Consider the following 57,671-nt stretch of genomic DNA (forward strand, 5'->3'; position numbering starts at 1 on the left):
CGTCCGGTTTCCGCAGGTCGCTTGAAGTCGCGACAGGTCCACCGGTCGAATCACACCGTTGTGTTTCCGCAGGTAAACCGGCATATCCAGCGTTTTCGCTAGGGGTTCGAGTCCCCTTAGCTCCACTCATTTCGATGGGTATTCCGTTCACGCTGCGCTGATCGCGCAGAATTGCGACCAGACCGTTTGGTGAACACAGGGTCACGACCGCCGATCCGCATCGTTACGGTAACGAGTCAATTGGCCGGCCCGGTAACTTACAAGCCTGTGATACGGTTCCTTTGCAGTCGTAAGATTGCGTGTCCGGGGGGGCTGGATACTAATCATCGGAGTTTACGTGAAGAGCCTCGGGAGACTCGGAAAAGCGATATTCGCCGGGATCGGCTTTTATGCAGGCGGGTTGATTTTCAGCGGCCAGGTGGGTGCTGTTCCTGTCGCGGCCCTGCCCCTCGGGGGGCCGGTGTGTGCAGGCGGTGTGGTCGCTCTCTCCTCCGCTGACGGTGCGGCGCCCATTGCGGCGCCGGCCGACGCAACGTTGGCGGCCGCCGCCGGGGTGCCCTGTGGGCCGGCTGCGGCTGACCTGACCACTCTTGCTGGACCTGTGCCGATGGGGCTGCCGGGGCCGGTGCCCCTGATTCCGATTGCCCCCATTCCGGTGGTGCCCGGATTGCCGCCGCCCGTGCCGCTGGTGGCGCCGGGACCGGCCGGCGCCGCTGCGGCCAGTCCTATCGCGGGATTGATGACAGACGCCATCAGCGCCCCTATCGGTCTGGCCGGCGGCACTAAGTAACACGTGACAGAAGAGGGTCCGCGAATATTGTGTTCGCGGACCTTTTTCTGTTGCGGCCTGACTCTGAAATCAGTGGGCCAGAATTTATTTGTAGAACTGTTATTCCGATGCGATTGTACTGTTACGAAAAGCTGTTATCAGAAACAGCGTGACCGTGTCATTGAGCTTTCACCAGCCGCCGCGGAGTGCCGGCGCAGTAAGCGACGATGTCGTCGACGATATCGCGATAAAACACGTTCATGCAGTTCTCGGTCACGTAGCCCAGGTGCGGGGTCAGCACGGTGTTGTCCAGCGTGGTCAGCGGGTGTCCGGCCGGCAGTGGCTCCTGGTCGTAGACGTCGAGCCCGGCGCCACGGATCCGGTTGGTGCGCAGTGCGTCGATCAGCGCGGCCTCATCGATCAACCCGCCCCGTGAGGTGTTGACGACGATCGCGCTGGACTTCATCACGGCCAGCTCGTCTCGACCGACGAGTCCCCGGGTCGCCTCGGAGAGCACCATGTGAATCGACACGACGTCGGCGGTCTCGAACAAAGCGCGTCGGTCCAGCAGCTGCGCCTGGGCCTCGGCGGCCCGCTCCGGGGTCAGGTGCGGGCTCCACGCCGTCACTCGCATGCCGTAGGCGTGGCCCACCGCGGCTACCCGCCGGCCGATTCGGCCCAGCCCCACCAGCCCGAGCGTCGCGCCGGCTAGATCAGCGCCGACCGTCTGTTGCCATCGGCCGGCGCGAACTGCCGCGTCCTCGACGATCAGATGACGTTGCAGGGCGTGGATCAACGCCCAGGTGAGTTCGACCGTCGGCGTGATGGCGCCGCCGGTGCCACACACGGTGATCCCGAGCCGGTGGGCGGCGGTCACGTCGATCGCGGCGTTGAACGGCCCCGTGGTGACCAGCAATTTCAACGACGGCAGCCGGGCCAGCAGATCGGCGTTGATCGGCGTGCGTTCGCGCATCGCCACCACCACCTCGCGGTCGGCCAACCGGGCGATGAGGTCCTCGCCGGGATCGAGGTGCTCGCGAATCGCCAGCAGATCGACGGGCCGCGGGATAGGCGACCAGTCCACCGTGCCGGCAATGCCCTGGTAATCGTCGAGCACCGCGATACGCAGCGGTGTCAGCGAGGCGGCCACCTTTAGAACGCATCCGGGTCGTGCTGGACCGCTTCGGGCACCGGATGCTGGTAGAGGCGAGATGCGTTCTCCCAGGTGAACTTCCGGATCACCTCGGGGGGAAGGCCCCCGATCTCCTCATGGATCACCCGCTGAGTGTTCGGCCACGTCGAGTCGCAGTGCGGGTAGTCGGCTTCCAGCATGATGTGGTCGGTGCCGATGCGCTCGTGCTGGCAGAACGACGACTGATCCTCGACCGCGCAGAACCAGAAGTTGCGTTGCAGCACCTCGGCCGGGGAGAGCGTCTCACCGAGTGCCTTCCAGGTTCCGTACATCTCGTGATAGCTCAGCATGTGGTCGAGGCGGTCCAGCAGCCCTGCGACCCAGCCGATCCCGCCCTCGGACAGGCAGATCTTCAACTCGGGGAAGCGGCTGGGCAACCCCGAGTACAACCAGTCGACCGCGGCGGAGATGGCGTAGGCGAAGAACAGGACGCCGGCGACGTCGGGCGGAGCGTCGTCGGTTGTCGACGGCGAGGTGCCCGACGACCCGATGTGCAGATTGACCACGGTGCCTGTTTCGGCGCAGGCGGCGATCATCGGGTCCCAATGCCCGGAGTGAATGGTCGGCAGTCCCAGCATGGCCGGGTTCTCGCTGAAAGTGATGGCGCGAAAGCCTCTTTCGGCGTTCTCGTAGATCATGGCCGCCCCGACTTGGGGATCCAGCAACCAGGGCAGCTGACAGCCGATGATGCGGTCGGGGTAGGAACCGGCCCACACCTCGTGGTGCCAGTCGTTCCACGCCCGTACCGAGGCCATCGCCAGCTCGTGGTCGCCGGTCGTCAGTTGCAGGCGCTGACCGGCGAACCCGGGCAGGAAGGAGGGAAAGTTCAGCGACGCGTAGACGCCGTTGAGGTCCATGTCCTTGATCCGTGCATGAATATCCCAAGCGCCACGGCGCATCTCATCGAATCGGGCCGGCTCGAAGCCGTACTCCGAGACCGGACGTCCCACCACCGCGTTGAATCCGACGTTGGGCAGCGACTGGCCGTCATACATCCAGGTCTGGCCGCCGGTGTCGGTCTCGATCACCCTCGGCGCCCGGTCGGCGAGTTTGCGCGGCACCCGGCCCTGAAAGGTGTCCGGGGGTTCGACGATGTGATCGTCTACCGAGATCACCGTGTAGCGCCGTTGCGCGCGTGGTGGTTCGGGCAGGAAGGTCACGGTGCGCTCGGCGCCGGCCTTGGCGGTGGTGAAGCTCAGGTCGGAGCTGAGTTCGTCGATCGATTTCATGAGCTAGTCCAGCACCCGGCGGTCGGCCTTGATGGTCATGCGGGCCGCGCCTGCCCAGTACACGTCGGCGGCGCGTTCGATCAACGACGCCTGCATCCCAGCCATGTCGGATCGCTTCATCGGTGTGGGTCGCCGGCCGGTCAGCATCACGTGGTAGGCCAGCTTGCACACCCGCTCGATGGTCGCGCACCGATAGACCGCCTCGGCCAGGGTGCGCCCGGTGGCGATCACCCCGTGTGAGGCCAGAATCGCCAGGTTTGCGCCGCCGATGCGGCCGGCCAGATCCTGGGCCCGCGCAGCGGTGTCCACCTCGCCGTCGTAGCTGTCGACGAAGCACAGGTCGTCGAGGAACAGCGAGCCCGTCTGGTGCACCAGCTCGGGCAGCGTCTGCAGCGACGCCAACAGGCTCACGTAGTAGGGGTGGTTGTGGATCACCACGCGAGCGTCGGGGCGGGCGCGGTGCAGTTCGGTGTGGATATGAATGGCGGGGGTGACATCCCAGCGGCCCGCGACCACGCGGGCGTCCTCGTCGACGGTGCAGATGTCGGAGGCGGTGAGTTCGGCCCACCACAGTCCCCACGGATTGACCAGCATCTCGGTCTGACCGTCGGGATGCCAGGTGATGTGGCCGGCCATGTTCTCGGCGAAGCCGATGTCGGCGAGATGGCGAAACGCGACGGCCAGTGCCTGGGTGTTGCTGAGCTCGACGCCGATCGGCGGGACCACCGACGGCGACCAGACCGCTGAGCCGCCGGGACGGGCGTACTGGACGTCGACGGACTCCGTCATGAACAAATCATATGGAAATAAGCGCGGCCGTCAACGCCGCCGCCGCGCCGGTCAGTGCTCGTTGTCTCCGGCGCTGGGGACTCCGCGGGGACGAACCATGGCGGGGTCGACGATTCCCGAGCGGCCGGGGTAGTGCTGGGCGTGCAGCAGGTGGGCTGCGGCGAGGTCGCGGGCCCGTTGGGCGTCGCCGACATCGATAGCGTCGATCACCTGGCGGTGGTCCTCCAGGACGGCGCGCCGCTCCGGAACTGGCACCGTCGAATGGTCGGTGACCTGACTGGACCAGCTTTGCTCGTGAGCCGACCAGAGGGCTTCGAGTGCGCCCGCCATGACGAGCATGGTGGTGTTGCCGCAGTGCGTGACGAGCGCTTCGTGATAGCGGCGGCTGGCGGAGGTGACCTTTTGCAAGTCGTCGACCGCAGCCACCGATTCCTCATGCAAGCGGCGCAGAATCGGCACCACCGTGCTCTTTCGGTCCGGGCGCCCCGCGCACAGCGCCGCGCAGGCCGGTTCGACCTGCAGAAGCGCGGTCCCGACGTCGGCGAGGCTGACCTGTTGCGAACCCAGGACCAGGCCCATGGTGTAGGCGACGTTTGCTGGAGTGGGCCGATGGATCACGGCGCCGCCCCGTTTGCCGCGGCGCACGGTGAGCAGGCCCTCGGCCTCGAGGATCCGCATGGCTTCGCGCAACGACGGCTTGCTGATGGCGAACTCGACCAGCAGTTCGTCCTCTTTGGGGAGCACATGGTCGTCGGTGAGTTCGCCGGCGACGATGCGTCGACGGAGCTCGTCGGCGACCTGTTCGGCCAGCCGGCGAAAGCGGATGGTGGGTGCTGCCACGGGTCGAGTGTGCCAGACCCGCCTTCGTTCCTCCGGTTCCTCGAATCAGTCACTTCCAAATGATTCGTGGCATACGATCGCCCTGCGAGAAGGGGACCATGGCGTGCAGCACTGGACTGTCGGCGACGTTGACATCCATGCGGTTGCCCAGGCGGTCATCCCGATCCCACCCTCCCGGCTGTTCGCCGGAGCACTTGAGTGCTTCGCGGACGATTCGCTGCCGGAGTATTGCGACGCCTCGGGCAACATCCTGATGGCGATCCAGTCCTATCTGATCGAGTCCGGGCCGTCGCGCGTGCTCGTCGACACCTGCTTCGCCGAGAGCTTCCTGCGGACCCGGAACATGCCGGACCGCTTCGAGGAGTCGTTGGCGGCCACGGGATTGTCGCCCGGCGACATCACGGCCGTGGTGTGCACGCACCTGCACCGCGATCACGCCGGTCGCAATACCGTCGAGCAGGCCGGGCAGTGGGTGCCGACATTTCCCAACGCCGACTATCTGGTGACCGCGGCCGAGCACGCGCACTGGTGTGAGTTCACCGGTGAGGACCGGGTGGCGCCCGAATGCGTCGCACCCCTGGCGCAGCACGGCAAGCTCCGGTTGGTGGCCCCGGATCATCAGCTGACCGAGACGATCAGGCTCGTCCCCACCGCCGGTCACACCCCCGGTCATGTGTCGGTGCGCATCGAGTCCGCCGGCGACGTCGCCTACATCAGCGGCGACGTCGTGCACCATCCCGGCCAGATCGGCCGGCCCGAGATCAGTGCCCTGCCCGACGCCGACGCGAGCGCCGCTCGGGCCAGTCGGCTGGCCTTGCTGCGCCGTATCGCCGACGAGCGGGCACTGCTGCTCGGATCGCATTTCGCCGCCCCCTCGGGCGGCTACATCGACAGCGCCGGTGCAGGTTTGGCGTGGCAACCGCTGGTAGAGCGAGAGGGAGCACGATGACCGAGACACAGCACCTGTTGCCGGAGGGGTTCGACTTCACCGACCCCGCGCTCATCGCCGAGCGGATCCCGCACGAGGAGTTCGCCCTGCTGCGTAAGACCGAACCGATCTGGTGGAACGCCCAACCCTTCGGCGCGTCCGGCTACCCCGACGAGGGCTACTGGGTCGTCACGAAACACGCCGACGTACGGGCGGTGTCGCTGCACGACGAGGTGTTCTCCTCGCACGAGAACACCTCGCTGATCCGGACGAACACGACCGACAATCAAGAGCTCCACGACGCCAGCCGCGACAACATCATGCTGTTTCTCGACGGACCCAAGCACGCCAAGCTGCGCCGGATCGTCTCCCGGGGATTCACGCCCCGAGTGGTTGCCGGAATGCGGGATTCGCTCGACCGCCAAGCCCGAGAGATCGTCACGGCCGCCGCCGAGCACAACACCGGCGACTTCGTCACCGAGGTGGCCTCCCAGCTGCCATTGGCGACCATCTGCGAGCTGATCGGCGTCCCGACGGACGAGCGTCAACAGGTTTTCGACTGGAGCAATCGGCTGGTGGGCGGCGGCAACGGCGACCCGGACGCCGCGGCCGACGGGATGCAAGCCTCCGCTGAGCTGTTGGGTTACGCCTACCAGATGGCCGAAGACCGCAAGGCGCACCCGCGCGACGACATCGCGACGGCCCTGGTGACCGCGACCATCGACGGCGAAGAGCTCACCGCACTGGAATTCGGTTACTACGTGATGATGCTGATGGTGGCCGGCAACGAGACCACCCGCAACGCCACTTCGCAGGGCATGCTGGCGTTCTTCGACCACCCCGACCAATGGCGGCTGTTCGTCGCCGACCGCCCCGCTACCATGGCCGACGAAGTGGTCCGCTGGGCGACGCCGGTCATCTCCTTCCAGCGCACGGCATTGCGCGATGTCGAACTCGGGGGAGTGCAGATCCGCAAGGGACAGCGGGTCGGCATGTTCTACGGTTCGGCCAACTACGACGACGAGGTGTTCGACGACCCGTTCACCTTCAACGTCCTGCGAAGCCCCAACCCGCACTTGGGTTTCGGGGCTCCGGGAGCGCACTACTGCATCGGTGCGAACCTCGCCCGGATGCAGATCAACCTGATCTTCGGAGCGCTGGCGGACATCATCCCCGACATCCACCAGCTGGATCGACCGTCGCGATCCGTGCTGCCCTGGATCAACGGGATCGACGCCATGCCAGTGGAATTCGGCAGCGTCACTCCTTGATGATCACCGGGTCGCCGATGTTGACCCGGTCGAAGTACCACTCCGCATCGGTGGGACTCAGGCCGATGCAGCCGTGGCTGACGTTCTCCAGCCCCAGTGAGTGCAGCGCCCAAGGTGCGGAGTGGACGTAGAGCCCGCGCCGGGTGATGCGGACCGCCTGCTCCACCTCGAAGCGGTAGCCCTCGGCGGAGTCGATCGGGATACCAACGCTGCTGGAGTCCATCACGACCTTGCGGTCCTTGCCCAGCACGGTGTAGTTGCCCGTGGGTGTCTCGTATTCGGTCTTGCCCATGGTCGCGGGCAGGACGCCGTCTTCGCCCCAGTGCGGGCGGTGGTGCGGCGTGGGCAGCGGGCCGGCCTCCTCGCCGTCAACGGTCACGGTAAAGGTGTGCGCCGAGATGCTGGCGACGCCCACCACCTTTGCGCCCGTGCTGAAGTCGACGGACAGCTTGCCCACCGACAGGGCCACGGTGCTGTGCGCCGGCCAGTAGTGGTCGGGAATCCACTGCACTTCGCTGTCGTCGACCCAGTCAAAGGTTCCGGTCATCGGCGGGGTGCTCCGCACCGCGATGCTGCGCTCGGCGGCCCGGCGGTCGATCACCGGAGCGGAGAAGGTCACCACGACCGGGTGCGCCACGCCAACGACAGCACCCGATGCCGGCTGGATCGATGCGATCCCGGCGCCGGGCGGCTGGCTGGCCGCAGCCGAACTCGTTCCGGGCGGCGTCACGAGCGTCGCGACCGCGACCCCGATGACCACCATTGCAGAGCGCACCGATGTCCACATCCTCGGCATACCTTCCCGATCTTCTAACCTGGGTTACCGCCGTTGATGGTAGGGAGATTCGCGTCGATAGGCCTCGCGCACATGCCCACGAGACGGTCAAGGCTTCATTAAGGTTTGGACACGGCCCGGCCGGAGCGGTGTCAGCAGCAACGCGCCCCGGGATTGGCGTCGTGACGGCGCCGCCAGTAGTCCCGCTCGGAGAGCACCGGTTCGCCGGGATGGGCGCGGCGGCGATACTCCAGATAGCGGTGGTAGTGGTTGTCGCCCAACAGCGATGCCCAGTACCAGCCGACGTGGCGAGCGGCCCGGACTAATCCACGCAGCGGGCGTCCCATTGCGCCTGCACCTTTCGCTCGGCCGCGGTCGGGATCAGCCCGGCCGGTGCGAATCGTCGCGATGGCACCGGCGGCGGCTCGGCGGTAGACGCCGTGCCGCGGATCGCCCTTGCCGACACCAGAATTCCGGCGATGACCACCACCGCCACCAAGGAGGCGAAAACTATCGACAAGGTGCCCTGAATGAACGTGTTGCGGACGACGTCGTGCAACTGCTGCGCGTTGGCCGCCGATCCGAACGATGTCTTGCCGGCCCGCTCGGCGGCCCGGTAGGCGAAGTGCTGCGTCCAGTAGCCCACCCGCGGATCGCCGGAGAAGATCTTCTGCCACGACGCCGTCATGGTGACCGTCAGATCCCACAGCAGCGGAATGCCCGGGATCAGTGCCCATTTCAAGCCGGAGCCCGCCTGGCCCTTCTTGATCACGATCACCGTCACCACGGTCAGCGCGATCGCGGCCAGCAACTGGTTGGCGATACCGAACAGTGGGAAGAGGGTGTTGATCCCGCCGAGCGGATCGGTGACGCCCATCAACAGGATCGAACCCCAGCCGGCGACCACGGCCAGACTGCACACCCACGCACCGATCCGCCAACTCGGGTTGGCCAGCCGGCGCAGCGGCCCGCCCAGGTTGCTCAGTGCGTCGGCGAGCATGAATCGGGCCACCCGGGTGCCGGCGTCGACGGTGGTCAGGATGAACAGCGCCTCGAACATGATCGCGAAGTGGTACCAGAAAGCCTTGAGACCCGGCCCGCCGAACACCCGCCCCAGCACCTCGGCCATTCCCAACGCCAGGGTCGGGGCCCCGCCGGTGCGCGACACGATCGACTGTTCTCCGACAGCGGTGGCGGCCTCGGTGATCTGGTCGGCGGTCACCGGTGACCCGCCCAGTCCGAGCCCGTTGACGTAGGCGGCGGCGCTCGAGGCGGTGCCGCCGGTGGAGGCGACCGGCGCATTGAGGGTGAAGAACAGGTGCTGGTCCAGAATCGAGGCGGTGATCAGCGCCATGATCGCCACGAAGGACTCGGTGAGCATGCCGCCATAGCCGATCAGCCGCATCTGGCTCTCTTTTTCGAGCAGTTTCGGGGTGGTGCCCGAAGCGATCAGCGAATGGAACCCGGACAGCGCGCCGCACGCGATCGTGATGAACAGGAACGGGAACAGTGACCCGGCGAACACCGGCCCTTCGCCGGTGCGGGCGAACTCCGAGACGGCCGGAGCGGCCATCAGCGGCCGAGCGATCAGGATGCCGACGGCCAGCAGGACGATGGTGCCGACCTTCATGAACGTCGACAGATAGTCACGAGGCGCCAGCAGCAACCACACCGGCAGCACCGAGGCGGCGAAGCCGTAACCGATGATGCACCACGACAACGTCACCGGGGACAACGTGAACCACGCCGCACCCCAAGAGGTTTCGGCGACCCACTTACCAGAGGCGACGGCGCCCAGTAGCGCGACGACCCCGATCAGGGACACCTCCGACACCCGGCCGGGCCGCAGGAATCGCAGATAGAACCCCATGAACAGGGCGATCGGAATCGTCATCGCGATGGAGAACACGCCCCACGGACTGACCGCCAAGGCCCGCACCACGATCAGCGCCAGCACCGCGATCAGGATCACCATGATGACCAGCACCCCGACGATCGCGGCCGCACCACCGATGACGCCGAGTTCCTCGCGGGCCATCTGCCCCAAGGAGCGGCCCCGTCGGCGCACCGAGCACCACAGCACCAGGTAGTCCTGCACACAGCCGGCCACCACCGCGCCGATCACGATCCAGATGGTGCCCGGCAGATAACCCATCTGAGTGGCCAACACCGGGCCGACCAGCGGTCCCGCGCCGGCGATTGCCGCGAAATGGTGGCCGAAGAGCACCCGCCGGTCGGTCGGCAGATAGTCGGTCCCGTCCTCGAAGATCTCCGCAGGCGTGGCGTGGTCGTCGCGCGGGCGCACGATCTTGCGTTCGATAAGCCTTGCGTAGAAACGGAATCCGATCACGTACGTGCACACCGCGGCGACGACAAACCACACCGCGTTCACCGATTCGCCGCGCGCGAACGCGATCGATGCCCACGCCACCGCCCCCGCGACCGCGAGTGCGCCGAACACCATTTTGTGCCGTGCTGAGATGGGGGAGTGGTCGATGACTGCCACTGCGGGCAGCTCGGGGTCGGTGTGCACATACGTCACCGGCCCGTCGTGTCGCTCGACTGTCTCCGGCGCCGTCGGTGCGGCCACGGGTACCTCCTTGGCGCCTGTCTGATGCCCGAGGGGCAGCGGTTTCCGAGCGGAACGATAACTTGTCCTAGATTCTCAACTACTAGATTTTCTGTAACGGCCGCGAAGGGGTGTGCATGGACATCAACGGTAAGAAGGTCATCGTCGTGGGCGGCGCCTCCGGAATGGGTCGCGCCACCGCGGAGCTGCTGGCTGCCGGCGGGGCGGACGTCGCGGTGCTCGACCGGGAGGGCTCGGAGGGCAAGCAGGTCGCAGACGGTTTCGGGGGCGCCTTCTATCCGGTGGACATCACCGACTTCGACGCCACCGAGAAGACGCTGGCCGCGGCCGTCGAGGGCCTGGGCGGGCTGCACGTCATCGTCACCACGGCCGGCGGCGGGATCGCCAAACGCACCCTGTCCAAGTCCGGCCCGCACGACCTGGAGTCGTTCCGCGCGGTGATCGACCTGAACCTGATCGCCACGTTCAACATCAACCGGTTGGCCGCCGCGCACATGAGCACCAACGAGCCCGAGGACGAGGAGCGCGGCGTCATCATCAACACCGCCTCGATCGCGGCCTTCGAGGGCCAGATCGGCCAGGTCGCCTACACCGCCGCCAAGGCGGGCGTCGCGGGCATGGCCCTGACCATGGCTCGTGACCTCGGTTCGGTGGGCATCCGAGCGCTCGCGATCGCGCCGAGCCTGTTCGCCACCGGCCTGACCAAGGGCATCCCGGAGGAGTTCGCCAGTGCCCTGACCAAGGACGCGGCGTTCCCCAAGCGCCTCGGCCGGCCCGAGGAGTTCGCCAAGCTGGTTGCCGCCGTCGTCGACAACCCGATGCTCAACGGTCAGTGCCTGCGCCTCGACGCCGGGCAACGCTTCGCCCCCAAGTAAACGAAAGCCAGGAGACAGCCCATGGGCATTGGAATTACCGACGACCACCGCGAACTGGCCGAGGTGGCCCGCGGATTCTTGACCGCGCAGAAGGCCCGCTCGGCGGCCCGTGCGCTGCTGGACGCCGCCGAGGAGACTCGGCCACCGTTCTGGGGCGAGCTGGCCGCGCTGGGCTGGCTGGGCCTGCATATCGGCGAGCAGTACGGCGGCTCGGGCTTCGGGCTGCCTGAGCTGGTGGTGGTGATCGAGGAGCTGGGCCGGGCGGTGGCGCCCGGACCATTCGTTCCGACCGTCATCGCCTCGGCGGTGATCGCCGCCGCCGGCACGTCCGAACAGCAGGCCCGCCTGCTGCCCGGGCTGATCGACGGTTCCGTCACCGCCGGCATCGGGCTGGCCGGCGACGTCGTGCTGGACGGCGGCGTGGCCTCCGGGGACGCCGGGGTGGTGCTGGGCGCGGGCCTGGCCGACGTGCTGCTGGTGGCCGCGGGTGAGGACGTGCTGGTCCTCGAGCGGGACCGGGCTGGGATCAACGTGGACGTGCCCGGCAATGTCGATCCGACCCGGCGGTCCGGGCGGGTCACGCTGACCGGTGTCGGCGTGAGCCCCGACGACGTCCTGGCCGGCGCGCGCGAGTCGGCGCTGGCACGTGCCCGGGTCTTGCTGGCCGCCGAAGCCGTTGGCGGCGCGGCCGACTGCACCGACGCGGCGGTGGAGTACGCGAAGGTGCGCGAACAGTTCGGCCGGACCATCGCCACCTTCCAGGCCATCAAGCACCATTGCGCCAACATGCTGGTCGGCGCGGAATCTGCCACCGCCGCGGTGTGGGATGCCGCGCGGGCTGATGGCGAGGACGAGTTCGCCTTCCGGCTGGCTGCTGCGGTCGCCGCCACCCTGGCGTTCCCCGCCTACGAGCGCAACGCCGAGCTGAACATCCAGGTGCACGGCGGTATCGGCTACACCTGGGAGCACGACGCCCACCTGCAGCTGCGCCGCGCCCTCGCGGTACAGGCCCTGTTCGGCGGCGACGCACCGGCCCAGGCCGTCTTCGAGAGTGCCGCGGCCGGCATCACCCGCGCCAACAGCCTGGACCTGCCGCCCGAGGCCGAGGAGTTGCGCACCCGGATCCAGGCCGACGCGCTCGAGATCGCGGCGTTGGGCACCGACGACCAGCTGGACCGGCTGATCGCGACCGGCTACGTGATGCCGCACTGGCCCAAGCCGTGGGGCCGGGCCGCCGACGCGGTCGAGCAGGTGGTGATCGAGCAGGAGTTCACCGCCGCGGGCGTTCAGCGGCCCGACTACTCGATCACCGGCTGGGTGATCCTGACGCTGATCCAGCAGGGCACCGAGTCGCAGATCGAGCGGTTCGTGGAGAAGGCGCTGCGCCAGGAGGAGATCTGGTGTCAGCTGTTCTCCGAGCCGGGCGCCGGCTCGGATGCGGCGGCGGTCAAGACCAAGGCAACCCGGGTCGAGGGCGGCTGGAAGATCACCGGTCAGAAGGTGTGGACCTCGGGTGCGCATCTGTGCCGGCGCGGCCTGGCCACGGTGCGTACCGACTTCGACGTCGCCAAGCACGCCGGCATCACCATGGTGATCGTCGACATGAAGGCGCCGGGCGTCGAGGTGCGGCCGTTGCGGCAGATCACCGGTGGTTCGGAGTTCAACGAGGTGTTCTTCAACGACGTCTTCGTTCCCGACGAGGACGTGGTCGGCGAGGTCAACGGCGGCTGGAAGGTGGCCCGGGCCACCCTGGGCAATGAGCGGGTCAGCATCGGTGGCGGTAGCTCCTACACTGCCGGGGTCGACCAGAGGCTGATCGCACTGGCCCAGCAGCACCGGCAGTCGGTGGCCGATGCCGAGGTGCGGATCGGGCGGTTCGTCGCCGACGAGCACGCGTTGCGCCTGCTGAACCTGCGGCGCGCGGCGCGCAGCATCGCCGGTGGCGCGCCCGGCCCCGAAGGCAATGTCACCAAGCTCAAGCTCGCCGAGCACATGGGCGACGGCGCAGCGATTGGTGCGGCGTTGCTGGGCCCGGATGTTGCCCTCGATGACGGGCCGGGCGCGATGGCTGCGCGGATGGTGATGGGGGCCCGCGGTATCGCGATCGCCGGCGGCACCTCGGAGGTGACGCGCAACCAGATCGCCGAGCGAATTCTGGGGATGCCCCGCGACCCGCTGATCAAGTAGCGTTCTTCCTGCGCGAGCGGGCGTGTTTGCACGGCAACACGCCGCCCGTACCGGCATTCTGCGCACGCTCGCTCCGTGCTGAGGAGGACGCGAAATGGCAACCGTCGCAGACCATGTCATTGCCGTCCTCAAACGCAGCGGGGTGCAGCGCGTCTTCGGGATTCCCGGCGACAGCCTCAACGGGCTCACCGACGCGATCCGCCGGGACGGCGAGGTCAGCTGGGAACAGGTGCGCCACGAGGAGACCGCCGCGTTCGCGGCCGCCGCGGAGGCAGCGCTGCGCGGCAGCTTGGCGGTGTGCGCCGGTAGTTGCGGGCCCGGCAACCTGCACCTGATCAACGGCCTGTTCGACGCGCAGCGCAGCCGGGTGCCGGTGCTGGCGATCGCCGCCCACATCCCGCTGGCCGAGGTGGGCTCCGACTACTTCCAAGAAACCCACCCGCAGAACCTGTTTCGCGAGTGCAGCGTCTACTGCGAGCTGGTCAGCACCCCCGAGCAGGCGCCTCGGATCCTGGAGCTGGCCATGCGAGCGGCGGTGGAGGAGAACGGCGTCGCCGTCGTGGTGGTGCCGGGGGAGATCTTCGGCCACCGCCTCGACGAAACCGCCTGGGGAGCGCGCCCCGTGCGCGCAGGCGGATCGGTGTGTCGTCCCGACGAGCAGGGGCTGCGAGCGGCCGCGGCCATGCTCAATTCCGCCGCCAATGTCACCATTCTGGCCGGTGCGGGCGTGGCCGGCGCCCATGACCAGGTGATGGAGCTGGCGCGCACTTTGGCGGCACCGATCGTGCACGCGCTGCGCGGCAAGGAGTACATCGAGTACAACAATCCCCACGACGTCGGCATGACCGGGTTGCTCGGATTCGCCTCCGGTTACAAGGCGATCAGAGAAGCCGACGTGCTGCTGATGCTCGGCACCGACTTTCCCTACCAGCAGTTCTATCCCGAGCGTGCGCAGATCATCCAAGTCGACATACGCGGCCGAAACCTGGGCCGGCGCACGCCGATCGATCTCGGGCTGCTCGGCACCGTCGTCGACACCCTCGCCGCGTTGCAGCCATTATTGGCGAGCAAAAGCGACCACACCCACTTGGAAAAGTCGCTGAAGCACTACCGCAAGACCCGTAAGCGACTGGACGCGCTGGCGTCCAATGATCGCGACCGCACCCCGATACGTCCCGAATACGTTGCCGCGGTGGCTAATCGGTTGGCCGCCGATGACGCGGTGTTCACCGTCGACGTCGGCTCCCCGGTGGTGTGGGCGGCGCGCTACGTAAACATGAACGGGCGGCGACGGTTGATCGGGTCGTTCAACCACGGCACCATGGCGTGCGCGCTGCCGCACGCGATCGGCGCCCAGACCGTCGATCGGGAGCGACAAGTCGTCGCTTTCGCCGGCGACGGCGGGCTGGCGATGCTGTTCGGAGAGCTGCTCACGCTGACGCAGAATCACTTGCCGGTCAAGGTGATCGTGTTCAACAACTCGTCGCTGAACTTCGTCGAACTGGAGATGAAGGCCGCCGGCATCGTCAACTTCGGTACCGAGTTGGACAATCCGGACTTCGGCGCCGTCGCCACCGCGCTGGGCATGTTCGGGCGCCGGGTGGAGCGGCCCGCCGACCTGGAGACGGCCCTGACCGAGGCGTTCGCCTACGACGGCCCGGCCGTCGTCGACGTCGTCACTGCCCGCCAGGAACTGTCGATCCCGCCGGCGATCACCGCTGAGCAGGCCAAAGGTTTCTCGCTCTATGCGATCCGGACCATTCTGGCCGGCCGCGGCGACGAGCTGCTGGACCTGGTGACCACCAACGTGGCCCGCCGCATCTTGAATTGATCTCAATCTCGACGCCAGTCCATAAATGGCGTTGCGCGTCCAGCGGAGGCGCTACTAGCCTGGGTGACATCATGCGGTATCTAGTCGTAGTAGCCGGCACCCGCAGCGGGGTCTGATCCAGACCGACCCCCGCTGTGGGTCGGAAGCTACTACCCGTCGGTCGCTCTCTTCGAGCAGAAAAGACTCCGACCATGGCCAGCACATCCTTCGCAGACCAATTCGACACCCGACTCCCGCGTGAACTGCGCGACCCGGCCGCCCAGCTCACGTGGGAGGGCTTCGTGGCCACCTACGGCCGCTGTTCCGGGCCGCTACGGCTGGGCCGGTGGCGCTGCCTGGACGCCGACCGACCCGCGGCACGGCTGGGTCTACAGGGCCGCACGTACCAGGCGACGATCGCGATTGGGGAGCGGACCGGAACGTGCACCGCGGCGGCGCACGGTCCGCTGGCCGCGCTGACCGAGATGTTGTACGAACGTGGAATCACGTTGGAAATCCTGGGATTTCATCAGCTCGGCTGCGGCACCGAGACAGCGACGTTCATCCACGGTTCCAACGGCCGCGCGACGGCCTGGGCGGTGGGCTTCGCGCCCGACGCCGGGGCCTCGGCCGTGGACGCAGTCGTCACCTGCGTCAACCGTCTGCTGACGGCGGGCGGTTAGAGCCGGCGCAACACGATCGGCATCCCGTCCATCGGGATCGGCATGCCGCCGTAGTCCCAGCGCGGCTGGTAGCCGGGGTGGGACAGCTCAATCCGGTACTGGCGCAGCAACCGGTGCAGCACAGTCTTGACCTCGAGACGGCCGAACACCATCCCGATGCACTTGTGCGCCCCGCCGCCGAACGGCGCCCAGGCGTACCGGTGCTTCTTGTGCTCGGCCCGCGGCTCGAGGAACCGCTCCGGGTCGAACTGGCGCGGGTTGGTGTACAGCTCGGGCAGCCAGTGGTTCATTCCGGGCCAGGTGACCACGTTGGTGCCGGCCGGCACGTAATGGCCCAGCAGATCGGTGTCGCGGACCGTCTGGCGCATGTTGAACGGCAGCGGCGTCACCAGCCGCAGGGACTCGTCCATGACCAGGTCGAGTGTCTCCAGCTTCTCCAGCGACTCGATGTCCAGCGGGCTGTCGCCCAGCCGCGTCGACTCGTCGCGGGCTCGCTCCTGCCACTCCGGGTGCGCGGCCAGGTGGTAGATCATCGTGGTCACCGTTGAGGTGGTGGTGTCGTGGGCGGCCATCATCAAGAAGATCATGTGGTTGACGATGTCGGCGTCGGAGAAGCTGTTGCCGTCCTCGTCGGCGGTGTGACAGAGCACCGTCAGCATGTCGGTGCCCTCGGCGTTACGGCGCTCTTTGACCCGCTCGACGAAGTAGTCCTCGAGCAGCTTGCGGCCCTGCAGGCCCTGCCACCACTTGAACGGCGGCACCGAGGTGCGGATGATTGCGCCGCCGGCCCGGGTGGTCTGTTCGAAGGCGTGGTTGACCTTGGTGACCAGCTGGTGGTCGCTGCCCGGCTCGTGGCCCATGAACACCACCGAGGCGACGTCGAGGGTCAGTTCCTTCATCGCCGGGTACACCAGGAAACGGCCGTCGTCGGTGGGCCAGTCGGCCACAATCGCCGAAGCCACCCGGTCGATGTCCTCGACATAGCTGGCCAGCCGGGGCCGGGTGAAGGCGGACTGCATGATTCGCCGGTGCGCCATGTGCTCGTCGAAGTCGAGCATCATCAGGCCGCGGTTGAAGAACGGCCCGATCACCGGGAGCCAGCCCTTCTGCGAGTAGTCCTTGTTCTTGTTGGTGAAGATCGTCTGGGTGGCGTCGGGCCCCAGCGCGACGATCGACGGCAGGATGGGCGAGTCGGCGAAGGTGATCGGGCCGCGGGTGTTGTACAGGTGCAGGGGGAAGTCGGGTCCCTGGCGGAACATCTCGACGATGTGACCCAGCAGCGGCAGCCCCGAGTCACCGACGATGGGCTTCAAGTCGCTGCCCGCCGGCGGGGTGGCCAGCGTCCGCTGCGGCCAGTCGACCGTCATCAGCCGTTTTTCCAGCAATCCCATGCCCGGGATGGTGTTCACGGTCGGGACGAACCGGCGTTTTGCCTGGTCCAGCAGGTAACGCGGGGTGCTGATGGTGGTCACAGACGCTCCTCTAACGGCCCGGACAGGTTGTGGTAACCGTCACTTCGCCCTAATCCTTGGAGTAAGTTTGACGCCTGTCAAGTTTGAATCCGGCGCGGCGTGGTGCAAGGTGCAAAGGTGAATATCGAGGATGACGCGGGCGGGCGCTCTGCCGACGACCTGCCGCTGCGGCGGGGCGACAAGCAGCGTCAGGCGATTGTTCAGGCGGTGCGTGAGCTGCTGGAGGAGAAACCCTTCGCGGAACTGTCGGTCAGCACCATCAGCGACCGGGCCGGGGTGGCGCGCTCGGGGTTCTATTTCTACTTCGACTCCAAATACGCCGTGCTCGCCCACATCCTGGCGGAGGCCACCCACGAGCTCGAAGAACTGACCCACTACTTCGCACCGCGGGGCGCCGACGAATCGACCGAGGCTTTCGCCCAGCGCATGGTGGGCAGTGCCGCCGCGGTCTACGCCCACAACGATCCGGTGATGTCGGCGTGCAACTTGGCCCGCAACAGCGACGCCGAGATCCGCGAGCTGCTCGACGCTCAGATCGACGCGGTGATCAACCAGATCGTCGGCGTGGTCAATGACGAGATCGCCGCGGGGACCGCGAACCCGATCAGCGACGACATCCCCGCGCTGGTGCGGACCCTGGGCGCCACCACCGTCTACATGCTTTCCGGCGACAGTGCCTTCGTCGGGCCCGGCGGTGATGTGGGTCGCGGTGTGCAGGTGCTCGAGGCGTTGTGGCGCAATGCGCTGTGGGGCGGCGGTAAGGGCTAGCGGTGATCCCTGGGCGGTACCGCCGGTATCGTCTGCACCCATGACACGCGTAGCGCAGTACTACCGGGGCAAGCGGTGCTTCATCACCGGAGCGGCGAGCGGGATCGGTCGGGCCACCGCGTTGCGGCTGGCTGAGCATGGTGCCGAGCTGTACCTGACCGACCGCAACGCCGACGGCCTGGCTGAAACCGTCGCCGACGCACGCGCTCTGGGCGCGCTGGTACCCGAGCACCGGGTGGTCGACGTCGCCGACTACGACGACGTCGCCGCCTTCGCCGCCGACATTCATGAGCGGCACCAGCCCATGGACGTCGTGATGAACATTGCCGGGATCTCGGCCTGGGGGACCGTCGACCGGCTCACCCACGCACAGTGGCGCAAGCTGGTCGACATCAACCTGATGGGTCCGATCCACGTCATCGAGACCTTCATCCCGCCGATGATGGCCGCCGGCCGCGGCGGGCATCTGGTCAATGTCTCCTCGGCGGCCGGAATTGTCGCCTTGCCTTGGCACGCGGCCTATTCCGCCAGCAAGTACGGCCTGCGCGGAGTGTCGGAGGTGTTGCGGTTCGACCTGGCCCGGCACAAGATCGGGGTGTCGGTAGTGGTTCCCGGCGCGGTCAAGACCGGGCTGGTCCACACCGTCGAGATCGCCGGCGTGGACCGCGAGGACCCGCAGGTGGAGAAATGGGTGGGCCGTTTTGCCGGCCATGCCGTGTCGCCGGAGAAGGCGGCGGACAAGATCCTGGCCGGGGTGGCGCGCAACCGCTACCTGGTCTACACCTCCGGTGACATCCGGGCGCTGTACGCGTTCAAGCGGCTGGCCTGGCTGCCCTACAGCGTGGCGATGCGCCAGGCCAACGTGCTGTTCAGCCGTGCGCTGCGGCCGTCGCGCGATTCGTTGCGCAGCTCCTGAGTCGCCGCGTCGGCGCTCAGACGCGTCAGCGGCTGCCCCAGTCCCAGGCCGGGGTGTTGAGCAGGCCCAACCCGGCGACCCGCGTCTCGCCGAAGTCCTTGTAGACCTCGACCTCCGCGGTGTCGTGGCCGTCGGCTTCGGCGACGGGCACGGCGGCGAGCAGTTCGGGCATGGTGCGCGCGTGGGTGACCACCACGACCTGGGTTCGGGTGGCGGCGGCCCGGATGAGTTCGGCCAGCGGCGCCACCAGGTCAGGATGCAGTGACGTCTCCGGCTCATTGAGCACCATCAGCGACGGTGGCTGCGGGCTCAGCAGGGCGGCTGCCCACAGCAGGAAGCGCAGGGTGCCGTCGGACAGTTCGGCGGCGCGCAACGGCCGCAGCATGCCCCGCTGGCGCAACTGAAGGTCGAACATGCCGTCGTGCGAGCTGACTGACAGCGTCGCCCCGTCGAATGCGGCCGCAACCGCACGGGCCAGGTCGTCGTCGCCGGACTCGATGATGGTCTGTACCGCCGCGGCCAGATCGACGCCGTAGCCGGCGAGTACCGGTGTGCGCGTACCGACCTGCGGCCGTCGCACCGGTGCGCCGGCATCCACCCGAAAGCCGTCGTAGAAGCGCCAGTCCCGCAGCCGGTCCCGTACCGCGGCCAGTTCCGGATGCGCTGCGGGGTGGGCGAACTCGGCGAGCACGCTGCGATAGGTCGGCAGTGCCCGCGACAGTTCCTCGACCCCGGAGTCCGTGCTGGCCTGCGCGAATGCCCGGGTGCGGCTCACCAACGTGGCGCCGCGGCGCGGCACCGGTCCGGCGAACACGATCTCCCGTTTGATCTCCGGATCGTGGGCGAACGCCGAAGCCTGCGCCGGGTCCTGTGGTAGGCCCAGATCGACCAGGTAGCCGAAATCGTCGGAGGCGAAACCCAGCTCCAGTGAGACGGGTCGGGTGCGCACGCTGCCCTGGGCGGCTCCGCTGCGGCGCGCTTCGCCGAGCTGCTCCGGCCCGGCCCACAGCACCGACTCCAGGCCGCCCTCGCGGGCCAGTGAGCCGATCACCTCGCCGCGCCCGCAGTCGGCCAGCAGCCGCAGCGCCCGATACAGCGAGGACTTCCCGGTCCCGTTAGCCCCGGTGACGACGGTGAGCCGGTGCAGCGGCAGCACCAGGTCGCGCAGCGAGCGGTAACCCCGTACGGCCAGCGTCGACAGCATGCCCGGCAGGTTATCGGGTGCCTCCGACGTGCTGGGCGTCGTCAGCAAACCCGCGGCCTCAGTGGTGTCACAGCGGCGGCGGGTCACGATGGCGGGCATGCTGTGTCGGTATGCGACGAACCGGGAGGCGGCGTGAGCGGCAGCACGGACCGGATGCGGGCCGTCATCGAGCGGCTTCGCTCGCTGTACAGCGGTGTGCGGACCCGATCGGCGCTGGCCGCGGCGGCGGTGATGACGATCTGCCTCGCGATTGCGGGCGGGCTGCTCCTGCTGGTGCTGTATCGGTCGCTGGAATCGACCGCCGAGACCGCGGCGGGCCTTCGTGCCGAACATATCGCCGCGGCGCTGCGGTCTGACGATCTCGACGATCTGGAGTCGGCGCTGCTGGCCACCGATGCGCAGATCGCCGTCGTGCAGGTTGTCGGGGCGTCGGGCGTGATCCGGGCCGCCTCCAACGGCGCACCCCGATCGCCGCTGGCCGCGGTAGCCCTCGATGACGGTCAAGCGCGCTATGTGGGCCGCGTCGAATCCGCCACCGGCGACGAGTATTGGGTATCGGCCCGCGGCGCCACCGCCGACGGAGACCCGGTCACCGTGCTGGTGGGGGTGGACCGCGAACCGGTCGAGGAGATCGTGGCCGAGGTGGGTGTGTTGCTGGCGGTCGGTGCGCCGATTCTGATCGTGTTGGTCGCAGCGGGAACTTTCCGCCTGGTGGGCGCCGCGCTGCGGCCGGTGGAAGCGATCCGCACCCGGGTGGCGTCGATCTCCAGCGCTGATCTGACCGAGCGGGTGCCGGTTCCCCGAACCCATGACGAGATCGCCGAACTGGCGACGACGATGAACGCCATGCTGTCTCGGCTGGAGCATGGGAGGGCCGCCCAACTGCGTCTGGTCAGCGATGTGTCGCACGAACTGCGCAGCCCCCTGGCCACCATCACCACCGCGCTGGAGCTGGCCAGTGCCCGGCCCGAGCTGATGGACCGGGACCTGATCGACGAATCGCTGCTGCCGGAATCGCGGCGGATGGGGCAACTTCTCCAAGACCTGTTGCTGCTGGCCCGCTCCGACGAAGGGGCACTGGGACTGCGGTGGGAGGACGTCGACATCGACGATCTCCTGGAGGCCGAGGCGAACCGACTGGGCGCCAGCGGGTCGGTCAGCGTCGTCACCGATATCCGGGCCTGCCGGGTAACGGGTGACCGTGCCGCCCTGACCCGGGTGATTCGCAACCTGGTCGACAACGCGGCCCGGTATGCCCGCAGCACGGTGACGCTGAGCTGCCGTCCGGTCCCGGGCGGCGTCGTCATCACGATCGCCGACGACGGTCCCGGGATCCCGGTGGGTGAGCGGAAGCGGATCTTCGAGCGGTTCGTCCGGCTCGACGCCGCCCGTGCCCGGACGTCGGGTGGAACCGGACTCGGCCTGGCGATCGTAGCGGAGGTGGTGCGTGCCCACCGGGGAACTGTTGCCGTGGATGATGCCGGCGCCGGTGGGGCGGTGTTCACCGTGTCACTGCCCCAACAGGGCGGCCCGGATCAAGAGTCGGTGTCCGAACGCAGGCGGTAGCCGGCGCCGCGGACCGTCTCGATGGTGGCGAGTCCGAACGGCGCGTCGATCTTGCGGCGCAGATAGCCGATGTAGACCTCGACGACGTTCTCGTCGCCGGTGTAGTTCGAATCCCACACTGAGCGCAAGATCTCGGACTTGGTGACCACATCGCCCTGGTGCCGCATCAAGAACTGCAGTAGCCCGAATTCCCGGGGCGTCAGGGTGAGCACCGTGTCACCGCGGGTCACCCGACGGCGAGCCGGATCGAGCGACAGGGTGCCCGCAGTGAGCACCGTCGGACGTGCCGGGGCGCCTCGGCGCAGCAGGGCGCGCAGCCGTGCCACCAGGACGACGAACGAGAACGGTTTGGTCAGATAGTCGTCGGCGCCGATGTCGAAGGCATCCGCCATGTCGTACTCGCCGTCTTTGGCCGAGAGCATGAGCACCGGCGTCCACACCTGCTGCGCCCGCAGCTCGCGGACCACCTGGTAGCCACTGAGGCCGGGCAACATGATGTCCAGCACCACCACGTCGTAGTCGCCGGTGGTGGCGGCGGCCAGGCCGTCGGTGCCGTCGTGTTCGACGTCGACGACGAAGCCCTCGGCGACCAGCCCGCGACGCACGGTCTCCGCCAGCCGAGCCTCGTCTTCGACCAGCAATATCCGCACCACACCAGTACAGCAGAGCTCGACCACCGGGCCCGTGGCGTTCTCAGCGGTCCCACAGCGCCTGGCGGACAAGCTGGCGCCATGACCGGAATGACTACCAATCCAGATACGTTGATCGCCACGTTCGGTCTGCTGGGCGTGCTGGCGGTGGTGTTCGTCGAGACCGGTCTTCTGGTGGGGTTCTTCCTGCCCGGCGACTCGCTGCTCTTCACCGCCGGGGTGCTGGCCGCTCAAGTTCACCCGGCGGTTCCGATCTGGCTGCTGGTGCTGACCGTGCCGGCCGCCGCGATCGCCGGCGACCAGTGCGGCTACCTCCTGGGGGCCAAGGCCGGGCCGGCGGTGCTGGAGACGCGCGGCGCCCGACGGCTCGGCCGCCACCAGGTGGATCGGGCCCAGCGCTACTTCGCCACCCACGGCAAGGCCACGGTCTTTCTGGCGCGCTTCGTGGCGGTGGCGCGGACCCTGACGCCGGTGCTGGCTGGGGCGTCCGGAATGCGCCACCGAACCTTCACCGGCTACAGCATCGCCGGGTCCTTGGCCTGGGGTGCGGGCGTTCCTTTGCTGGGGTACCTGCTCGGCGGCATCGGGTTCGTCCGCGCTCACCTCGACCTGGTTCTGCTGGCCGTCGTCGCAGTGTCGCTGGTACCGGTCCTGCTGGGCGTCGTGGGCGGCCGCCTGAACCGGCACAACAGGCGTCCGGCTCCCGCCGATGCGGCGGATCTGCCGGAATCGGTACCTGCCGGGATGCGCTGATTCGGGGCCCGGCCGACTTTGCTGGCAGGCGGTCGACGGACGCCGGTACCGACCACTTGTCGGTGCTGGGTGGTAGACCTGCGGTTATGAAGCGAGAGTCGTTCAACTGTGAGATGCGACACGCCGACGCGGACGGCGCCGCAAGCTTACGACCAGCGAATTTCAACAATGTCGTTCAGAACATCTAGTATTAACCCCAAGGGATGACCACTAGGTGTAGTGTTCGGGGGACCGACAGGCCCGGGATCTTCCAGTTATCCGGACCGCGGCAACCGGCACCTAATCGGTGCTCTGCCACGGCTGCGGAGCTGGAAAACGGAAAGTCCTGGCGGCCCGCTGAACATAGTGCCCGATCTGTCATCCGTTCGTTGTCGACGATTCGCTGAGGAGTCTGCCGCCATGAGCATCACTGTCTACACCAAGCCCGCGTGCGTGCAGTGCAACGCCACCTACAAGGCGTTGGACAAGCAGGGCATCTCCTACGAGAAGGTCGACATCTCGCTGGACCCCGACGCCCGTGACTACGTGATGGCGCTGGGCTACCTGCAGGCCCCGGTCGTGGTCGCCGGCGACGAGCACTGGTCGGGTTTCCGGCCGGACCGCATCAAGGCGCTGGCGCAGACCGCGCTCAGCGCGTAGACCGGTCGCCGGTCGGGTACGGGTGGAGTCTGACTGAGAGCTGAAGGAGGTCGCCATGTCTGCCGATTCAGAATGCAGCCTGGTGTATTTCTCCTCGGTGTCGGAGAACACCCACCGCTTCGTGCAGAAGCTGGGCCTGCCGGCCATCCGGATCCCGCTGCACGGACGCATCGAGGTCGACCACCCCTACGTCTTGGTCCTGCCGACCTACGGCGGCGGACGTCAGCAGCCCGATATGAACGAGGGCGGCTACGTGCCGAAGCAGGTCATCGCTTTTTTGAACAACGAACACAACCGGCAATTGCTACGCGGCGTGATCGCGGCCGGCAACACCAACTTCGGTGCGGAGTTCTGCTACGCGGGCAATGTGGTGTCCCGCAAGTGCGGAGTGCCGTACCTGTACCGATTTGAATTGATGGGAACCGACGAGGACGTGCAAGCCGTCCGCGCGGGCTTGGCCGATTTCTGGAAGGACGAGGCATGCCACCAACCGCTGCAACTGCAGAGCAGGTAACCGCAACCACCCGCAGCGCTCCGGTGGGCGAGCTGGACTTCCACGCGCTCAACGCGATGCTCAACCTGTACGACGCCGACGGCAAGATCCAGTTCGACATGGATGTGCTGGCCGCCCGTCAGTATTTCTTGGAGCACGTCAACCAGAACACGGTGTTCTTCCACAATCAGGACGAGAAGCTCGACTACCTGATCCAAAAGGAGTACTACGAGCGCGAGGTGCTCGACCAGTACTCGCGCAACTTCGTCAAGTCGCTGCTGGATCGGGCCTACGCCAAGAAGTTTCGGTTCCCGACGTTTCTGGGGGCGTTCAAGTACTACACCTCCTACACCCTGAAAACCTTCGACGGCAAGCGCTACCTGGAGCGGTTCGAGGACCGGGTATGCATGGTGGCGCTGACCCTGGCGGCCGGTGACACCAAGCTGGCCGAGCAGCTCGTCGAGGAGATCATCGACGGCCGCTTCCAGCCGGCCACCCCGACCTTCCTGAACTCCGGCAAGAAGCAGCGCGGCGAGGCGGTCAGCTGCTTTTTGCTGCGCATCGAAGACAACATGGAGTCCATCGGCCGGTCGATCAACTCCGCCCTGCAGCTGTCCAAACGTGGCGGGGGAGTCGCGTTGCTGCTGAGCAACATTCGCGAGCACGGCGCCCCGATCAAGAACATCGAGAACCAGTCTTCCGGGGTCATCCCGATCATGAAGCTGCTGGAGGACTCGTTCTCCTATGCCAACCAGCTCGGCGCCCGTCAGGGTGCCGGTGCGGTGTACCTGCACGCCCACCACCCCGACATCTACCGCTTCCTTGACACCAAGCGAGAGAACGCCGACGAGAAGATCCGGATCAAGACGCTGAGCCTGGGCGTGGTGATCCCCGACATCACCTTCGAGCTGGCGAAGAAGAACGAGGACATGTACCTGTTCTCGCCCTACGACGTCGAGAAGTTCTACGGGGTGCCGTTCGCCGACATCTCTGTCAGCGAGAAGTACTACGAGATGGTCGACAACTCGGCAATCCGCAAGACGAAGATCAAGGCGCGCGAGTTCTTCCAGACCCTGGCCGAGTTGCAGTTCGAATCCGGTTATCCCTACATCATGTTCGAGGACACGGTGAACCGGGCGAACCCGATCGCCGGCAAGATCACCCACTCGAACCTGTGCTCGGAGATCCTGCAGGTATCCACCCCGTCGGTGTTCAACGATGACTTGTCGTACGCCAAGGTGGGCAAGGACATCTCCTGCAACCTGGGTTCGCTCAACATCGCCAAGGCGATGGACTCGCCCGACTTCGGCCAGACCATCGAGGTCGCCATCCGGGCGCTGACCGCGGTGTCGGATCAGACCCACATCTGGTCGGTGCCGTCGATCGAGCAGGGCAACAACGAGTCGCACGCCATCGGCCTGGGGCAGATGAACCTGCACGGATATCTGGCTCGGGAGCGGATCTTCTACGGTTCCGAAGAAGGCATCGACTTCACCAACATCTACTTCTACACCGTGCTGTATCACGCCCTGCGCGCATCGAATCGCCTTGCGCTGGAACGGGGTCAAGCGTTCGTGGGCTTCGAGCAGTCCAAGTACGCCACCGGTGAGTTCTTCGACAAGTACACCGACCAGGTGTGGGAGCCCAAGACCGCGCGGGTGCGCGAGCTGTTCGCCGACGCGGGCATCCGGATTCCGGACCAGAACGATTGGCGCCGGCTCAAGGAGTCGGTGCAAGCCCACGGGATCTACAACCAGAACCTGCAGGCCGTTCCTCCGACCGGGTCGATTTCCTACATCAACCACTCGACGAGCTCGATCCACCCGATCGTGGCGCGGGTCGAGATCCGCAAGGAAGGCAAGATCGGCCGGGTCTACTACCCGGCGCCGTACATGACCAACGACAACCTGGAGTACTACCAGGACGCCTACGAGATCGGCTACGAGAAGATCATCGACACCTACGCCGCGGCCACCCAGCACGTGGACCAGGGGTTGAGCTTGACGCTGTTCTTCAAGGACACCGCGACCACGCGCGACGTCAACCGGGCGCAGATCTACGCCTGGCGCAAGGGAATCAAGACGCTGTACTACATCCGCCTGCGGCAGATGGCGCTGGATGGAACGCAGGTGGAGAATTGCGTCAGCTGCATGCTGTGACGCCTGGTCGCTGAAGGCCGGGACGCGGTGCCCCTCGAATCGCCGGGCGGAGGCCTGATCTACGGGGTCAGGCTGCGATCGGATTCGCGGTATCGTTATGTCGGCCTCACGACGAAAAGGGCGCAAGTACGGCTTTGCCAGCATTTGAAGGAAGCCGCTGCCGGGAGGAAGACCCCGTTCTACGACTGGTTGCGTAAGCAGGATCGCGACAGCGTGATCGTGGATCAGCTGGATTGGACGGATGACCTCGATGAGCTCGGTGAGGCCGAGATCGCTTGGATAGCCCTCCTTCGGCATGAGGGGCATCCTTTGCTGAATATTGCTGCTGGTGGACTTGGGCCGACAGGAGTGGAATGGACCGCGGAGATGCGGGAGGCAGCGAGGATCCGATCGACCGGTCGTAAGGTTCCTAGCCGCTTCGGCGAGGAGAATCCGTTCTATCAACGGGAGCACTCTGCGGAGCAACGGGCGAAATGGTCAGCCGCACGTAAGGGCACAAACGTCGGCCCTGACAATCCGAACTACCGGAAGTTTGGTGCTGACCACCCCAGCTTCGGCCACGTAATGTCGGCGGAGGCGAAGGCCAAGCTCTCCGAGATGAGGAAAGGCGCCGGAAACCCAAATTTTGGGAGAACCGCGAGCAAAGAGACCCGCGCCAAGATGTCAGCGGCGAGGAAGGGTCGCCCAATGCCGTCGAGTCGACGCAGCGCTCATACGCGCTATCACACGAACAAGGGCGCCTTTAGGGACACGTGTCCGTACTGCCTTGATGAGCAGGCGCAGCTGCCACCGCCATCTGATTAGTTACTTTCGAAGGGGCAAGTGACCGGCTCGTATCCCACGACAGAGGTGTCGCAGGAGTTGAAGCTTCGCCAAACTCGACAAACGCCTTGCCCAAACAGCGGGGCCGAGCAGCCAGTGCGCCCGTCACAGAATTCGTCGGCTAGGGCGCAGGTGCAGGCTTTGCGGCCGGGGGATGTTCCATTCCCGCGGGGCACGGTTCTCCGGCGGCAGTGTAAAACGGTTGACCCGACGGGGCGTAGCAGGGCGGAAGGCCAGCGGTCTGCTGCGCGGCGATTTCATCGTGGCTGGCGAGTGGTCGGTCGATCGCACCGCCGACGGCACCGGCGGTGGCACCGGCGATGACATCATTGGCAACGGCGCCCAGCAGGCCTGGGCCGCAGGGGCCGGGCACGAAGATCGGGCCCAGGATGCCCGGGCAGATCCCGGCGTGTGCGAGCGGCGGCGCCGCGGTGGGCGCGATCGCCATGGCGGCGACCGCCATAGCAGCCACAGTCAGAAGATGTGTGACGCGGCGTTCGCCGTGCATGGCATCCCTTCCTGGTGAGGACCTGATCGGTCCCTAGATTACCCGAAACAAGATCAGCGTTACCCGAAACAAGATCAGCGCGCCCGTGCCCCGAACGTAGGTGACCCTGAACTCAACTGCTTTATCGTCGAATTCGCAACGTAGACAGCAGATTTCCGATGGACACCGCCAGTGCGTGAGGATCAGCCCTCGCGCGACCGCTCGGAATGCAGCGCCTTGATGCGCCGCTGCTCGCGCAGCACCGACTGGTAGTTCTCACGTTCGGCGACCAGCCACTCCGGCTTCTCCTCGAGCAGCTGACCGATCTGTTCGGTGGTCAGCACGTTGTTCACGCCGCTACGCGTGAGACCGGAGATCGAGATGCCCAGCTTGGCCGCCACCAGGTTCTTCGGGTGCGGCCCGTTCTTGCGCAGGTCCTTGAGCCACTGGGGCGGATCGGCCAGCAGGGCGGCGAGCTCGCTTCGGGTGATCGCGTTCTCTTGGAACTCGGCGGGCGTCGCGGGCAGGTACACGTCCAGTTTCTTGGCGGCCGTCGCGGGTTTCATGGACTGTGCGTTAGGCCTGCTCATGGCGTCAGCCTATCGGTAGCCTGATGCGGTGAACCCGCCTTCCCTCACCCTCGGCTACGTCCCCGGTGGTACGCCCGCGAAGTGGGCTCGGGTGTGGGCGGAGCGCCATCCGGACGTCCCACTGCTGCTGCACACCGTCGCTGCGGCGGACGCGCCCGCGGCGGTACGAGCGGGCACCGTCGATGTGGCGCTGCTTCGGCCGCCGGTCGACACCTCAGGACTGGCGGTCATTCCGCTCTACGAGGAGACGACGGTGGCCGTGGTGCCCAAGGACCACGTCTTCAATGCCGTTGATGAGATCACCTCAGCGGACCTCAGTGGCGAGCCACTACTGCTCCCACTCGACGATGTTGTCGCCTGGGCTGATGCACCCGGCAAGTCGATCGACTTTCGTCCTGAAACCACCAAGGACGCAATAGAACTCGTCGCTGCCGGGCTGGGTGCACTGATCGTTCCGCAGTCGTTGGCGCGGCTATATCACCGCAAGGACCTCACCTACCGGCCGATCACCGATGCGCCCACCTGCCCGGTGTCGCTGGCCTTCAGCCAAGGATCGCAGTCCACGCTGGTCGAGGAGTTCGTCGGCATCGTGCGCGGCCGCAAGCCCGGTTCCTCGCGGGGACAGTCCCAGCCGGCACCGAAACGCACCGCCCGGGAGAAGACCCTCGCCAAGCAGGCCGCCCGGGCAGCGGCGGGCAAGGTCGCCCGCCAGCCGGGTGGAGTCCAGCGCGGTCGACGCTGACGCAAACCGGCGGCGGCGAGTTCAGAAATCCCAGTCGTCGTCAGTCGTGGGTTGCTGAGCGCCGATGACGTATGAGCTTCCTGAACCGGAGAAGAAGTCGTGATTTTCGGCCGCCCCGGGGTCGAGGGCAGACATGATCTCAGCCGGTACCTGACAGTCGTCGGCCGGGAACAACGGGTCCAGGCCGAGGTTGGACAGCGCCTTGTTCGCGTTGTAGCGCATGTACGGCAGCACCGGTTCGGTCATGTCGAGCGGGCCGTATAGGTCACGCGCGTAGTCGATCTCATTGTCGTAGAGATCGGTGAGCATCGCGTACGCGAAGTCCGCCAGCTCGCGGCGGCGCTGCTCGGAGGCGGTATGCATGCCACGCTGGAACTTGTAGCCGATGTAGAAGCCGTGCACCGCCTCGTCGCGGATGATCAGCCGGATGATGTCGGCGGTGTTGGTCAGGATTGACCGTGACGACCAATGCAGCGGTAGATAGAACCCGCTGTAGAACATGAATGACTCCAGCATCACCGAGCTGATCTTCTTCTTCAGCGGGTCGTCGCCACGGTAGTAGTCGTGCACGATGTGGGCCTTGCGCTGTAGAAAGGTGTTCTCACGCGACCACGCGAAGGCTGCGGTGATCTCGGCTGTCGAACACAGGGTGGAGAAGATCGAGCTGTAGCTCTTGGCGTGAACCGACTCCATGAACGCCATGTTGGTATAGACGGCTTCCTCGTGCGGCGTGGCGGAGTCGGCAAGCATTTCGATGCACCCGACGGTGCCCTGCATAGTGTCGAGCAGCGTCAGCCCGGTGAACACCCGGATCGTCAGGGTCTGCTGTTCAGGAGTCAGGCGGTGCCAGCTGGGCAAGTCGTTGGACAGCGGCACCTTCTCCGGAAGCCAGAAGTTCGCGGTGAGCCTGTTCCACACGTCGAGGTCCCGTTGGTCGGCGATGTCGTTCCAGTTGATCGCCTCGATCGGATCAACGGCCACGATCTAGCCTTCGTCGACGGTAAACAGCGTCGCGGCGCGGGCGGCCTCGAACCGCTCGGACACGTCGGCCCAGTTGACCAACGACCATAGCCGCTCGATGTAATCGGTCTTGACGTTGCGGTACTGGAGGTAGAACGCATGCTCCCAGGCGTCGAACACCAGCAGCGGGGTGCTGGTCGGGACCACGGTGATGTGGTGGTCGTGGATCTGGTTGACGACCAACCGCGCCCCAAACGGATCCCAGGCCAGTGCGCCCCAGCCTGATCCCTGCACGCTGGCGGTGGCCGCCGTCATCTCCGCCCGAAAGGCATCGAAGTCGCCGAAGAACTCGTCAATCGCGGCGGCGAGTTCCCCGCCGGGCCGGTCGCCTCCGTCGGGGGACAGGTTGGTCCAGAACATCGAGTGCAGGCTGTGGCCGGCCACGTGAAAGGCCAGGGTCCGCTCGAGCCCGGGTAGCCGCGAGAAGTCGCGGGTCTGGCGCATCTCGCCGATCTGTTCCAACGTCGCGTTCGCGCCCTTGACATAGGCGGCGTGGTGCGCGCCGTGGTGCAGCGCCATGATCTCACCGCTGATCGCGGGTTCAAGATCACCGTAGTCGTAGGTCAAATCGGGAAGTTGGTAGACGGACATCGCGCGCTTCTCCTCATACGGCTGGGGTTGTTGCGCTTCATACCGTAGCCTGATTTCGGCGAGCCAAACAATTAGTTAAGGCTAGCCATAAATCTGTCCGGGTCGTTGGCCGCAGGGTGACCGCACCGCTGCCAGCGCCGTGGCGGCAGCATCGGTGTCACCGGCCGTGAGGCCGAAGCGGCAACGTAATAGCACTGGTGGGCTTGGGGATTCGGGTGCTGGACCGGCAACGACGAAACTCACCGGGCGGTGAGGCGTCGACGAGGGGTACTACGCCGCGCCGGCGTGCCGCGTCGTTAGATTCCCGTTGGCAACGTCAGTAGCGGTGCTCGGGCCGTCCCTCGGAATTGGCGTACAGCCGGTTAAGCATGACTTCGCGGAATCGCGCGTTGTCCAGCAACTTGAGTCCGGCATTCGCCAGCGCCGGCTTACCGGCCAGCTTGTGAAAGAACCGGCCGCGCTTGTACTCCCGGCCCCAGGCCGCTTCCATCCGCTGGGCGTAGTTGGTGAAATCGTCGGGCCCGCCGTTGGTCAACGCTGCGACCGCGCACTCACCGGCGGCCAGCCCCGACTCCAGCGCCTTGGAGATCCCGGCGCCCGAGGTCGGCCGGCCCGCACCCAAGGAGTCCCCGGTGAACAGCACCCCGGGCCGCCACGGCGGCCACGCGGTGAAGCCCATCGGCAGGCGCCAGGCCCGCACGGTCTTGGACTGCTTGAGTTCGGTGATCGACGGCAGTTCCCACTCGCGGGGCAACGTCTCGAGAAAGTCGCCGAGGAAGTGCGTGGCGTTGATGGCCTGCCAGTTCTTGTAGCTGTTGACGTAGCCCAAGCCGATGTTGACCCGGCCGTCACCCAACGGGAACACCCACCCGTAGCCGGGCAGCTGGTCGCCCTGAAAGACCAGCTTCATGTAGATGTCGAGGGAGTCGACGTCGGGCCGGACGGCGGGCATCTCGGCGCGGATCGCGATCGCGGAGTAGCCGTTGTAGTCCGAGTCGAGCTTCAGCGCCCGCTTGATCGGGGAGTAGGCGCCGTCCGCGGCGATCACCGCATCCGCCAGCACCTTCTCGCCGCCCTTGAGCATCACCCCGACGACCCGACCGGTGTCGTCGAGCACCGGTCCGGTCGCCTCGGCGGACTGCCGGACCTCGGCACCGGCCGATTCGGCGTGCTTGAGCAGCAACGTGTCCAGTTCCGGGCGGCGGGCGACGTAGCCGTGATCGGGCATGCCGGGCCGGCGCGGAAACGACAGCTCCCACTCGCTTGGGCTGAACACCTTCACCCGGTTGACCCGGTGAAACTTGTCGATCTGCTCGGCCAGGCCCATTTTCTGCAGGTAGCTGACCGCGCGCGCGGTCAGGCCGTCACCGCAGGGCTTGTCCCGCGGGAACTCAGCCTTGTCCAGGACGACGACGCTCGCGCCAGCCTGCCTGGCCTGCCAGGCGGCCGCCGACCCTGCTGGACCTCCGCCGACAACTGCAAGGTCGAATCGCTGCACCACAGCCGCGATGTTAGCCGACGGCCGGTCTGCCCAGGTCAGCGGCGGCAACGCTGTAAGGTGCTTGACGTGCGCGGAACGACGAGACCCAAGCCGGCCGAAAACGGCGGGCAGAAGGTCGACGCGCGCAGCGAGCGCTGGCGCGAACACCGCAAGAAGGTCCGCAGCGAGATCGTCGACGCCGCCTTCCGGTCCATCGACCGGCTCGGCCCTGAAGTGAGCGTGCGCGAGATCGCCGAGGAAGCCGGTACCGCCAAGCCCAAGATCTACCGGCATTTCGCCGACAAGGACGACCTGTTCGAGGCCGTCGGGGCTCGGCTGCGCGACGACCTGTGGACGGCGATCTTCGCCTCGATCGACGTCGCCACCAACTCGCTGCGCGACATCGTCCAGCGCAGCGTCGAAGAGTACGTCACCCTGGTCGACGAGCACCCCAATGTGCTGCGGTTCTTCATCCAGGGGCGGGCGCGAGCGCAGGCCGAGTCGAGGATGCGGGCACTCAACGAAGGCCGGACCATCACGCTGGCGATGGCCGAGATGATCAACAACGAACTGCAGGACCTGGACCTCAACCGCGGCGCGCTGGATCTGGCCGCATTCGCGGCCTTCGGCAGTGCGACCTCGGCCACGGACTGGTGGCTTGGGCCGGAATTGGACAGCCCGCGGCGCATGCCCCGCGACACCTTCGTGGACTACCTGACAACGATCATGATCAGTGTCGTCGGCGGCACCGCCCAGAACCTCGGCATCGTGATGGACCCCGATCAGCCGATCCAGGCGGCGGTCCGGAGTCGACCGGTCGCCTGATCATCCGGCGGACGGGTCCGGCGAACCCGAGCGGGCGACACGCTGAGTGCTGGACCTTTACAACCCGAGGTCGAGCAACACGCTGATGGTGTCCACGACCAGTGGTTTGGTGGCCTCCAGGAATTGGGTCGTGGTCGCGGTGATGAAGTCGGACAGCGCAGTGAACGCCTGCTGCAGCGGCTCCGGCAGCACTTGGTAGATCGCCGCGACGATGGCGTTGGGGATGATCAGCCCCTGGTTGATCACGCCGGCGACCATCGTGGCCAGCTGGAGGTAGACCACCTCGGCGTCGGGCAGCAGGGGGGCGGCGTAGTCCGGCAGGGTGCCGTTGGCGTTCGCGGCGATGAGGTTGGCCAGCACCTCGGCAGCCAGCTTCGGCGTGCCGTCGTCGGTGAACAGCCCGAAGTTGCCCTCGTGGTTGAGCGCCCCGGTCACCAGGTCTTGCGCGCTGTAGACGAACGCCGGCCCGGCGAAGGGGAGCTTGGACCAGGCGATCAGGAAGTCTTCGAGGAAATTGGCCTGCACGGTCTCGCTCACACCGAACACCGGGGTGGTGGCATTGCCGTACTCGGTGGCCCAGATCTTCAGATCGCCGTCACCATTGGCGGCCATGATCGCATTCAGTGCCTGGACCTGCTCCAGAGGTGAGTTGGTCACGCCCAGGCCCGCGGAGAACGGCAGCGTGTAGTGGTAGGGGTGGTAGCTCACCGCGTCGAAATAGCCGTGCGCCCCGCTGGCGTACATCTGCTCCAGGAACTCTTGGGGACTGACGCTGAGCCCGGCGATGGTGGTGGTGGCGCCCAACGCTCCCGCCAGCACGGTGGCGTCGGGGTCGGCCGCTTTGATCGCGGTGTAGGCGGCCTGCAGCACGGTGGTGTAGGTCTCGGCGCTGACCGGGGCGTAGAAGATCACCCCGTTGGGCTCGTTCCAGATCTCATACGACGAGATCTCGGCGCCGTAGCGTTCGGCGACCTCGGCGGCGAAGTTCGCATAGGCGGTCGGGTCGGGTGCGCCCGAGATGAGGGGGCCGTCCCAGGCGGGGTTGCCGGTGATCGCGGCGGTGATCGTGAAGCCCATCGAATGCGCCGTGTTGATGACGTTGTCCATCTGGGCCCAGTCATAGCTGGTGGCGGTGGGCTGAATGTAGAGCCACGGCACGCCCAGCCGCAGATCGGTGACCCCGAGGTCGCGGATCTCGCTGAGCTGGGCGACGAGGTCGGACTGGTTGAGGTTGTACAGATCGGAGTCTGCCACCCCGAAAACCTGGGTGGCGACATCGCTGGTCTCGGCGTTGACGAGGGTGATCGTCGCCAGCTGGATCACCTGCGGGGCCGGGATCGGCGGGGCGGCAACGACATTGGCCGCAGGCACGCTGGCGGCGCCGGTCAGGGTTGAAACGGCCAGGAGGGCCGCGGCGAGGGCCGTTTGGATGCGACGCACGGATATCAACTACGGGACCGCCTCGACAGTGATGGTGAGGCTTGAGGGTATCGCCGACGCGGGAGAAATTTCAGGTCAAGCAGAAGACGCCCTCAAGTGGGGTGGCCGCGCCGTTGACGGACTCAGGTCCGGCAAACACACTGAACATCGATACCCCTGAAGGGAGGGATGCGCGATGACCCTGGCCGACCCCACCGCCGAGGACACCGGACAACGTGCACCGGTGCACACCCGGGCGCTCATCATCGGGACCGGGTTTTCCGGCCTGGGCATGGCTATCGCGCTACAGAAGCAGGGCGTGGAGTTCCTCATCCTGGAGAAGGCCGACGAGATCGGCGGGACCTGGCGCGACAACACCTATCCCGGATGCGCCTGCGACGTGCCGTCGCATCTCTACTCGTTCTCGTTCGAGCCGAAGGCCACGTGGAGCAAGCTGTTTTCGCCGCAGCCGGAGATCTTCGACTACCTCAAGGGCGTCACCGACAAGTACGGGTTGCGCCGCCACATCCGGTTCGGTGAGCGCGTCGAGCGCGCGCATTGGGACGACGGCGAATACCGCTGGCATGTGTTCACCGACTCCGGACGGGAGTACGTCGCGCAGTTCGTCATCTCCGGCGCCGGTGGCCTGCACATCCCGCGCCTGCCTGAGATCGAGGGGATAGAGCAGTTCGAGGGTGCGATGTTCCACTCCGCCCAGTGGGATCACAGCGTCGAGTTGGCCGGCAAGAAGGTCGCGGTGATCGGCACCGGCGCCAGTGCCATCCAGATCGTTCCGGAACTGGTACGCAACGCCGACGTCGCGCAGGTGCAGCTGTATCAGCGCACCCCGCCGTGGGTGGTGCCGCGGCCCAACGCGCCCTTCCCGCGGGCGCTGCTCAAAGCGTTCGCGACGGTCCCGGGGTTGCGGCTGGCGGTGCGTTGGGGGATCTACTGGTGGCTGGAAGGCCTGGGCTACGCGATGACCAAGCGGCCCAGCCTGTTGCGTGCCGTCGAACTGGTCGCGAAGTGGAACATCAGGCGCAATGTGCGCGACAGGGAGCTGCGTCGTCGGCTCACGCCGAGCTACCGCGCCGGCTGCAAACGAATCCTGTACTCGCCCAACTACTATCAGGCGGTAGCCGACCCGAAGACGACGCTGATCACCGAGCGGATCACCCGGATCACTCCGACCGGGATCGTCACGGCCGACGGCGTCGAGCGTCCCGTCGACGTCATCGTGGGCGCCACCGGTTTTCACGTCACCGACTCCTACACCTACGTCGAGGTGAAGGGTCCGCACGGCGAAGACTTGGGGGACCGCTGGAACCGTGAGGGTGTGGTCGCACATCACGGCATCGCGGTGGCCGACATGCCCAATCTGTTCTTCCTGCTCGGTCCCAACACCGCGCTCGGCCACACCTCGGTGGTGTTCATGATCGAGTCGCAGATCCGCTACGTCGCGCAGGCGATCGCCGCGACCGACAAGCTCGGCGCGCAGGCATTGGCACCCACCCGCGCGGCCCAGGACCGCTACAACGCGGAGTTGCAGGACAAGCTCGCCGGATCGGTGTGGATCACCGGCGGCTGCAACAGCTGGTATCTCGACGAGCACGGTGTCAACCGGACTCTGTGGAGCGGCATGACCTGGCAGTATTGGCGGTCCACCCGCTCGTTGCGGCCCTCCGAGTACCACTTTTCCGGAGTCGGCTGACACGACACGCAGACACAACCTCTTGTGTTGAGGGGGATTGTCGGACACCAGGGGTAGTGTTTGTGGCCTAGGTGCTGGCGGATGAAATGAGGTTCTGGTGGCTGAGGGTGTGAAGCTGATCGACCGGACGTCCGCGATCAACTGGAACCGGGTGCAAGACGACAAAGACGCCGAGGTCTGGGATCGCCTGACCGGCAATTTCTGGCTGCCGGAGAAGGTGCCGGTCTCCAACGACCTGCCGTCATGGGGCACCCTGACCGATCACGAGAAGCAGCTCACGATGCGGGTGTTCACCGGGCTGACGCTGCTGGACACCATCCAGGGCACGGTCGGGGCGGTCAGCCTGATTCCCGACTCGCTGACCCCGCACGAGCAGGCGGTCTACACCAACATCGCGTTCATGGAGTCGGTGCACGCTAAGAGCTACAGCCAGATTTTCTCCACGCTGTGTTCCACCAATGAGATCGATGACGCGTTCCGCTGGTCGGAGGAGAACCCCAACCTGCAGCGCAAGGCCGAGATCGTCATGCAGTACTACCGGGGTGACGAGCCGCTCAAGCGCAAGGTGGCCTCCACCCTGCTGGAAAGCTTCCTGTTCTACTCGGGCTTCTACCTGCCGATGTACTGGTCGAGCCGGGCCAAGCTGACCAACACCGCCGACATGATCCGGCTGATCATCCGCGACGAGGCGGTGCACGGCTACTACATCGGCTACAAGTATCAGCGCGGCCTGGCCCTCGTCGACGAGGCGAAGCGGGCCGAGCTCAAGGAGTACACCTACGACCTGCTCTACGAGCTCTACGAGAACGAGGTCGAGTACACCCAGGATCTGTACGACGATGTCGGCCTGACCGAGGACGTGAAGAAGTTCTTGCGCTACAACGCAAATAAGGCGTTGATGAACCTGGGCTACGAGGCGCTGTTCCCGCGCGAGGAGACCGACGTGAACCCGGCGATCTTGTCGGCGCTGTCGCCCAACGCCGACGAGAACCACGACTTCTTCTCCGGTTCCGGGTCGTCGTACGTGATCGGCAAGGCCGTCGTCACCGAAGACGAGGACTGGGAGTTCTAGTCCGGCTGGGTTAGCGATCCGTGCATCCACACGACGATGTCGATGACACGCAAGGGTGTGACGGTTTCAGGTAGGTCCGCAGCGCGGTGGAGTTCGACCGCGTGGTTATGCAGTCGCCGGTTATCCGCAAGGAGCGCTTCACGCATGCCGAACCACAACCCGCGTGCATCTTTGAGGCCGTACTGAGCGCCGACCACAGAATCGTAGATCGGCAGCAATCGGGGCCGCTTGCGAGCCAGCAGCTTGCTCGTCGTCACTGGCCCGAAGTGCTTCCAGCGGGCGCCATCGGGACGGCATAACTTCCACAAGCGATCCGCGGGTGAGCCTTGTCCAAGGTGGGCGTCGGTTGCGTCGACCAAGTCGAGATCGGGGCTGATCTGCTCGAGAAGTTCGGTGAACTCTTGGGCAAGATCGGTGCCAAGGATCGCAATGGATGCCCATGCAGATCCCTGGACAGACAGGGTGTTCAGTGCCAGCAGGTCAGCGGCTGTCACCGTGTTGACCGTCGCCGGATCGTTCCACGGATGGCCGAGTGTCTCGAAATGCCAGCCCGTGTACTCCTGCCGGTATTGACGGAGTAGCTCTACTGCTTGGTCGGCGAACTCTTCTTGCAGCACAGATGGCATGCGCAGCGCGGCGTGCTGGATCACAGAGGCCTCCCAGGACTGGTCGATTCTTGGTCCGTACCGACTCTGAACGCCAGGCTAGTAGCCTGGTCCTACGAGCCTTCCATCAGTTCGCTGACTGGAACCCCAAGTGCATCGGCCAGGTCGAATAGCCGCTCGTAGAGCAGGCTGCGCCGGCCATGCTCTACGTCGATCAAGACATTGCGGGTAACCCCGGACTTGAGCGCCAGGGCTTCTTGAGTGATGCCGAGTTCGGTTCGCAGCGTGCGGATTCGGAAGCCGACGTCTATGCGTCGCTGCGCCCACGCAGCAGCCCGCTCGGGATCGGTGTGTCCGGGGCGCGTGGGCACCTGTACCACTAACCGGACAATGGCCGCGGGTGTCTGCCCTACTAGTGTTACATTCATCGGAATTGTGGTGCACCCAGGTTCGCCACAGCTGAATCCAAGGATCTTCAAGGAAGGCCGTTCCGACGAGTCGTCGTTACGGGCAGCGTTGCCCTGGCCGGGTGGGTACAGCAGGTTCGCGCGCATCGGGCGCCGTGGCTGCCATCGGTGCGTTCCTGGCTTTCGGAGTGGCGCCGGTGGCGGTCGCGCCGTCTGCGCAGGCGGAGGATTTCGACTGGTTTGATCTGTCGGGAGTCGATGGTCCGGGATCGGCGGATGTCATTGGCGATCTGCCGGACTGGTGGTCGGACTTGGTCCCCGGGCCCCCGACGACGACACCGGACTTCCTGGCTGATCTGTACAACTCATGGTTCTACATGCCGATCCACGAGCTGCAGCAGAGCTGGATTGCCAGTGATTTCGGGGCTTGGGTCAACGACAACCTGATCAACCCGCTGCCGCAGTTGCTGTTTGGGCAAGACCTGATTGGCAACGGCGCTCCCGGAATCAGCGGTGGTTCGTTGGCCGACGCAGCGGGCGGCAACGGCGGCCTGTGGTTCGGCGACGGCGGCGCCGGCGGCACCAGCGCCGACGGGTTTGGTGGCGTGGGTGGTTCGGCCCTGGGAATGTTCGGCAACGGCGGTGCTGGTGGCACAGGCGTTGACGGAGGTGATGGAGGTGACGGCGGCGCCGGCGGCTGGCTGATGGGCATCGGCGGCAACGGCGGCAACGGCGGAATCGGGCCGTCGGGGATCGACGGTGGAGATGGCGGCATCGGTGGTGCCGGTGTGGGCATGCTCTTCGGCAACGGTGGTGCGGGCGGCGCGGGTGGCCGCGGAGGTGCGGGCGCAATCGGTGCGTCCGGAGACACAGGTGCGAACGGCGGCGACGGCACCGCCGGCGGCGCTGGCGGCAACGGCGGTGCTGGTGGCCGTGGTGCCTGGCTGTTGGGATCAGGCGGCAACGGGGGCGCCGGCGGTAACGGCGGCGCTGGTGGTCATGGCGGGTTCGGCGGCCATGGTCAGGACGCTTCAGTAGCCGGTGGAGTCGGTGGGACTGCCGGCAACGGTGGTGACGGCGCGGCAGGCGGCGCGGGCGGCAAAGCGGGGGTCGGCGGCGCGAGCGGTCTGCTTGGCGCGGTCGGGTCGACGGCGCCCGCCGGCACGGGTGGCTCTGGCGGTTACGCCGGGCCCGGCGGTTACGGTGGACGCGGTGGCGATGGCGATGCCACCCACGCTGATGGCGGCGCCGGCGGGCATGGTGGTGACCCGGGTATCGCGGGTGCTGGTGGAGCGGCTGGTGGTCCCGGCGGGGTGGCTGGCACCGCTGGTGGTGAGGCCACGAGTGGTGGTAACGGCGGTGACGGCGGAGCGGGTTATAACGCGCGGACCGACCCCAATGCGGCACCAGGCACCAACGGCGGCAACGGTGGGCATGGCGGCAATGCCGGATCAGTCGGGCGCGGGGGTAACGGCGGCAACGGTGGTGCCGGCGCCAACAGCGACGTGTCCGGCGCGGATCCAGAGATCGTCGGCAACGGAGGCAACGGTGGCGACGGCGGCACCGGTGTTACCGGCGGTGACGGTGGAACAGGAGGTGCCGGAGGCAACGGTCTGAACGGCCCTGACCACGTCGGCGGCCGGGGCGGTGGCGGCGGCGACGGCGGTTACGGCATTGACACCGGCGGGGGCGGCGGCGCAGGCGGCAACGGCGGCTATGGCTGGGGTAACAACGCGGTCGGTGGCAGCGGTGGCAACGGCGGCAACGGCGGTGCCGCAGGCAATATCGGCGGCCACGGCGGCCTAGGCGGCAGAGGCGGTGTGGGTAGCCCCTACGGCGGCCTCAACGTGACCGGTGGCAACGGCGGCGCCGGCGGAGATGGCGGCAGCGCAGAGCGCATAGGCGGTGATGGCGGCGACGGCGGCGATGGGGGCTCCGCCGTCAACTACAACATTGGCCCGACAGACGACTTGCACGGCGGTGCGGGCGGGGCTGGTGGTAGCGCAGGTAGTGGAGGTGACCAGAACGGGTCTCCCGGTAGCGTCGGTCAACCGGGGGCGCCGCAGTAGGGTCGCGTACCAGCTGAAACAGGCGGAGCGCCAACATTTCCCGGCGGATTACCCCGCTCCGCTACCAGTACCGTGCTTACATAGCCGAATGACGGTTGTCGCCAACCCGGAAACCCGAACCCAGCAGTTCGTCAACCTGTTGCTGGCCACCGGTGTCTCGGTCATCTGCTTCTGGGCGTGGACGTTGATCGGCCCGCTGTCGACGCAATACACCGCCGCGATGAAGTTGAGCACCACCGCCCAGGCGCTGATGGTGGCCACCCCGATCCTGGTCGGCGCGCTGGGCCGGATTGCCACCGGACTGATGACCGACCGCTTCGGGGGCCGCACCATGTTCATCGGGGTCTCGCTGGCCTCGATTGCCCCGGTACTGGTGGTCGGGTATGCGGCAAAGATCGGTTCCTATCCGCTGATGCTGGCGGCGGGGTTCTTCCTCGGCGTGGCCGGCACCGTCTTTGCGATCGGAATCCCGTTCGCCAACAACTGGTTTGCCCCCGAACGCCGCGGCTTCGCCACCGGAGTGTTCGGCATGGGCATGGTGGGTACCGCGGTGTCGGCGTTCTTCACCCCGCGGTTCGTCAGGTGGTTCGGGCTGTTCACCACCCATCTCATAGTTGCGGGGGCCCTGGCGGTTTCGGCGCTGCTGTGTGTGGTGCTGATGCACAACGGCCCGCGCTTCGTGCCCAACACCACCCCGGTGCTGCCGAAGCTCAAATCCGCCGCACGGCTGCGGGTCACCTGGGAGATGTCGCTGCTGTACGGGCTGGTCTTCGGCGGCTTCGTGGCCTTCTGCAGCTACCTGCCCATCTACATCAAGACGGTCTACGACTTCTCCGCGGTCGGCGCGGGGGAGCGCACCGCCGCGTTCGCGCTGGCCGCGGTGCTGGCCCGGCTGCTCGGCGGAACACTGGCCGACCACATCGCGCCCAAGTACGTCGTGTTGGCCTCGCTGGCCGGTATCGCCGTGCAGACACTGATCTCGGTATTCAAACCGCCCGCCGATATCTGGTCGGGTCTGACGTTTCTGCCGCTGGCGGTCGCGCTCGGCATCGGCACCGGCGGGGTGTTCGCCTGGGTGTCGCGCCGTGCCCCGGCCGGTTCCGTCGGCTCGGTCACCGGGATCGTCGCCGCGGTCGGCGGTTTGGGAGGCTACTTCCCGCCGCTGGTGATGGGCGCAACTTACGATCCGGCCCGCAACAGCTACGCGGTGGGATTGCTGCTCCTGGTGGCCACGGCGGTGATCCTGTTCGGCTACACCGCGGTGTATTTGCGCGCGCAAGAACCTATCGCTTCACAATCACCGTCGAGTTGAGGGAGACACGATGACGACAAACGCCGACCCCACCACACCGCGACGTTCCCGGGCGTGGATCACCGGAGCCGCGATCACCGCTCTGCTGGGGCTTTTCTTCGCGTTCGACAGCATCCCCAAGATCCTGGGCGTGCCGTTTGCCCGCGAAGCCACCGAAGCGCTCGGTTTTTCGCCAGACAAGACCGCGGTGATCGGCTGGGTTCTGCTGGTGTGTCTGGCCGTCTTCCTGATCCCGCGCACCGCGGTGCTGGGTGCGCTGGGCCTGACCGCCTACCTGGGCGGGGCGGTCACCATCAACCTGCATGCCGACAAGCCGCTGGCGGGCTTCGTGCTATCCGGGGTATATGTCGGAGTGCTGATGTGGATCGGCCTCATCTTGCGGCGACCGGAACTGTTGCGAGTGTTGGGGCTCCGGCGCGACTGAGCATCTCAACGGGGCGGTAGCTGGTCCAGCAGTTCGTCGAGGAATCCGCCCGCCTCACGCCCGGCCGCCTCGACATCGGCGGCGGCGATCGCCTCCACCAAGCCCCGGTGCCGGATCTGGTCCGCCTCCACCGGTTTCGCGCTCGTCGTGGCCACACTGGCCATGACCACCTCGGTGAGCCCGCAGTACAGCTCGGTCAACACCGGATTGTGCGAGCAGCGGACCACCGCGAGATGGAAATCGGTGTCGGCCCGGACGAAGTCTTCGTGCCGGCCCTGCTGCTGGTGGCTGTCGCGGCGATCCAACAGCGCGCGCAGCTCGGCCAGATCCTCCTCGGTGCGGGCGGCCGCGGCCAGGCGTGCCCCTTCCACCTCCAGGCAACGCCGCACCTGGAGCACGTCGCGCAGCTGCGGGCCGCACAGCCGACGTACCGCGCCGGACACCTCGCTGGTGGCGCGCACGTAGGTTCCGTCGCCCTGGCGGACCTCCAGGATGCCGCTATGGGCGAGCGCCCGGACCGCCTCACGCACGGTATTGCGGCCGACGCCCAGCGCGTCAGCGAGCTCTGGCTCGGTGGGGATTCGCGTATCGACCGGCCATTCCCCACCAGTCACTGAGGCGCGAAGCTGCTCAATCACCTGATCTACCAAGCCGGTGCGGCGGGTGGTGACCAACGGCACAGCATCCTCCCTTCATCCAATCATAGGATGTATGCGATCCTACGTTAGGTGACCCGCACCGCCCGCACTGCGCGCACCGAAACGCTCAGCCAGTACGAGCACGACCTCGAGCTGGAGCTTGAGGGTGCCGCCGAATTCCGGCCCGCGACTATGGCAGCCGGCGGCGCACTGCTGACCGTTGCGGTGGTCTTGACCGCGCTGAACCTGCGTCCCGCGATTACCAGTGTGGGGCCCCTGCTCCCGGAGATGCGTGGAGCATTGGGCACCTCGGACACCTGGGCCGGCGTCCTGACCACGTTGCCCGGTCTGTGCTTCGCCGCCGCCGGGCTGGGTGCGCCGTGGTTGTCGCGGCGGATCGGGCTGGGGCGCACGGTTTCGGCGGCGCTGCTCATACTTGTTGCGGGACTGCTGATCCGGGTTTGGGACGGGCCCTTGGTGGTGCTCGGCGGAACACTGGTGGCGACCGCCGGCATCGCTTTGATCAACGTGCTAATCCCGGTGATCATCCGAGGATCCTTCCCGGCGCAGGTCGGGCTGATGACCGGCGTCTACACCGCGGCACTGCAAGGGGGAGGGGCGCTGGGCTCCGCGGTCACCCCGGTCCTCGACGACGCGCTGGGCGGCTGGCGCTCAGCCCTGGGCGCCTGGAGTGCGCTGGCGCTGCTGGCCTTGGCGGCCTGGGTGATCGGTGCTCGCGGATTCGACCGGCCCGGGGCCGCCGCGCCCGTGGCCACGGCGAAAGGCCGGTCGCTGCTGCGCAGCAGGCTGGCCTGGACGGTCACGCTGTTCTTCGGTACCCAGTCGTTCCTCGCCTACGTGGTGATGGGCTGGCTGCCCGAGGTGCTGATCGACAACGGAACCAGCGAAACGAGCGCCGGGCTGCTGCTCGGCCTGATCTCGCTGATCGCGGTGCCGATCAGCTTGATCGTCTCGCCGCTGGCCGCCCGCCGCGACAGCCAAAGCGGATGGATCGTCGGACTGGGGGTGCTCGGCATCGCCGGAATGCTCGGTCTGCTGATCGCGCCGGCGGCCGCACCACTGCTGTGGAGCGTGCTGGTGGGCCTGGGGATGAGCGTGTTCTCGTTGGCGCTCACCGTGATTGCACTGCGAGCCCGCGACGCGCAGGACACCGCGAGCCTGTCGGGGATGGCCCAGGGCTTCGGCTACCTGCTCGCCGGTGCCGGCCCGTTCCTGTTCGGCCTGTTGCACCACGTCAGTGGTGGGTGGACCGTGCCGTGGCTCATGATGCTGGCTGTCTACCTGGTGCAGACGGTGGCGGGTGCGCTAGCGGGGCGCAACCGCTACGTCTGAGCAGCCACCGCCGAACGTGCACTGAGACCGGGGATTTCGCGAACTTTTCGGTCTGATTACACGCTCGGCGAACGCTGGGTGCTAGATGGTGCGCAACGACTCGGTGTCGATGACGAAGCGGTAGCGCACGTCGGACGCCAGCACCCGCTCATAGGCGGTGTTGATGTAATCCGGTTCGATGACCTCGATTTCAGGGCGTACGTCGTGCTCGGCGCAGAAGTTCAGCATCTCCTGCGTCTCGGCGATCCCGCCGATCAGAGAGCCCGACACGCTGCGACGCATCCGGACCAGGGGGCCCGGCGGCACCGCCAGGGATCCTTCGGGCATGCCCAATTCGACCAGCGTGCCGTCCAGGGTAAGCAGGTTCAGGTACGCGCCCAGGTCCAGGCTCGCCGAGACGGTGTTCAAGATGACGTCGAAGTTCCCGCGCAGCTGCTTGAACGTCTGCGGGTCACTGGTGGCGTAGTAATGCTCGGCGCCCAACCGCAGGCCGTCCTCCATCTTCTTCAGCGACTGGGACAGCACGGTGACGTCGGCGCCCATCGCCTTGCCGAGCTTGACGGCCATGTGGCCCAGGCCGCCGAGGCCGATGACCGCAATCCGCTTGCCCGGGCCGACATTCCAGTGTCGCAGCGGCGAATAGGTCGTGACTCCGGCGCACAGCAGCGGAGCGGCGGCGTCCAGGGGAATCTCGTCCGGGATGCTCAGCACGTAGTTCTCGTCGACGACGATCGCGCCGCTGTAGCCGCCCTGGGTGGGCTGCCCATCGCGGCCGACGCCGGCATAGGTGCCGATCATGCCGCCGCCGGTGCAGTACTGCTCATGTCCGGCCAGGCAGCTGGGGCACTCGCGGCAGGAGTCGACGAAGCAACCGACGCCGACACGGTCGCCCACTTTGAACTTGGTCACCCCTGACCCCACAGCGGTGACCACGCCGGCGATCTCGTGGCCGGGAACCAGGGGGTACTGCGGACGGCCCCACTCGGCTTTGACGGTGTGGATGTCAGAGTGGCAGATGCCGGCGAAGGCGATGTCGAACACGACATCGTGCGGTCCGGGGTCCCGGCGAGTGATGGTGGTCTTGCTCAGCGGGGCGTCGGGCGCGGTGGCGGCATAGGCGGAAACGGTGCTCATAGTGGAGGTTCCTCTTCGGATATGCATCAACTCGTAAAAACATAGCTTAGCAAAGTTATTTGCTGCGAAGCTCGTCCGAATGCGGTGAGTTCGGTCACCGCGGGCGTCGGGAGTAGCGGCGCCGGCTCAGTTGATCGGCGCGTTCACCCAGCGCAGGTCCTCGACCACGCCGCGTGCGGCGACCGGTCCCTGCCCGGCCTGCCACACCTCGTTGTTGACGACGAACACCCGGCTGTCCCGGTTGGCCGCCAGCCGTCGCCAGGCGACGCTGTCAAACACCGTGGCTGCCCGGGCCTTAGCCGCCGGTGAGGTAAGGGACACGTAGATGATGTCGCCGTCGGCCGCCGAGAAGTCCGCTCGGCCGGCCAGATCGGCGTCGTTCGCGGGGATCTCGAGGTAGGGCTGGTCGGTGAACCGCTGCAACGGCGGCCGGTCCACCCCGACGGCCTTGAGCACGCTGGCGGCGAAGCCGGACGCCCCGTAGACCCGCACGCTGTTGTCGGTGAGTGCAACCACCGACACCTGGAAGTGGGTCGCGTCGGCGACCTCGCGGGTGTCGGCGGCATCCGCGCTGAACTTCTCGAGCACGTCGTCGGCGGCGCCGGTGCGCGCGGTCGCGGCGCCGACACCGCGCACGTTGTCCTCCCACGCCGCGCCCGGCGCCCCGGTGAACACGGTGGGGGCGATCGCGGCCAGCTCCGCATATCCCGGCGTCAGGCCCTGCGCACCCAGGATCAGGTCCGGGTGCAGCGCGGCGATGGCGTCGGTATCGGGCTTGCTGGCCGAGCCCACGGAAGGGACACCGTGCACTACCGCACCCAAGTAGGACGGCTGGTTCTCGGAGCCGTCCGGCACCGCGGCGCCGACCAACCGTGACTGCAGACCCAGGGCGCACAGCGTGTCCAGCTGGTCGCCGGAGAGCACCACGATGCGCTCCGCCTGCTCAGGTACCTCGACGCTCGCCGGTTCCACCTCGGCCGCGTTGTGAGCCCAGCGCATCGAGGGCCCGGGGTCCGGGTGCGCCGGCTCCGCCGCGCAGGACTCGTCGGGGCGTCGGTCATTGCCGAGCACACCGGCGCCGGCGACCATCGTCGTCGTGGTGGAGATCGAGGTGGGGGACGTTTCTGAGGCATCGCCCCCGCATCCGGCGGCCGTGAGCAAGGTCACGGCAAGCGTTACTGCGGACACCGCCCGCCGGTCCACCCTGGTCACGCCGTGACGTTAACACCCACGGCGGAGCACTCCTCGAGGAGACGAATACGACAGTTTGTAGGAGGCCTATACCGGCGGGGCGACGCTCGGGGTTAGGATTCGACCAAGTTTCCCGGGATGCCCATGTTTGGAGGAATCTTGACCGCCGAAGCACCCCCACGCGCAGAACTCGAGGCCAGTCGGCCCTTCCCTGCGTTGATGGGCCCCAAGGGCAGCCTGCTGTACAAGATGATCACCACCACCGATCACAAGCTGATCGGCATCATGTACTGCGTCGCCTGTATGGCCTTCTTCTTCATCGGCGGCCTGCTCGCGCTGCTGATGCGCACCGAGCTGGCGGTGCCGGGCCTGCAGTTCCTGTCCAACGAGCAGTTCAACCAGCTGTTCACCATGCACGGCACGGTGATGCTGCTGTTCTACGCCACCCCGATCGTGTTCGGGTTCTCCAACCTGGTGCTGCCGCTGCAGATCGGCGCCCCGGACGTGGCCTTCCCGCGCCTCAACGCCTTCTCGTTCTGGCTGTTCCTGTTCGGCGCGACGATTGCTCTGGCCGGCTTCATCACCCCCGGTGGCGCTGCCGACTTCGGCTGGACCGCCTACACCCCGCTGAGCGACGCCGTGCACTCGCCGGGCGCCGGCGGTGACCTGTGGATCATGGGCCTGGCCGTCGGTGGTTTGGGCACCATCCTCGGTGCGGTGAACATGATCACCACGGTGGCCTGCATGCGTGCCCCGGGCATGACGATGTTCCGGCTGCCGATCTTCACCTGGAACATCCTGGTCACCTCGATCCTGGTGCTGATCGTCTTCCCGCTGCTGACCGCGGCGCTGCTCGGCTTGGCGGTCGACCGTCACCTGGGCGGGCACGTTTACGACTCCGCCAACGGCGGCGTGATCTTGTGGCAGCACCTGTTCTGGTTCTTCGGCCACCCCGAGGTGTACATCATTGCGCTGCCGTTCTTCGGCATCGTCAGCGAAGTGTTCCCGGTCTTCGCCCGCAAGCCGATCTTCGGCTACGTCACGCTGGTGTACGCGACCCTGAGCATCGCCGGGCTGTCGACCGCGGTGTGGGCGCACCACATGTTCGCCACCGGTGCGGTGCTGCTGCCGTTCTTCTCGCTGCTGACCCTGATGATCGCCATCCCGACCGGTCTGAAGTTCTTCAACTGGATCGGCACCCTGTGGCGGGGTCAGCTGACGTTTGAGACACCGATGCTGTTCGCGCTGGGCTTCATCGTCACCTTCCTGGCCGGTGGTCTGACCGGTGTCATGCTCGCCAGCCCGCCGCTGGACTTCCACGTCAGCGACAGCTACTTCCTGATTGCGCACTTCCACTACGTGCTGTTCGGCACCATCGTGTTCGCGACGTTCTCCGGGATCTACTTCTGGTTCCCGAAGATGACCGGCCGGCTGCTCGACGAGCGGCTGGGGAAGCTGCACTTCTGGTTGACCTTCATCGGGTTCCACACCACGTTCCTGATCCAGCACTGGTTGGGCAACATGGGTATGCCGCGCCGCTACGCCGACTACCTGCCCACCGACGGCTTCACCGCGTTCAACATCGTCTCCACGGTTGGTGCCTTCATTCTGGGGTCGTCGATGATCGCCTTCACCTGGAACGTCTTCAAGAGCTGGCGTTACGGCGAGGTCGTCACCGTCGACGACCCGTGGGGCTACGGCAACTCCCTGGAGTGGGCGACCAGCTGCCCGCCGCCGCGGCACAACTTCACCGAGCTGCCCCGGATCCGTTCGGAGCGTCCGGCTTTCGAGCTGCACTACCCGCACATGGTCGATCGGCTGCGGGCTGAGGCGCACGTCGGCCGTCACCCCGGTGACGAGCTGTACGAACCCGCAAACGCTTGATGAGCCCGGCGGGGGAGAGGCGGCGCCCGGTCGAGCCGGGCGCCCGCTGCGGGTGAGCACGCCCAAGGTGCCGGTGTTGGTCACCGTCACCGGTGTCGATCAGCCTGGCGTGACATCGGCCCTCTTCGAAGTGCTGTCCCGTCACCAGGTGGAGTTGCTCAACGTCGAACAGGTCGTGGTTCGTGGGCGGCTCACGCTGGGCGTCCTGGTGTCCGTAGCGCCGGAGGTCGCCGACGGGACCGCGTTCGCCGACGAGGTCACCACGGCGATTCACGGCGTCGGTTTGGACGTCACGATCGAGCGCAGCGACGACGCGCCGATCATCGCCGCGCCCTCCACGCACCGGATCGTGGTCCTGGGACGGCCGGTGGCCGCCACGGCGCTGGGGGCACTGGCTCACGAGATCGCGGAGATCGATGCCAACATCGACATGATCCGCGGCGTTTCCGACTACCCGGTGACCGGTCTGGAACTGCGGGTCTCGGTGCCGGTCGGCGCCGCCGGCCGGTTGCAGTCCGCGCTGAGCAAAGTCGCCGCGGAGCAGCAGGTCGACGTGGCGTTCCAGGATGCCAGCCTGTCGCGCCGGACCAAGCGCCTGATCGTGTTCGACGTCGACTCCACCTTGATTCAGGGTGAGGTCATCGAGATGCTCGCCGAGCGTGCCGGCGCGGGGGACGCGGTCGCCGCGATCACCGAGGCCGCGATGCGTGGCGAACTGGACTTTGCCGAGTCGCTGCACCACCGGGTGTCCACGCTCGCCGGCCTGCCCGCGCATGTCGTGGACGAGGTGGCCGCACAGATCGAGCTGACTCCCGGTGCCCGTACCACGGTGCGCACGCTTCGCCGTCTCGGTTTCAAGTGCGGAGTGGTGTCCGGTGGCTTCCGGCAGGTGATCGAGCCGCTGGCGGATGAGCTGCAGCTGGATTTCGTGGCGGCCAACGAGCTTGAGATCGTCGACGGCAAACTCACCGGCCGGGTGATCGGTCCGGTGGTCGACCGGGCCGGCAAGGCCGAGTCGTTGCGGGAGTTCGCTTCCCAGGCGGGGGTGCCGCTGGAGCAGACCGTGGCTGTCGGGGACGGCGCCAACGATATTGACATGCTGTCCACGGCGGGCCTGGGTGTGGCGTTCAACGCCAAGCCGGCGTTGCGCGAGGTGGCCGATGCCTCGCTGAGCTACCCGTATCTGGACACGGTGCTGTTTCTGCTCGGCGTCACCCGTGCCGAGATCGAGGCCGCCGACGCCCACGACGGCGTGCTGCGCCGAGTCGAGATTCCGCCGGTCTAGAACAGGGCGCCGACCACGATCAACGGCAGTAGCCCGATGTCGACGGCAAGTGGGATGCCGATGGCATCGAGCAGATTGCCGTCGGCGAGCTCGGACATGAATATCTCGTAGTTGTACTGGGGCAGGGTGAACAGCACTGCGCTGAGCATGTCCAACGGCGGGAAACCGGTGTGCGGCGGGAAGGTTCCGAAGAGGTCCTGCCATGTGGTGGGCACGAAGGACAGCAGCGAGCTTTCGCCGCCTTCGATGGCTTCGCCCGTCTTGAGTAACTCTTCGGCCCAGTCCGGCAGCGAGTAAACGTAGTTGGCTGGGTCCATCAAGGTGTTGAAGGCGTCCGTGATGCCCTTCTGTACACCGTCGAACAAGGCTTGCGGAACTCGTTGCAGGACATCGAGATCCGGCAAGAAACCCACCCCGGTGGGTACGTCGGCGAACCCGGGACTCCAGCCGTGCTCGATGTTGCCGTAGCCCAGGTTCACCAGCACTTCCAGGGGCGGCCCCAGCAGGTCGGCCATCGGCGGGCCGACGTACGGCAGCGCTTCCAGCGGCGCGAGCAGGGGCAGGGTGCCGGCCGGGATCATGTAGTAGTCGGTCAGGACGTCATCGGAGGAGGTCGGCAGTTCGATCGCGTTTGCGATCTCCTCGGGAGTGACCCCCAGGTAGGTCGTGTGCTCGAAGATGATGCCCATCGCCGCGTTGAGGGTGGACAAGAAGTTGAGCGGATACTGCGGGAAGTCGGCAAAGCCGTCGTATTCGTGGGTGTAGACGGTGGTGGGGAACAGATCTGCCGGCTGTGGGCCACTGAAGGTCAGCCCCAGGCTGGGGATTTCCGTGTGGACACCGGCCGGCAGGTCGAAGCGGGACAGCATCCCGCCGTTGGGCAGGCTCTCGTCACCGATCAGCACGAAGTGCACGTAGTCGCTGGGCACGTCATCATCGGCGAGCCGCTGCATCAGCAACGAGGAAATCACCGCGCTCTGCGACCAGCCGAACACCACTACGGGGTTCTCGGCGTTGACCTGACCTCCGACGATCTGTCGTAGGATCTCCAGCTCCAGGATCTGGCTGCCCTCGGCGGCCGACTGGTCGAAGGTCCCGGTGAACGGGCCCAGGAAGGGGTACAGCGCCTCGGGGGTGCTCACGATCTGGGTGGTGCCGGTGAAGCCCAGCGGTGCCAGGTAGAGCTCGTTGACCATGTCCGCGTAGGTCTGCCCCGGTGTCGGCATGCCGCTGCCGCCCATGATCAGGGCCGTTCCGCTGCCCAAGGGTGAATCGGCGCCGGTGAGCTGTGGTGCCGGGACCGCGGCGTCCGCCGGAGCGGGGGAGGCGAGCAGGCCGGCACCGACAAGGCCGACCGCGAGAACGCCGGGAATACGGAACACGAAGCCCCCTGAACCAAAACCTAAGGATTAGTGAGCGTCAACCGTGGCAAACATTACAACAATGCATCTTCGTGGCGGTATGGAGAAGATCGCCCGGAAATGTTCTCGGGCTAGCGGCACCCCGGTCGGTCGCCGCGGGGCCCGGATACGGCACGATAGGGCCGTGCCCGATACCGGACGTCCCACTCCCGCAACCGGGGCCGATCAGGATCTGTTGATCCACTTCGAGGGCATTTCGCTGTGCCGCGACGGGCGCACTTTGGTGGGGCCGCTGGACTGGTCGGTCGAACTCGACGAACGCTGGGTGATCATCGGACCCAACGGGGCGGGCAAGACGTCGTTGTTGCGGATCGCCGCCGCCTCCGAACATCCGTCCTCGGGCGTCGCCTATGTGTTGGGCGAACAGCTGGGCCGGGTCGACACCACGGAATTGCGAGCCCGCGTGGGCTTGAGTTCCTCGTCGATCGCGCAGCGGATACCGGGTGGGGAAACGGTCAGCGACCTGGTGATCTCGGCCGGCTACGCGGTGCTGGGACGGTGGCGGGAACGCTACGACACCGTCGACCATGAGCGGGCGATCGACTTGTTGGAGAGCCTGGGCGCCGAGCACCTGGCCGACCGCACCTACGGCACTTTGAGCGAAGGCGAGCGCAAACGGGTGCTGATCGCCCGCGCGTTGATGACCGACCCGGAGTTGCTGCTGCTCGACGAGCCGGCGGCCGGTTTGGACTTGGGCGGGCGTGAGGAGCTGGTCGCCCGGCTGGGGGATCTGGCCGCCGACCCGGACGCACCGGCCATCGTGCTGGTCACCCACCATGTCGAGGAAATCCCGGTCGGCTTCAGCCACTGCCTGCTGCTGGCCGAGGGGCGCGCGGTGGCCGCCGGCCTGCTCGACGACGTGCTCACGGCCGAGAACCTGTCGGCCACGTTCGGCCAGTCGATCTCACTGGATGTCATCGACGGGCGCTACTTCGCGCGCCGGACCCGGAGTCGAGCAGCCCACCGGAGGCGCGCATGAACGAACCCCAGCCACCACCCTTGCCGACGCGACCTGCCGCGACGGTGATGTTGGTCCGTGCGGACACTCCCGGCGGGCAGGGCCTCGACGTGTTCCTGATGCGTCGCCACGCCGCGATGGAGTTCGCCGCCGGGGTGATGGTGTTTCCCGGCGGTGGAGTCGACGACCGTGACCGCAGCACCGAAATCGCCTGGCACGGGCCGGAGCCCACGTGGTGGGCGCAACGTTTCGGAGTGGACGTCGACCTGGCCGCGGCACTGGTGTGCGCTGCCGCGCGCGAGACTTTCGAGGAATCCGGGGTGCTGTTCGCCGGCCCCGCCGACGATGCGGACCGGGTTGTCTCCGATGCGTCGGTGTATGCCGACTCCCGGCGAGCGCTGAACGCCGGCGAGCTGTCGTTCGGTGACTTTCTGCGCACCGAGAATCTGGTGCTGCATGCCGAGCTGTTGCGGCCGTGGGCGAACTGGGTGACTCCGGAGGCCGAGCGCACCCGCCGCTACGACACCTACTTCTTCGTGGGTGCGTTGCCGGTCGGGCAGCGAGCGGACGGCGAGAACACCGAATCCGACCGCGCCGGCTGGCTTACGCCCGAAGCCGCGATCGAAGACTTCGCAGCCGGCAACAGCTTTTTGCTGCCGCCGACCTGGACACAGCTGGATTCGCTCATCGGCCGCAGCATCGAGGCCGTGATGGCGGTGGAACGTCAGATCGTGGTGGTGCAGCCGGACCTGGCTCGCCGCGGCGACAACTGGGAGATCGAGTTCTTCAACTCCGACCGTTACAACGCAGCGCGCGGGAAGCGTTGGGTCTGATGAGCGAATTCGTATCGGTGCACTCCTCGACCGACGAGCCCGGGGTGGCCACCCTGGTGGTCTCGCGGCCGCCGACCAACGCCATGACCCGACAGGTCTACCGGGAGACCGCCGCGGCTGCTGCCGAGGTGTCGGCGCGCGACGACGTCGCCGCCGTGGTGTTGTACGGGGGCCACGAGATCTTTTGCGCCGGTGATGATGTGCCCGAACTGCGCACGCTGATCGCCGCGGAGGCACAGGTGTTCGCCCGCGTGCGCCACGACGCCGTCCAAGCGGTGGCGGCCATCGGAAAACCGACGGTGGCAGCGATCACCGGTTACGCGCTGGGCAGTGGTCTGGCGCTGGCGCTGGCCGCGGATTGGCGAATCAGCGGCGACAACGTCAAGTTCGGCGCCACCGAGATTCTGGCCGGCCTGGCCCCCGACGGCGGTGGTCTGGCTCGCCTGGCCCGAACGATCGGTGCGAGCCGCGCCAAGGAATTGGCATACAGCGGCCGGTTCTTCGATGCCGAAGAGGCGCTGGCTCTGGGTCTGGTCGACGAGATGGTGGCCCCCGACGGCGTCTACGACGCAGCCGTCGGCTGGGCCCGCCGATTCGTCGACAGCCCGGCGCAGGCGCTGGCCGCGGCCAAGGCATCGATCGACTCCATCGAGACCGAGCGTCCGGCCGAGCGCGCCGCCGCTGACCAACGCCGCTACGGCGAGCTGTTCGCGGCTGGTATCGGGCCCACGGACAACGGTCGTTAGGCGCCACGCCAGAACGACTTGGGCGAGTGACGGTTTCTTTTCACATTTTTATCAGCTAACGTCCAGTCAGCGGCGAAGGCCGCCTCGATGCCGGCGTTAGGAACACACCATGCAGTCAGCTGCCCTCCGCCCCTGGACCACCGCGGCCGTCGCCTTGCTGGGTGCGGGTGCCATTGCGGCCAGTCCGGTCGTGATGCCGCAGGCCGGTGCGGTTGCGGTCGACATCCTGCTGGCCGCCCAGGACATCACGCTCGACCTGGTGCGCCACGGCCAGTCGGTGGACAACGCCGAGGGCATCTTGGGCACCCTTCCGCCGGGCGCTCCGCTCACCGAACTCGGGGAGCAGCAGGCCGCCTACCTTGCCGACGACGCCAACCCGCTGCACCTTGCCGCCCCCGACTTCTACAGCGGGATCTACGCCTCCGAGTTCCTCCGCGCGCAGGAAACCGCCGGCGGGTGGCTGAGCGCCGCAGGCGCTCCGGACACACCGCTGACGATCCTCGCCGGGCTCAACGAGATCAATGCGGGATGGTTCGACGGGCAGGACCTCAACATCCTCACCGAGATCGCCTACGCCCTACCGACGTTCCTGTGGGCCTTGGGTCAGTACTGGGTGCCGATGCTGGGATCCACGATCGACCCCAACGGGGTGGCTTTCAACGATCGCGTCTCCGACGCGATCGACGCCATTTACAACAACACCGTCTCCGACCCGGAGGGCTCGCTGAGCGACGTAGCGTTCGCCCACGCCGGCACGATCGCGATCTGGACGTTGATGAACGTCAAGAACCCCGACTTCGGGCTGGTCCTCTCCGAACTACTCGAGACTCACACTCCGCTGGACAACACCGGCCAGGTCGTCATCGAAGGCAACCCCACCGACGGCTGGACGCTGGTCAGCTGGGGCGGCCACGAGGTCTCGGCGACCCCGGACCTGCTCACCGGGCTGTTCGTCGACTGGCGGGACTTGAACGTCGCGCCGCAGATCGCGACGTGGCACATCCTGGAGGCGCTGCAGGGCGGGGACCAGGCCGAAATCGCGGCCGCCCTGCAGACCGGGTTCGACCAGGTCCTCGGGGCCATCACGGCGTTCCCGCAGGCCGTGATCGACACCATCACCGGCGCGCTGAGCGGCTAGCGCGCCGTCGCATGAACCCGGCGGTTCAGCGAGGCTCGACGGAGGAGAGGCGACGCTGGGACCGCCGCATGAATCCAGTGGTTCAGCGAGGCTCGACGGAGGAGAGGCGACGCTGGGACCGCCGCATGAATCCAGTGGATTAAGCATTGACATAGGAAAACCAACGGGATATTTTCAGCGAAGTATTGCGCTACGCGTCGGAGCGTAACGGAAGCTACGGACTCGCTGAAGGAGAAGGTCATGCACCACACTCGCCCGTGGATCACCGCCGGAGTCGCCCTCGTTGGTGCTGGCCTCGTTGCTGTCGGCCCGGTGGCTCCGATAGCCGGGCCGCTGCCCGCCGTCCATTTGCCGAACATCCAGCTGACCGCAACGGACATCCTGCTCGATCTGGTCCGGCACGGGCAATCGACGGAGAACGTAACGGACTACATCGGGACGACGGCGCCGGGTGCTCCACTGACTGAACTCGGCGAGCAGCAGGCGATCACTGTCGGCGAGCAGCTGTACAACGGCGGCGACAACGACATCGCCCGGGTCTACGCCTCGGACTTCCTGCGGGCCCAGCAGACGGCGTGGCCGCTGGTCCAGTTGCTGCTGGGCAACAACAACTACGACCAGATCCCGGGAGGCCCGACCCCGCTGCTCGACCCGAGCCAGATCCTGTCCGGGCTCGGTGAGATCAATGCCGGGTGGCTGGAAGGACAGAGCGGCACCCTTCCCGGCCTCCTCTATCTCCTGCCCACCATCGCGTGGATGACCGGGGCGTACTGGGTGCCGATGCTGGGTTCGAGCATCAACCCCAACGGGATGGCGTTCCAGGACAACTACAGTGGCGCCATTCAGACCATCTACGACGCCAGTACGGCAGACCCCGACAGCACCGGGACCGACGTGGCATTTTCGCACGGCGCGGCGATCATGGCGTGGACGATGATGAACGTCAAGAACCCCGATTGGGGGCTGTTCTTGGAGACGCTCGCCGGTGACCGCGGGCTCCCCAACACCGGCCAGGTCGTGGTCGAAGGCAACCCGACCGACGGCTGGACGCTGGTCAGCTGGAATGGAACAGAGGTGGCGGAGAACCCGGGCCTGCTCACCGGGCTGTTCGTCGACTTCCGTGACCTGGTCACCGCGCCACAGATGGCGAGCTGGCACATCTGGGAAGCCCTCCTGGGTGGCGACCCCTCCGAGATCCTCGCTGCGTTGCAGACCGGCTTCAGCGACGTCTTCTCGGCGCTCGTGGAGTTCCCGCAGGCGGTGTTCGACACCATCACCGGTGCCCTGGGCGATGTCGCGGGTAGCGGCGCAGGCGACGTGCTGGGCGACGCGCTGGCGTCCTTGGCGGCCTGAGTCACAGCAGCAGCAGCCAAGCCGGGCGCGGCGTTTCCCCTCGCTGCGCCCGGCTTCGCGCTGCAGAGACCACCGCTGTGCCGATGGCGGTGACCTGCAGCGCCCGACTTCGTCGTGCTCGCAGTCCCCGCTAGGCTGACCTACCATGACCAGTACGGACCCGACGCCGAACCCGCACGCCACCGCCGAACAGGTGGAGGCGGCTCGGCACGACAGCAAGCTCGCCCAGGTGCTCTACCACGACTGGGAGGCCGAGCAGTACGACGAGAAGTGGTCGATCTCCTACGACGAGCGCTGCATCGACTACGCCCGGGGCCGCTTCGACGTGATCGTGCCTGCTGCCGACCGGGACAAGCTTCCGTATGACCGGGCGCTGGAACTCGGCTGCGGCACGGGGTTCTTCCTGCTCAACCTGATGCAGGCCGGGGTGGCGCGGCGCGGCTCGGTCACCGACCTTTCGCCCGGCATGGTCAAGGTCGCCACCCGCAACGGCCAGGCCCTCGGACTGGACGTCGACGGGCGGGTCGCCGACGCCGAGGGCATCCCGTATGAGGACAACACCTTCGACCTGGTGGTCGGCCACGCGGTGCTGCACCACATTCCCGACGTCGAACTGTCGCTGCGCGAGGTGGTCCGGGTGCTCAAGCCCGGCGGCCGGTTCGTCTTCGCCGGCGAGCCCACCACGGTCGGCAACTTCTACGCACGCCGGCTGGCCGACCTGACCTGGAAGACCACGGTCGCCGCGATGAAGCTGCCCGGGATGGGCTCCTGGCGTCGGCCGCAGGAGGAGCTGGACGAGAACTCGCGGGCGGCCGCCCTGGAATGGATCGTGGACCTGCACACCTTCGAGCCGAGCGATCTGGAGCGGATGGCGACCAACGCCGGCGCGGTCGATGTGCGCACCGCCAGCGAAGAGTTCACCGCCGCCATGCTGGGCTGGCCGGTGCGGACCTTCGAGTCGACGGTCCCACCGGGCAAGCTCGGATGGGGCTGGGCGCGGTTCGCCTTCCGCAGCTGGACGGCCTTGAGCTGGGTGGACGCCAACGTGCTGAGCCGCGTGGTGCCCAAGGGCTGGTTCTACAACGTGATGGTCACCGGGGTTAAGCCGTCCTAGAGTTCCGCACCGACGACGTCGGCTATCTGAGCTCGCCGGTCGGTGTTGCCGCCCTGGCCGAGGTCGCGGGCTTCGCGCTGACCGACGCCACCCGGCTGGCCGACATCGCCGCGCTGCGCGGCCGCTTCGGCGAGCGGACAGCCGCGCTGGTCGAGACCGTCCTGTTGCGCCGGCGTGCCGCGGCCAAGCTGGCCGAGCTGGCCGAGACGTCGGGTTGGCTGTTCACCGACGAGGCGCTGCAGCAGGCCAGTGCCGCACCGGTGGCACGGCATCGGGCCCGCCGGATCGCAGCCGCGGCACCGGGTGCCGTCGTGCATGACGTGACCTGTTCGGTCGGTACCGAGCTGGCGGCGCTGTCGGAGGTGTCGGATCGGGTTCTGGGCAGCGACCTGGACCCCGTGCGGCTGGCGATGGCGCGCCACAACGTGAGCGGGGCCGCCGTTGTTCGCGCCGACGCGCTGGCGCCGGTCAGCCGCGACACGGTGGTGC

General features: G+C 66.9%; 54 protein-coding genes (1 of these 54 cut by a window edge). 33 read left to right on the forward strand and 21 right to left on the reverse strand.

Going from position 1 to position 57,671, the window contains the following annotated elements; translation table 11 throughout:
- Positions 1-475 precede the first annotated feature (475 nt).
- Complete coding sequence (locus ABW16_RS25990) at positions 476-790, forward strand: hypothetical protein (RefSeq protein WP_131721485.1); 315 nt, start codon at positions 476-478, stop codon at positions 788-790.
- 157 nt (positions 791-947) lie between these two features.
- On the opposite strand, the gene ABW16_RS09920 is transcribed toward ABW16_RS25990, so the two are convergent.
- From ABW16_RS09920 to ABW16_RS09935, 4 genes are read right to left on the reverse strand one after another with little or no spacing between them, the layout of a single operon-like run.
- Complete coding sequence (locus ABW16_RS09920) at positions 948-1,919, reverse strand: D-2-hydroxyacid dehydrogenase family protein (protein ID WP_200900637.1); 972 nt, start codon at positions 1,917-1,919, stop codon at positions 948-950.
- A 2-nt stretch (positions 1,920-1,921) separates the two neighbouring features.
- The gene (locus ABW16_RS09925) at positions 1,922-3,190 is read right to left on the reverse strand and encodes an amidohydrolase family protein (RefSeq protein WP_047318993.1); all 1,269 of its coding nucleotides are present in this window, start codon (positions 3,188-3,190) and stop codon (positions 1,922-1,924) included.
- A gap of 3 nt (positions 3,191-3,193) precedes the next feature.
- A complete protein-coding gene (locus tag ABW16_RS09930) occupies positions 3,194-3,979 on the reverse strand; it encodes a class II aldolase/adducin family protein (RefSeq protein ID WP_047318994.1) in 786 nt (261 codons plus the stop codon).
- Between the two features lie 51 nt (positions 3,980-4,030).
- Complete coding sequence (locus ABW16_RS09935) at positions 4,031-4,819, reverse strand: FadR/GntR family transcriptional regulator (protein ID WP_047318995.1); 789 nt, start codon at positions 4,817-4,819, stop codon at positions 4,031-4,033.
- 103 nt (positions 4,820-4,922) lie between these two features.
- On the opposite strand from ABW16_RS09935, the gene ABW16_RS09940 reads away from it, so the two are divergent.
- Positions 4,923-5,768 (forward strand): MBL fold metallo-hydrolase, encoded by an 846-nt coding sequence (locus ABW16_RS09940; RefSeq protein WP_047318996.1) that lies wholly within the window; start codon positions 4,923-4,925, stop codon positions 5,766-5,768.
- Complete coding sequence (locus ABW16_RS09945; protein ID WP_047318997.1) at positions 5,765-7,018, forward strand: cytochrome P450; 1,254 nt, start codon at positions 5,765-5,767, stop codon at positions 7,016-7,018. The genes ABW16_RS09940 and ABW16_RS09945 overlap by 4 nt, the downstream gene beginning before the upstream one ends.
- Here the strand turns inward: ABW16_RS09945 and ABW16_RS09950 are convergent.
- From ABW16_RS09950 to ABW16_RS09955, 3 genes are all read right to left on the reverse strand, one after another.
- Positions 7,008-7,805, reverse strand: coding sequence for a L,D-transpeptidase (locus ABW16_RS09950; RefSeq protein WP_109519546.1), 798 nt, complete (start codon positions 7,803-7,805; stop codon positions 7,008-7,010). The genes ABW16_RS09945 and ABW16_RS09950 overlap by 11 nt on opposite strands.
- 140 nt (positions 7,806-7,945) lie before the next feature.
- The gene (locus ABW16_RS24305) at positions 7,946-8,140 is read right to left on the reverse strand and encodes a YbdD/YjiX family protein (RefSeq protein WP_082134030.1); all 195 of its coding nucleotides are present in this window, start codon (positions 8,138-8,140) and stop codon (positions 7,946-7,948) included.
- A complete protein-coding gene (locus ABW16_RS09955) occupies positions 8,116-10,383 on the reverse strand; it encodes a carbon starvation CstA family protein (protein ID WP_047318999.1) in 2,268 nt (755 codons plus the stop codon). The genes ABW16_RS24305 and ABW16_RS09955 overlap by 25 nt, the downstream gene beginning before the upstream one ends.
- 116 nt (positions 10,384-10,499) lie before the next feature.
- On the opposite strand from ABW16_RS09955, the gene ABW16_RS09960 reads away from it, so the two are divergent.
- The 4 genes from ABW16_RS09960 (at position 10,500) to ABW16_RS09975 (ending at position 15,938) form a co-directional block, all read left to right on the forward strand.
- Positions 10,500-11,258, forward strand: a complete 759-nt coding sequence (locus ABW16_RS09960) for an SDR family NAD(P)-dependent oxidoreductase (protein WP_047319000.1) — start codon at positions 10,500-10,502, stop codon at positions 11,256-11,258.
- Positions 11,259-11,279: 21 nt separating this feature from the next.
- A complete protein-coding gene (locus ABW16_RS09965; RefSeq protein WP_047319001.1) occupies positions 11,280-13,445 on the forward strand; it encodes an acyl-CoA dehydrogenase in 2,166 nt (721 codons plus the stop codon).
- A gap of 94 nt (positions 13,446-13,539) precedes the next feature.
- Complete coding sequence (poxB, locus tag ABW16_RS09970) at positions 13,540-15,276, forward strand: ubiquinone-dependent pyruvate dehydrogenase (RefSeq protein ID WP_047319002.1); 1,737 nt, start codon at positions 13,540-13,542, stop codon at positions 15,274-15,276.
- 191 nt (positions 15,277-15,467) lie between these two features.
- Positions 15,468-15,938, forward strand: coding sequence for a 2-isopropylmalate synthase (locus tag ABW16_RS09975; protein ID WP_047319003.1), 471 nt, complete (start codon positions 15,468-15,470; stop codon positions 15,936-15,938).
- Here the strand turns inward: ABW16_RS09975 and ABW16_RS09980 are convergent.
- Entirely contained in the window at positions 15,935-17,410 is a 1,476-nt protein-coding gene (locus tag ABW16_RS09980) for a cytochrome P450 (RefSeq protein ID WP_047319004.1), read from the reverse strand. The two genes, ABW16_RS09975 and ABW16_RS09980, sit on opposite strands and share 4 nt — an antisense overlap.
- A gap of 117 nt (positions 17,411-17,527) precedes the next feature.
- Between ABW16_RS09980 and ABW16_RS09985 the strand changes: the two genes are divergently transcribed.
- Both ABW16_RS09985 and ABW16_RS09990 read left to right on the forward strand, forming a co-directional pair.
- Positions 17,528-18,178, forward strand: a complete 651-nt coding sequence (locus tag ABW16_RS09985) for a TetR/AcrR family transcriptional regulator (protein WP_082134044.1) — start codon at positions 17,528-17,530, stop codon at positions 18,176-18,178.
- Positions 18,179-18,218: 40 nt separating this feature from the next.
- The gene (locus ABW16_RS09990) at positions 18,219-19,094 is read left to right on the forward strand and encodes an SDR family oxidoreductase (RefSeq protein ID WP_047319005.1); all 876 of its coding nucleotides are present in this window, start codon (positions 18,219-18,221) and stop codon (positions 19,092-19,094) included.
- A 25-nt stretch (positions 19,095-19,119) separates the two neighbouring features.
- Here the strand turns inward: ABW16_RS09990 and ABW16_RS09995 are convergent, their stop codons facing one another.
- Complete coding sequence (locus ABW16_RS09995) at positions 19,120-20,298, reverse strand: AAA family ATPase (RefSeq protein ID WP_047319081.1); 1,179 nt, start codon at positions 20,296-20,298, stop codon at positions 19,120-19,122.
- Positions 20,299-20,451: 153 nt separating this feature from the next.
- On the opposite strand from ABW16_RS09995, the gene ABW16_RS10000 reads away from it, so the two are divergent.
- Positions 20,452-21,864 (forward strand): sensor histidine kinase, encoded by a 1,413-nt coding sequence (locus ABW16_RS10000; RefSeq protein ID WP_047319082.1) that lies wholly within the window; start codon positions 20,452-20,454, stop codon positions 21,862-21,864.
- On the opposite strand, the gene ABW16_RS10005 is transcribed toward ABW16_RS10000, so the two are convergent.
- On the reverse strand, positions 21,834-22,514 hold the full coding sequence (locus tag ABW16_RS10005) for a response regulator transcription factor (RefSeq protein WP_047319083.1): 681 nt from the start codon (positions 22,512-22,514) through the stop codon (positions 21,834-21,836). The genes ABW16_RS10000 and ABW16_RS10005 overlap by 31 nt on opposite strands.
- A gap of 81 nt (positions 22,515-22,595) precedes the next feature.
- On the opposite strand from ABW16_RS10005, the gene ABW16_RS10010 reads away from it, so the two are divergent.
- The 6 genes from ABW16_RS10010 to ABW16_RS25995 all read left to right on the forward strand — a co-directional run bounded on the left by ABW16_RS10010 (position 22,596) and on the right by ABW16_RS25995 (position 27,906).
- Positions 22,596-23,267, forward strand: a complete 672-nt coding sequence (locus tag ABW16_RS10010) for a DedA family protein (RefSeq protein WP_047319006.1) — start codon at positions 22,596-22,598, stop codon at positions 23,265-23,267.
- 399 nt (positions 23,268-23,666) lie between these two features.
- Positions 23,667-23,906 (forward strand): redoxin NrdH, encoded by a 240-nt coding sequence (locus tag ABW16_RS10015; protein WP_047319007.1) that lies wholly within the window; start codon positions 23,667-23,669, stop codon positions 23,904-23,906.
- Positions 23,907-23,961: 55 nt separating this feature from the next.
- Positions 23,962-24,420, forward strand: a complete 459-nt coding sequence (gene nrdI / locus ABW16_RS10020; RefSeq protein WP_047319008.1) for a class Ib ribonucleoside-diphosphate reductase assembly flavoprotein NrdI — start codon at positions 23,962-23,964, stop codon at positions 24,418-24,420.
- Positions 24,387-26,558, forward strand: a complete 2,172-nt coding sequence (gene nrdE, locus ABW16_RS10025) for a class 1b ribonucleoside-diphosphate reductase subunit alpha (RefSeq protein ID WP_047319009.1) — start codon at positions 24,387-24,389, stop codon at positions 26,556-26,558. The genes nrdI and nrdE overlap by 34 nt, the downstream gene beginning before the upstream one ends.
- Before the next feature lie 27 nt (positions 26,559-26,585).
- The gene (locus ABW16_RS24310; RefSeq protein ID WP_082134031.1) at positions 26,586-27,362 is read left to right on the forward strand and encodes an NUMOD3 domain-containing DNA-binding protein; all 777 of its coding nucleotides are present in this window, start codon (positions 26,586-26,588) and stop codon (positions 27,360-27,362) included.
- A gap of 280 nt (positions 27,363-27,642) precedes the next feature.
- Positions 27,643-27,906 carry a hypothetical protein gene (locus ABW16_RS25995; RefSeq protein ID WP_131721486.1) on the forward strand — a complete coding sequence of 88 codons (264 nt, stop codon included), beginning with the start codon at positions 27,643-27,645 and terminating at the stop codon, positions 27,904-27,906.
- Positions 27,907-28,070: 164 nt separating this feature from the next.
- On the opposite strand, the gene ABW16_RS10035 is transcribed toward ABW16_RS25995, so the two are convergent.
- Positions 28,071-28,457: a DUF5997 family protein gene (locus ABW16_RS10035; protein WP_047319011.1), complete on the reverse strand. Its 387-nt coding sequence runs from the start codon at positions 28,455-28,457 to the stop codon at positions 28,071-28,073.
- Positions 28,458-28,485: 28 nt separating this feature from the next.
- On the opposite strand from ABW16_RS10035, the gene ABW16_RS10040 reads away from it, so the two are divergent.
- On the forward strand, positions 28,486-29,199 hold the full coding sequence (locus ABW16_RS10040) for a LysR family substrate-binding domain-containing protein (protein ID WP_047319012.1): 714 nt from the start codon (positions 28,486-28,488) through the stop codon (positions 29,197-29,199).
- Positions 29,200-29,220: 21 nt separating this feature from the next.
- Here ABW16_RS10040 and nrdF (ABW16_RS10045) read toward each other — a convergent pair whose 3' ends face one another.
- From nrdF (ABW16_RS10045) to ABW16_RS10055, 3 genes are all read right to left on the reverse strand, one after another.
- Entirely contained in the window at positions 29,221-30,183 is a 963-nt protein-coding gene (gene nrdF, locus ABW16_RS10045) for a class 1b ribonucleoside-diphosphate reductase subunit beta (protein WP_047319013.1), read from the reverse strand.
- On the reverse strand, positions 30,184-30,810 hold the full coding sequence (locus ABW16_RS10050) for a superoxide dismutase (RefSeq protein ID WP_047319014.1): 627 nt from the start codon (positions 30,808-30,810) through the stop codon (positions 30,184-30,186).
- A gap of 316 nt (positions 30,811-31,126) precedes the next feature.
- On the reverse strand, positions 31,127-32,311 hold the full coding sequence (locus tag ABW16_RS10055) for an NAD(P)/FAD-dependent oxidoreductase (RefSeq protein ID WP_047319084.1): 1,185 nt from the start codon (positions 32,309-32,311) through the stop codon (positions 31,127-31,129).
- A 57-nt stretch (positions 32,312-32,368) separates the two neighbouring features.
- Between ABW16_RS10055 and ABW16_RS10060 the strand changes: the two genes are divergently transcribed.
- Complete coding sequence (locus ABW16_RS10060) at positions 32,369-33,115, forward strand: TetR/AcrR family transcriptional regulator (protein WP_082134033.1); 747 nt, start codon at positions 32,369-32,371, stop codon at positions 33,113-33,115.
- 57 nt (positions 33,116-33,172) lie between these two features.
- On the opposite strand, the gene ABW16_RS10065 is transcribed toward ABW16_RS10060, so the two are convergent.
- Positions 33,173-34,555, reverse strand: coding sequence for a cellulase family glycosylhydrolase (locus ABW16_RS10065; protein ID WP_052956834.1), 1,383 nt, complete (start codon positions 34,553-34,555; stop codon positions 33,173-33,175).
- 175 nt (positions 34,556-34,730) lie between these two features.
- Between ABW16_RS10065 and ABW16_RS10070 the strand changes: the two genes are divergently transcribed.
- Together ABW16_RS10070 and nrdF (ABW16_RS10075) are read left to right on the forward strand one after the other, a co-directional pair.
- Positions 34,731-36,245: a flavin-containing monooxygenase gene (locus tag ABW16_RS10070; RefSeq protein ID WP_047319016.1), complete on the forward strand. Its 1,515-nt coding sequence runs from the start codon at positions 34,731-34,733 to the stop codon at positions 36,243-36,245.
- A gap of 97 nt (positions 36,246-36,342) precedes the next feature.
- Positions 36,343-37,317, forward strand: a complete 975-nt coding sequence (gene nrdF / locus ABW16_RS10075; RefSeq protein ID WP_412178194.1) for a class 1b ribonucleoside-diphosphate reductase subunit beta — start codon at positions 36,343-36,345, stop codon at positions 37,315-37,317.
- On the opposite strand, the gene ABW16_RS10080 is transcribed toward nrdF (ABW16_RS10075), so the two are convergent.
- A complete protein-coding gene (locus ABW16_RS10080) occupies positions 37,314-37,967 on the reverse strand; it encodes a DUF6308 family protein (protein ID WP_052956835.1) in 654 nt (217 codons plus the stop codon). The two genes, nrdF (ABW16_RS10075) and ABW16_RS10080, sit on opposite strands and share 4 nt — an antisense overlap.
- Positions 37,968-38,035: 68 nt before the next feature.
- Positions 38,036-38,293 (reverse strand): helix-turn-helix domain-containing protein, encoded by a 258-nt coding sequence (locus ABW16_RS24315; protein WP_082134045.1) that lies wholly within the window; start codon positions 38,291-38,293, stop codon positions 38,036-38,038.
- Between the two features lie 191 nt (positions 38,294-38,484).
- Between ABW16_RS24315 and ABW16_RS26885 the strand changes: the two genes are divergently transcribed.
- The 3 genes from ABW16_RS26885 to ABW16_RS10100 all read left to right on the forward strand — a co-directional run bounded on the left by ABW16_RS26885 (position 38,485) and on the right by ABW16_RS10100 (position 42,134).
- Positions 38,485-40,398, forward strand: coding sequence for a hypothetical protein (locus ABW16_RS26885; RefSeq protein ID WP_052956836.1), 1,914 nt, complete (start codon positions 38,485-38,487; stop codon positions 40,396-40,398).
- Positions 40,399-40,486: 88 nt separating this feature from the next.
- On the forward strand, positions 40,487-41,710 hold the full coding sequence (locus ABW16_RS10095) for an MFS transporter (RefSeq protein WP_047319019.1): 1,224 nt from the start codon (positions 40,487-40,489) through the stop codon (positions 41,708-41,710).
- A 10-nt stretch (positions 41,711-41,720) separates the two neighbouring features.
- On the forward strand, positions 41,721-42,134 hold the full coding sequence (locus ABW16_RS10100; RefSeq protein ID WP_047319020.1) for a DoxX family protein: 414 nt from the start codon (positions 41,721-41,723) through the stop codon (positions 42,132-42,134).
- A gap of 5 nt (positions 42,135-42,139) precedes the next feature.
- On the opposite strand, the gene ABW16_RS10105 is transcribed toward ABW16_RS10100, so the two are convergent.
- Positions 42,140-42,814, reverse strand: coding sequence for a FadR/GntR family transcriptional regulator (locus ABW16_RS10105; RefSeq protein ID WP_047319021.1), 675 nt, complete (start codon positions 42,812-42,814; stop codon positions 42,140-42,142).
- Between the two features lie 150 nt (positions 42,815-42,964).
- Between ABW16_RS10105 and ABW16_RS10110 the strand changes: the two genes are divergently transcribed.
- Positions 42,965-44,125: a CynX/NimT family MFS transporter gene (locus tag ABW16_RS10110; RefSeq protein WP_047319088.1), complete on the forward strand. Its 1,161-nt coding sequence runs from the start codon at positions 42,965-42,967 to the stop codon at positions 44,123-44,125.
- An 81-nt stretch (positions 44,126-44,206) separates the two neighbouring features.
- Here ABW16_RS10110 and ABW16_RS10115 read toward each other — a convergent pair whose 3' ends face one another.
- Both ABW16_RS10115 and ABW16_RS10120 read right to left on the reverse strand, forming a co-directional pair.
- Entirely contained in the window at positions 44,207-45,259 is a 1,053-nt protein-coding gene (locus ABW16_RS10115; RefSeq protein ID WP_047319022.1) for an NAD(P)-dependent alcohol dehydrogenase, read from the reverse strand.
- Positions 45,260-45,385: 126 nt separating this feature from the next.
- Entirely contained in the window at positions 45,386-46,471 is a 1,086-nt protein-coding gene (locus ABW16_RS10120; protein ID WP_047319023.1) for an iron-siderophore ABC transporter substrate-binding protein, read from the reverse strand.
- A 138-nt stretch (positions 46,472-46,609) separates the two neighbouring features.
- On the opposite strand from ABW16_RS10120, the gene ctaD reads away from it, so the two are divergent.
- Both ctaD and serB read left to right on the forward strand, forming a co-directional pair.
- Positions 46,610-48,334, forward strand: a complete 1,725-nt coding sequence (ctaD, locus tag ABW16_RS10125; protein WP_047319089.1) for an aa3-type cytochrome oxidase subunit I — start codon at positions 46,610-46,612, stop codon at positions 48,332-48,334.
- Between the two features lie 52 nt (positions 48,335-48,386).
- Positions 48,387-49,619 (forward strand): phosphoserine phosphatase SerB, encoded by a 1,233-nt coding sequence (gene serB, locus ABW16_RS10130; protein ID WP_200900638.1) that lies wholly within the window; start codon positions 48,387-48,389, stop codon positions 49,617-49,619.
- On the opposite strand, the gene ABW16_RS10135 is transcribed toward serB, so the two are convergent.
- Positions 49,616-51,001 (reverse strand): PE-PPE domain-containing protein, encoded by a 1,386-nt coding sequence (locus ABW16_RS10135; RefSeq protein WP_047319024.1) that lies wholly within the window; start codon positions 50,999-51,001, stop codon positions 49,616-49,618. The genes serB and ABW16_RS10135 overlap by 4 nt on opposite strands.
- 145 nt (positions 51,002-51,146) lie before the next feature.
- Here ABW16_RS10135 and ABW16_RS10140 point away from each other — a divergent pair, with 145 nt between their 5' ends.
- The 7 genes from ABW16_RS10140 to ABW16_RS10170 form a co-directional block, all read left to right on the forward strand.
- Complete coding sequence (locus ABW16_RS10140; protein WP_412178195.1) at positions 51,147-52,019, forward strand: ABC transporter ATP-binding protein; 873 nt, start codon at positions 51,147-51,149, stop codon at positions 52,017-52,019.
- Complete coding sequence (locus ABW16_RS10145) at positions 52,016-52,831, forward strand: NUDIX hydrolase (protein ID WP_047319026.1); 816 nt, start codon at positions 52,016-52,018, stop codon at positions 52,829-52,831. Before ABW16_RS10140 ends, ABW16_RS10145 begins: the two co-directional genes overlap by 4 nt.
- Positions 52,831-53,577, forward strand: coding sequence for an enoyl-CoA hydratase (locus ABW16_RS10150; RefSeq protein ID WP_047319027.1), 747 nt, complete (start codon positions 52,831-52,833; stop codon positions 53,575-53,577). Before ABW16_RS10145 ends, ABW16_RS10150 begins: the two co-directional genes overlap by 1 nt.
- Before the next feature lie 109 nt (positions 53,578-53,686).
- Positions 53,687-54,715: a histidine phosphatase family protein gene (locus ABW16_RS10155; RefSeq protein ID WP_047319028.1), complete on the forward strand. Its 1,029-nt coding sequence runs from the start codon at positions 53,687-53,689 to the stop codon at positions 54,713-54,715.
- Between the two features lie 240 nt (positions 54,716-54,955).
- Complete coding sequence (locus ABW16_RS10160; RefSeq protein WP_047319029.1) at positions 54,956-56,068, forward strand: histidine phosphatase family protein; 1,113 nt, start codon at positions 54,956-54,958, stop codon at positions 56,066-56,068.
- A 145-nt stretch (positions 56,069-56,213) separates the two neighbouring features.
- Complete coding sequence (locus ABW16_RS10165) at positions 56,214-57,182, forward strand: class I SAM-dependent methyltransferase (RefSeq protein ID WP_047319030.1); 969 nt, start codon at positions 56,214-56,216, stop codon at positions 57,180-57,182.
- Between the two features lie 26 nt (positions 57,183-57,208).
- Positions 57,209-57,671: the start of a THUMP-like domain-containing protein gene (locus tag ABW16_RS10170; RefSeq protein WP_082134037.1), read on the forward strand. Its footprint extends 701 nt past the window's final position; only the first 463 of its 1,164 coding nucleotides appear in the window; its start codon is at positions 57,209-57,211; its stop codon lies off the right edge, out of view.

Source organism: Mycolicibacter heraklionensis (genome assembly GCF_001021505.1).
In the GTDB taxonomy this organism is placed as follows: domain Bacteria; phylum Actinomycetota; class Actinomycetes; order Mycobacteriales; family Mycobacteriaceae; genus Mycobacterium; species Mycobacterium heraklionense.

Bases quoted from the DNA above. Each gene is read 5' to 3' on its own strand.
- ABW16_RS09990 (WP_047319005.1), top strand. From the start codon at position 18,219: ATGACACGCGTAGCGCAGTACTACCGGGGCAAGCGGTGCTTCATCACC.
- nrdI (WP_047319008.1), top strand. From the start codon at position 23,962: ATGTCTGCCGATTCAGAATGCAGCCTGGTGTATTTCTCCTCGGTGTCG.
- nrdE (WP_047319009.1), top strand. From the start codon at position 24,387: ATGCCACCAACCGCTGCAACTGCAGAGCAGGTAACCGCAACCACCCGC.
- ABW16_RS09995 (WP_047319081.1), bottom strand. From the start codon at position 20,298: ATGCTGTCGACGCTGGCCGTACGGGGTTACCGCTCGCTGCGCGACCTG.
- ABW16_RS10115 (WP_047319022.1), bottom strand. From the start codon at position 45,259: ATGAGCACCGTTTCCGCCTATGCCGCCACCGCGCCCGACGCCCCGCTG.
- ABW16_RS10010 (WP_047319006.1), top strand. From the start codon at position 22,596: ATGACCGGAATGACTACCAATCCAGATACGTTGATCGCCACGTTCGGT.
- ABW16_RS10035 (WP_047319011.1), bottom strand. From the start codon at position 28,457: ATGAGCAGGCCTAACGCACAGTCCATGAAACCCGCGACGGCCGCCAAG.
- ABW16_RS24305 (WP_082134030.1), bottom strand. From the start codon at position 8,140: ATGGGACGCCCGCTGCGTGGATTAGTCCGGGCCGCTCGCCACGTCGGC.
- ABW16_RS10015 (WP_047319007.1), top strand. From the start codon at position 23,667: ATGAGCATCACTGTCTACACCAAGCCCGCGTGCGTGCAGTGCAACGCC.
- ABW16_RS09975 (WP_047319003.1), top strand. From the start codon at position 15,468: ATGGCCAGCACATCCTTCGCAGACCAATTCGACACCCGACTCCCGCGT.
- ABW16_RS10160 (WP_047319029.1), top strand. From the start codon at position 54,956: ATGCACCACACTCGCCCGTGGATCACCGCCGGAGTCGCCCTCGTTGGT.
- ABW16_RS10145 (WP_047319026.1), top strand. From the start codon at position 52,016: ATGAACGAACCCCAGCCACCACCCTTGCCGACGCGACCTGCCGCGACG.
- ABW16_RS09965 (WP_047319001.1), top strand. From the start codon at position 11,280: ATGGGCATTGGAATTACCGACGACCACCGCGAACTGGCCGAGGTGGCC.
- ABW16_RS10095 (WP_047319019.1), top strand. From the start codon at position 40,487: ATGACGGTTGTCGCCAACCCGGAAACCCGAACCCAGCAGTTCGTCAAC.
- ABW16_RS10070 (WP_047319016.1), top strand. From the start codon at position 34,731: ATGACCCTGGCCGACCCCACCGCCGAGGACACCGGACAACGTGCACCG.
- ABW16_RS10155 (WP_047319028.1), top strand. From the start codon at position 53,687: ATGCAGTCAGCTGCCCTCCGCCCCTGGACCACCGCGGCCGTCGCCTTG.
- ABW16_RS09960 (WP_047319000.1), top strand. From the start codon at position 10,500: ATGGACATCAACGGTAAGAAGGTCATCGTCGTGGGCGGCGCCTCCGGA.
- ABW16_RS10050 (WP_047319014.1), bottom strand. From the start codon at position 30,810: ATGTCCGTCTACCAACTTCCCGATTTGACCTACGACTACGGTGATCTT.
- ABW16_RS10110 (WP_047319088.1), top strand. From the start codon at position 42,965: ATGGCAGCCGGCGGCGCACTGCTGACCGTTGCGGTGGTCTTGACCGCG.
- ABW16_RS09950 (WP_109519546.1), bottom strand. From the start codon at position 7,805: ATGTGGACATCGGTGCGCTCTGCAATGGTGGTCATCGGGGTCGCGGTC.
- ABW16_RS10165 (WP_047319030.1), top strand. From the start codon at position 56,214: ATGACCAGTACGGACCCGACGCCGAACCCGCACGCCACCGCCGAACAG.
- ABW16_RS09945 (WP_047318997.1), top strand. From the start codon at position 5,765: ATGACCGAGACACAGCACCTGTTGCCGGAGGGGTTCGACTTCACCGAC.
- poxB (WP_047319002.1), top strand. From the start codon at position 13,540: ATGGCAACCGTCGCAGACCATGTCATTGCCGTCCTCAAACGCAGCGGG.
- ABW16_RS10150 (WP_047319027.1), top strand. From the start codon at position 52,831: ATGAGCGAATTCGTATCGGTGCACTCCTCGACCGACGAGCCCGGGGTG.
- ABW16_RS09930 (WP_047318994.1), bottom strand. From the start codon at position 3,979: ATGACGGAGTCCGTCGACGTCCAGTACGCCCGTCCCGGCGGCTCAGCG.
- ABW16_RS10100 (WP_047319020.1), top strand. From the start codon at position 41,721: ATGACGACAAACGCCGACCCCACCACACCGCGACGTTCCCGGGCGTGG.
- ABW16_RS09925 (WP_047318993.1), bottom strand. From the start codon at position 3,190: ATGAAATCGATCGACGAACTCAGCTCCGACCTGAGCTTCACCACCGCC.
- ABW16_RS10000 (WP_047319082.1), top strand. From the start codon at position 20,452: ATGCGGGCCGTCATCGAGCGGCTTCGCTCGCTGTACAGCGGTGTGCGG.